Origin of the sequence: Shewanella gaetbuli (assembly GCF_023284065.1) — a bacterium.
GTDB classification, from domain to species: Bacteria; Pseudomonadota; Gammaproteobacteria; order Enterobacterales; family Shewanellaceae; genus Shewanella; species Shewanella gaetbuli.
This window is the reverse complement of record NZ_JAKIKP010000003.1, coordinates 346,029-403,699: the sequence shown is the minus strand read 5'-3', so window position 1 is coordinate 403,699 and position 57,671 is coordinate 346,029. Positions and strand designations below refer to the sequence as shown.

General features: G+C 41.3%; 37 protein-coding genes and 1 other RNA gene (2 of these 38 cut by a window edge). 16 read left to right on the top strand and 22 right to left on the bottom strand.

The features are described 5' to 3' along the window. From L2672_RS06640 to L2672_RS06630, 3 genes are all read right to left on the bottom strand, one after another. A protein-coding gene (locus L2672_RS06640; RefSeq protein WP_248995045.1) for an Ig-like domain-containing protein crosses the window boundary here: on the bottom strand, positions 1-6,927 show its 5' portion. Its footprint begins 1,866 nt before the window's first position; the window shows 6,927 of its 8,793 coding nt (coding positions 1-6,927); the start codon lies at positions 6,925-6,927; its stop codon lies beyond the left edge, outside the window. Between the two features lie 191 nt (positions 6,928-7,118). Next, positions 7,119-7,541: a CBS domain-containing protein gene (locus L2672_RS06635; protein ID WP_248995044.1), complete on the bottom strand. Its 423-nt coding sequence runs from the start codon at positions 7,539-7,541 to the stop codon at positions 7,119-7,121. 76 nt (positions 7,542-7,617) lie between these two features. Then, positions 7,618-7,797 carry a D-arabinono-1,4-lactone oxidase gene (locus tag L2672_RS06630; RefSeq protein ID WP_248995043.1) on the bottom strand — a complete coding sequence of 60 codons (180 nt, stop codon included), beginning with the start codon at positions 7,795-7,797 and terminating at the stop codon, positions 7,618-7,620. Positions 7,798-8,038: 241 nt separating this feature from the next. On the opposite strand from L2672_RS06630, the gene L2672_RS06625 reads away from it, so the two are divergent. Genes L2672_RS06625 through L2672_RS06615 form a run of 3 tightly spaced genes read left to right on the top strand, consistent with a single transcriptional unit; the run spans position 8,039 to position 20,223 of the window. After that, on the top strand, positions 8,039-11,995 hold the full coding sequence (locus tag L2672_RS06625; RefSeq protein WP_248995042.1) for a hypothetical protein: 3,957 nt from the start codon (positions 8,039-8,041) through the stop codon (positions 11,993-11,995). A 3-nt stretch (positions 11,996-11,998) separates the two neighbouring features. After that, positions 11,999-14,455 (top strand): hypothetical protein, encoded by a 2,457-nt coding sequence (locus L2672_RS06620; protein WP_248995041.1) that lies wholly within the window; start codon positions 11,999-12,001, stop codon positions 14,453-14,455. Next, positions 14,452-20,223: an ATP-binding protein gene (locus L2672_RS06615; RefSeq protein ID WP_248995040.1), complete on the top strand. Its 5,772-nt coding sequence runs from the start codon at positions 14,452-14,454 to the stop codon at positions 20,221-20,223. Before L2672_RS06620 ends, L2672_RS06615 begins: the two co-directional genes overlap by 4 nt. Before the next feature lie 146 nt (positions 20,224-20,369). Here L2672_RS06615 and gcvP read toward each other — a convergent pair whose 3' ends face one another. The 6 genes from gcvP to L2672_RS06585 form a co-directional block, all read right to left on the bottom strand. Next, positions 20,370-23,258 (bottom strand): aminomethyl-transferring glycine dehydrogenase, encoded by a 2,889-nt coding sequence (gene gcvP / locus L2672_RS06610; protein WP_248995039.1) that lies wholly within the window; start codon positions 23,256-23,258, stop codon positions 20,370-20,372. A gap of 238 nt (positions 23,259-23,496) precedes the next feature. Continuing rightward, positions 23,497-23,886: a glycine cleavage system protein GcvH gene (gcvH, locus tag L2672_RS06605; RefSeq protein ID WP_248995038.1), complete on the bottom strand. Its 390-nt coding sequence runs from the start codon at positions 23,884-23,886 to the stop codon at positions 23,497-23,499. Positions 23,887-23,944: 58 nt separating this feature from the next. Beyond that, positions 23,945-25,039 carry a glycine cleavage system aminomethyltransferase GcvT gene (gene gcvT, locus L2672_RS06600; protein WP_248995037.1) on the bottom strand — a complete coding sequence of 365 codons (1,095 nt, stop codon included), beginning with the start codon at positions 25,037-25,039 and terminating at the stop codon, positions 23,945-23,947. Positions 25,040-25,267: 228 nt separating this feature from the next. Further along, the gene (locus L2672_RS06595) at positions 25,268-26,494 is read right to left on the bottom strand and encodes an FAD-dependent oxidoreductase (RefSeq protein WP_248995036.1); all 1,227 of its coding nucleotides are present in this window, start codon (positions 26,492-26,494) and stop codon (positions 25,268-25,270) included. Between the two features lie 29 nt (positions 26,495-26,523). Continuing rightward, a complete protein-coding gene (gene ubiH / locus L2672_RS06590; RefSeq protein ID WP_248995035.1) occupies positions 26,524-27,780 on the bottom strand; it encodes a 2-octaprenyl-6-methoxyphenyl hydroxylase in 1,257 nt (418 codons plus the stop codon). Positions 27,781-27,838: 58 nt separating this feature from the next. Next, positions 27,839-28,423: a UPF0149 family protein gene (locus tag L2672_RS06585; protein WP_248995034.1), complete on the bottom strand. Its 585-nt coding sequence runs from the start codon at positions 28,421-28,423 to the stop codon at positions 27,839-27,841. Between the two features lie 215 nt (positions 28,424-28,638). On the opposite strand from L2672_RS06585, the gene L2672_RS06580 reads away from it, so the two are divergent. From L2672_RS06580 to L2672_RS06555, 6 genes are all read left to right on the top strand, one after another. After that, positions 28,639-28,947 (top strand): cell division protein ZapA, encoded by a 309-nt coding sequence (locus tag L2672_RS06580; RefSeq protein ID WP_248995033.1) that lies wholly within the window; start codon positions 28,639-28,641, stop codon positions 28,945-28,947. A gap of 41 nt (positions 28,948-28,988) precedes the next feature. Further along, a non-coding RNA gene (ssrS, locus tag L2672_RS06575) (6S RNA) lies at positions 28,989-29,171 on the top strand. A 209-nt stretch (positions 29,172-29,380) separates the two neighbouring features. Next, on the top strand, positions 29,381-30,874 hold the full coding sequence (locus L2672_RS06570; protein WP_248995032.1) for a glycerophosphodiester phosphodiesterase family protein: 1,494 nt from the start codon (positions 29,381-29,383) through the stop codon (positions 30,872-30,874). Beyond that, complete coding sequence (locus tag L2672_RS06565) at positions 30,864-33,347, top strand: PEGA domain-containing protein (RefSeq protein ID WP_248995031.1); 2,484 nt, start codon at positions 30,864-30,866, stop codon at positions 33,345-33,347. Before L2672_RS06570 ends, L2672_RS06565 begins: the two co-directional genes overlap by 11 nt. A gap of 47 nt (positions 33,348-33,394) precedes the next feature. Continuing rightward, a complete protein-coding gene (locus L2672_RS06560) occupies positions 33,395-35,287 on the top strand; it encodes a hypothetical protein (RefSeq protein WP_248995030.1) in 1,893 nt (630 codons plus the stop codon). A 115-nt stretch (positions 35,288-35,402) separates the two neighbouring features. Beyond that, complete coding sequence (locus L2672_RS06555) at positions 35,403-36,248, top strand: 5-formyltetrahydrofolate cyclo-ligase (protein ID WP_248995029.1); 846 nt, start codon at positions 35,403-35,405, stop codon at positions 36,246-36,248. 172 nt (positions 36,249-36,420) lie between these two features. Here L2672_RS06555 and folM read toward each other — a convergent pair whose 3' ends face one another. Continuing rightward, the gene (gene folM, locus L2672_RS06550) at positions 36,421-37,149 is read right to left on the bottom strand and encodes a dihydromonapterin reductase (RefSeq protein WP_248995028.1); all 729 of its coding nucleotides are present in this window, start codon (positions 37,147-37,149) and stop codon (positions 36,421-36,423) included. Positions 37,150-37,460: 311 nt separating this feature from the next. Between folM and L2672_RS06545 the strand changes: the two genes are divergently transcribed. Then, positions 37,461-38,570, top strand: a complete 1,110-nt coding sequence (locus tag L2672_RS06545) for a phosphatidylinositol-specific phospholipase C (protein ID WP_248995027.1) — start codon at positions 37,461-37,463, stop codon at positions 38,568-38,570. 103 nt (positions 38,571-38,673) lie between these two features. Here L2672_RS06545 and L2672_RS06540 read toward each other — a convergent pair whose 3' ends face one another. The 4 genes from L2672_RS06540 to L2672_RS06525 all read right to left on the bottom strand — a co-directional run bounded on the left by L2672_RS06540 (position 38,674) and on the right by L2672_RS06525 (position 42,400). Then, on the bottom strand, positions 38,674-39,522 hold the full coding sequence (locus L2672_RS06540) for an ion transporter (RefSeq protein WP_248995026.1): 849 nt from the start codon (positions 39,520-39,522) through the stop codon (positions 38,674-38,676). 130 nt (positions 39,523-39,652) lie between these two features. Continuing rightward, positions 39,653-41,203, bottom strand: a complete 1,551-nt coding sequence (locus L2672_RS06535; RefSeq protein ID WP_248995025.1) for a response regulator — start codon at positions 41,201-41,203, stop codon at positions 39,653-39,655. A 32-nt stretch (positions 41,204-41,235) separates the two neighbouring features. After that, positions 41,236-41,619 (bottom strand): SMU1112c/YaeR family gloxylase I-like metalloprotein, encoded by a 384-nt coding sequence (gloA2, locus tag L2672_RS06530; RefSeq protein ID WP_248995110.1) that lies wholly within the window; start codon positions 41,617-41,619, stop codon positions 41,236-41,238. Positions 41,620-41,626: 7 nt separating this feature from the next. Continuing rightward, the gene (locus tag L2672_RS06525) at positions 41,627-42,400 is read right to left on the bottom strand and encodes a hypothetical protein (protein ID WP_248995024.1); all 774 of its coding nucleotides are present in this window, start codon (positions 42,398-42,400) and stop codon (positions 41,627-41,629) included. A 297-nt stretch (positions 42,401-42,697) separates the two neighbouring features. Between L2672_RS06525 and L2672_RS06520 the strand changes: the two genes are divergently transcribed. Beyond that, positions 42,698-43,618, top strand: coding sequence for a manganese-dependent inorganic pyrophosphatase (locus L2672_RS06520; protein ID WP_248995023.1), 921 nt, complete (start codon positions 42,698-42,700; stop codon positions 43,616-43,618). A gap of 110 nt (positions 43,619-43,728) precedes the next feature. Here L2672_RS06520 and L2672_RS06515 read toward each other — a convergent pair whose 3' ends face one another. Further along, complete coding sequence (locus L2672_RS06515) at positions 43,729-46,812, bottom strand: transglycosylase domain-containing protein (protein WP_248995022.1); 3,084 nt, start codon at positions 46,810-46,812, stop codon at positions 43,729-43,731. 243 nt (positions 46,813-47,055) lie between these two features. Between L2672_RS06515 and L2672_RS06510 the strand changes: the two genes are divergently transcribed. After that, entirely contained in the window at positions 47,056-47,946 is an 891-nt protein-coding gene (locus L2672_RS06510) for a DUF72 domain-containing protein (protein ID WP_248995021.1), read from the top strand. 193 nt (positions 47,947-48,139) lie between these two features. On the opposite strand, the gene pyrC is transcribed toward L2672_RS06510, so the two are convergent. Then, positions 48,140-49,174 (bottom strand): dihydroorotase, encoded by a 1,035-nt coding sequence (gene pyrC, locus L2672_RS06505; RefSeq protein WP_248995020.1) that lies wholly within the window; start codon positions 49,172-49,174, stop codon positions 48,140-48,142. 242 nt (positions 49,175-49,416) lie between these two features. Between pyrC and L2672_RS06500 the strand changes: the two genes are divergently transcribed. Then, on the top strand, positions 49,417-50,532 hold the full coding sequence (locus L2672_RS06500; RefSeq protein WP_248995019.1) for a PQQ-dependent sugar dehydrogenase: 1,116 nt from the start codon (positions 49,417-49,419) through the stop codon (positions 50,530-50,532). A gap of 92 nt (positions 50,533-50,624) precedes the next feature. Here L2672_RS06500 and L2672_RS06495 read toward each other — a convergent pair whose 3' ends face one another. The 3 genes from L2672_RS06495 to L2672_RS06485 are packed head-to-tail and all read right to left on the bottom strand — an operon-like array spanning position 50,625 to position 52,861. Then, a complete protein-coding gene (locus L2672_RS06495; protein WP_248995018.1) occupies positions 50,625-51,392 on the bottom strand; it encodes a TIGR04219 family outer membrane beta-barrel protein in 768 nt (255 codons plus the stop codon). A 2-nt stretch (positions 51,393-51,394) separates the two neighbouring features. Beyond that, on the bottom strand, positions 51,395-52,366 hold the full coding sequence (locus tag L2672_RS06490; RefSeq protein ID WP_248995017.1) for a DUF2333 family protein: 972 nt from the start codon (positions 52,364-52,366) through the stop codon (positions 51,395-51,397). Positions 52,367-52,378: 12 nt separating this feature from the next. Then, positions 52,379-52,861, bottom strand: a complete 483-nt coding sequence (locus L2672_RS06485) for a copper chaperone PCu(A)C (protein ID WP_248995016.1) — start codon at positions 52,859-52,861, stop codon at positions 52,379-52,381. Positions 52,862-52,896: 35 nt separating this feature from the next. Here L2672_RS06485 and L2672_RS06480 point away from each other — a divergent pair, with 35 nt between their 5' ends. Further along, complete coding sequence (locus L2672_RS06480; protein ID WP_248995015.1) at positions 52,897-53,637, top strand: enoyl-CoA hydratase-related protein; 741 nt, start codon at positions 52,897-52,899, stop codon at positions 53,635-53,637. Positions 53,638-53,757: 120 nt separating this feature from the next. Here the strand turns inward: L2672_RS06480 and L2672_RS06475 are convergent, their stop codons facing one another. The 3 genes from L2672_RS06475 to dusA all read right to left on the bottom strand — a co-directional run bounded on the left by L2672_RS06475 (position 53,758) and on the right by dusA (position 55,792). Beyond that, positions 53,758-53,958: a PspC domain-containing protein gene (locus tag L2672_RS06475; protein ID WP_248995014.1), complete on the bottom strand. Its 201-nt coding sequence runs from the start codon at positions 53,956-53,958 to the stop codon at positions 53,758-53,760. Positions 53,959-54,135: 177 nt separating this feature from the next. After that, positions 54,136-54,447 (bottom strand): hypothetical protein, encoded by a 312-nt coding sequence (locus L2672_RS06470; RefSeq protein WP_248995013.1) that lies wholly within the window; start codon positions 54,445-54,447, stop codon positions 54,136-54,138. 337 nt (positions 54,448-54,784) lie between these two features. Continuing rightward, positions 54,785-55,792 carry a tRNA dihydrouridine(20/20a) synthase DusA gene (gene dusA, locus L2672_RS06465; protein WP_275974967.1) on the bottom strand — a complete coding sequence of 336 codons (1,008 nt, stop codon included), beginning with the start codon at positions 55,790-55,792 and terminating at the stop codon, positions 54,785-54,787. 632 nt (positions 55,793-56,424) lie between these two features. Between dusA and L2672_RS06460 the strand changes: the two genes are divergently transcribed. Both L2672_RS06460 and L2672_RS06455 read left to right on the top strand, forming a co-directional pair. Further along, positions 56,425-56,745, top strand: a complete 321-nt coding sequence (locus L2672_RS06460; protein WP_248995012.1) for a helix-turn-helix domain-containing protein — start codon at positions 56,425-56,427, stop codon at positions 56,743-56,745. After that, positions 56,729-57,671, top strand: the 5' portion of a protein-coding gene (locus L2672_RS06455) for a HipA domain-containing protein (RefSeq protein WP_420833133.1). 446 nt of this gene lie beyond the right edge of the window; 943 of the gene's 1,389 nt are visible here — the first part of the coding sequence; it begins with the start codon at positions 56,729-56,731; its stop codon lies off the right edge, out of view. Before L2672_RS06460 ends, L2672_RS06455 begins: the two co-directional genes overlap by 17 nt.

Below are 57,671 nucleotides of genomic sequence, written 5' to 3'. Positions count from 1 at the left end.
CACAGGAGAAACAGAGCTAGGCTCAACTCGCACAATAACGGTTGCGGTATCAACACTGCCTAGTTCGTTACCGGCAAGATAATTAATCACCACCGTTCCACTGAACCCTTCTGGCGGAGTAAAGACTAATTCACCGTTAATAATATCAACCTCACCTATACTGCTGTTGGCTGATATCACCCTCAATATATTGCCTTCAGGATCACTATCGTTAGCAAGTACATCTAAACTAATGCCAACATCTGCAGGCACAGTAAACTCATCGTCGATAATAGATACGGGTTCAAGCACTGAGGTAATGTCGATGTCAATTGTGGCAATGTTAGAGTCAAATTCACCATCATTTACACGATAACTAATGCTGTCGTTACCATAGTAATTAGCATCAGGCTGATAAGTAAAATTAGGCGCATTGCCCACTAAAGTACCGTGTTGCGGCGGGCTAATAATGCGATATTTTAACGTGCTTGAGTCTTTATCCTTACCGGTTAATTTAACAATTAATGGCTCATCCTCAGCGGTGACTAGTCGATAAGAAATGGCGGTGGGGGCATCATTTACATTCAATATCGTTAGGCTAACCTTTGCCTCTTGCGAGTCAATTTCGCCGTCATTCACTGAATAACTAAAGCTATCTTGACCATAAAAGTCAGCATTAGGGGTATAGACCACATTGGGCGCTGTGCCGCTCAGAACACCATTTACCGGTTGTGAAGTGATTGAATAAGTTAAGCTTTGACCTTCAATATCATAACCGGTCAAGGTAATTGGCAACGAGTTATCTTCTTGCACACTCAAGGTTTGCGGGTAAGCTTCTGGAGCATCATTTATTGGGGTAATGCTTAATGATACCGTAGCAACATTACTAACACTGCCCTCAATATCACTCACTTGATAGGTAAAGGAGTCATATCCATTATATTGGCTATTGGCATTGTATATTGCACTGCCAGTGCTTGCGTCAATACTCACAAGACCAAATGCGGGCTGTTCAACAATCACTAAACTGGCAACGTCTATGGCACTGTCAACGTCAGTGTCATTGCCTAATACTGCAATGCGTTTTGACTGCTCATCTTCAAACATGGTGACATCGTCATCTTTAACCACTGGCGCATCATTCACGGGGTTAATAGTAATATTAACCTTAGCCACATTAGAGAATATGGCCGGTTCAATGCTGCTGCCTTGGTCTTTTACAATATATTCAAAGCTGTCGTCACCATAGTAGTCAGTAGCCGGAGTATAAGTGACTAATCCGCTAGTGGAGTCTAGTGCCACACTGCCAAATTGAGGTGGGGTAGTAATGACTATCGCATTGGCTTCAATTGTGCCGTCTTCTATATCGCTGTCATTTTGTAATATATCAATCACCACAGCGGTATCTTCATCGGTTTGAGCGGTGTCATCAAGCGCAACCGGCGCATCATTAACGCCAATAATGCTGATATAAACTGAAGCAATTTGGCTTAATGCCCCATGTTGATCTGCCACTTGGTATTGAAGCACATCAGTGCCAACATAGTTTTTAATTGGCGTATATTGCAGCTCACCATTCACAATTGTCACACTTTGGGCATTCACGGGCGCTTTAACCATCACCACACTGGCAAGGTCTAATTGATCGCCGTCAATATCGCTATCATTGCTTAAAAGATTAACTGAAATAGCAACATCTTCATCGGTGGTAATGACATCGCTTACTGCTGTTGGGCTGTCATTCACTGGCTGAATATTAATATCAACCGTTGCGATATTAGATTCAGCGCCGCCTGTATCGGTGACTTTATAACGGAAGTTATCTACACCATAATAGTGATTATCAGGAGTATAAGTGACCGCACCTGAAGCAGTGCTAACACTTAAACTACCGTGAACCGGCTGTTGAACAATGATCACATTCGCCACCACAATACCGCCTTCTTCATCAGTATCGTTGGCGAGGATATTAAGAGTTGAAACAACATCTTCATCAATATTAACCGAATCATCCACTGCGACCGGTGCATCGTTAATACTGTTGATCACCAACTGCACTTCAATGCTATTTGACACTGCTACGCCATCAAAGGCTTGGTAGATAAATGAGTCAGCTTGTGTATCTGTACCGTCATGAAGATAAACAAAGCTGCCATCGGCATTGAGGGTCAACGAGCCGTGGCTCACATCGGTGACTAGCACCGCCGTTAAATCATCACCGTCTAGGTCATAATCATTACTTAGCACACTTGCCCCATTAACTGATGCGCCTTCATCCAGCGCATATTGTGGGTCTGCTACCGCTACCGGAGCATCGTTAGGACCAGGGTTTAACTCAATATAGTCAGGAACGCCATCGCCATCTGAATCAACATAATCGGCACCATCGTTCGGGTCTGTATTGTCAATTATTTCAACAAAGTCAGGTACACCATCTCCATCTGTATCTAAATAATCAAACTTGTCATTGGGATCAGTGCCCTCAAGCCCTTCATAATAATCAGGCACGCCGTCACCGTCTGTGTCGGTGGTTTCATCAACATCGGTCACTGTCACCACTATTGGTTGAATAACGGATAAGTTGCCTACACCAGCATCAGTCACTGTCACTATTACATTATAATTATTATCAGCACCGTTATCTTGAGGGGCTTCATAATCAGCAGGGCTTATAAAGGTCAACACTCCTGTGGTTAACTCAAGATTAAACAGCGCTGCATCATCCCCTGATAGTTGATACGTTAAGCTATGGCCGTCTTCATCTAAGGCCATAACATCCATCACATTTTGTTGATTTTCTAATACGGTTACAGCAGCAGGCGTGGTGATAACCGGAGCATCATTAACATCAATAACGGTAATTTCAATGGCTTGAGTTGCCGTTAATAAACCGTCATTAACCTGCACGGTAATGGCGTAAACATTGTTACTGTCTTTATCGGTTGGCTGTTCATAATTAGGAGTAGCTTTAAAGGTCACCAGCCCAGAGTTACTGTCTATATTAAACTGTGCGGCGTCATCGCCCGATAAACTATAACTTAGCGGGTCTGCATCAGCATCGGTGGCATTAACATCAATCGCCATTAGTTGATTTTCGTTGACACTCGCACTGGCGGCGCTGGTTATTACTGGCGCATCATTAATGTCGGTTACAACAATTGATACTGCTTGCATTGTGGTTGCATTAGCATCGCTGACACTAATATTAACTTGATAAATATTGTCACTATTACTATCTGCAGGGACCTCATAATCAGGAGGTAATTTAAACGTCACCGCGCCTGACACACTATTGATATTGAACAAAGCTGCGTCGATGCCACTTAAGCTATAGCTTAACGTATCGCCATCTTCGTCGGTGGCATTGGCATCAATGCCAATAAGTTGATTTTCGGTCACGCTAGCTGAGGCGGCGCTGATTATAATTGGCGCATCGTTAACATCCACAACGGTGATGAATATTGCTTGGGTGGTGCTCAGCAAGCCATCTGAAACATTAACATTCATTTGGTAAATGTTATTCGCGTCAGCATCAGTAGGCGCTTCAAAATTAGCGGCAACTTTAAAGGTGACTATCCCAGTGGCAGGGGCAATATTAAACAGAGCAGCATCTGTGCCTGATAAGCTATAAGTGAGCGTGTCGCCATCGGTGTCGGTGGCATCAACATCAATTGCAGCGGTTTGATTTTCGTCAACTGACTGACTGTTAGCAGAGATAATGACTGGCGCAGCATTAACGGCTGCGGTCCAACTTGAAAAACCATCAATTGCCGATAAGCTTAATTGATTCGCTACGGTATCAAGGGTTGCAGATTTCTTTAACCATGTTTGGCCGTTGTCCACAGATTGATAAAGCGCTAAGTCTGCTTCTGTGACACCGTTCAGTTCTGTGTCGAAATAATTAAACACTAGCTCAGCATTCAAGCCACTGTTATTGGTAGGAGTTATCGCATATTTACGCTTAACGTTGCTGACGTTATTAAATACTTCATGGGTTCGGTCAACTACGGTTGAGCCCATATTAGCAGCAGTGGTTAATGTCACCCCAAAGCCCGCAATATTGTCGTTAGTAATATTATTCAACACGCGCGTGGTAGTTAACTTACCCGATGCGGCACTATCACTCACCTTGCCTTGAAGCTCATATAATCTGGCTTGAGTGCCAAATGTAACGGTATTTCCCTGCAAATCGACATCAGCATCAATAAATGCATTGCCTTCAATAGCCGCATTTGAAGATAACTGGCTATTGACCCCTTGGCCTAACACCAAATGATTAATAGTCGATGTAGCCCCAATCAACGGTGCATTGGCAGCTAAGGGATATATGCCGATATTATCGTTAGCTATTGGAGCCGTTAATTGGCTCCAATTATTACCATCACTCCAATCGTTTGAATAACCTAACCAGGTATTAAAGGCAGATGAAGCAACCCAGTTGCTGTCGTTCATATTATTAAGATAGCTATACAGACCATTAAAGCTGACATCCCACAGCAAATCTCCGGCCTGATGATCAAAGTTATAATAAGCTAATAAAAAGTCGCTGCCTGCAGGTACTCGACGCATCATGAAATCACGAATTTCTTGCTCAGTTCGCACATCATGCCAAATACGAACTTCATCCAATTTACCTAAAAAATATTGGCTCGGGTCAAACCCTGCACCGCCCATAATCAAATAGCCGGTACTGTAGGGCGTAACACTGAAATTAGCACTGACTTGTTCAACACCATTAACATATAAACGGTAAGTAGTGCCGTCATAACTGGCTGCTATGTGGTTCCACTGGTTTAGGTTTAGTACATTTCCGGTTGAAACAACTTGACCATTAAAACTGCCATTTAACTGCTGTCCATCATGCGACAAACTCGGGCTTCTATCGACGCCATCATCATCACCTAAAATGAACCTTTCACCGACTGACGCAGGGATGTACGCCCATACTTCTTGAGTGAAATCAGTGCTATACGGAGGAAAGCTATCAACAATTGCAATATCGTCTGTGTCGGCAGAAAAATCTAATGCGTTAGAGGTTGGGGCTATATTTTCTCTAAAAATGACATTAACGGGGCTACTGAACTGTAAGCCGTTACCTGCTGAATTGTAATAAGAATCACCGTATTGGCCTGAAGCCCAAGCAGCAAGACCGAGGCTGTCATAATAATTGCCACTATACATTTCAACACTACCGCCAACACCGGTACTGATTTGACCGTAATACAGCAAAATATCCCCGCCGCTTTCATCACCCGCGTTTACTGCACTACCGGCAGATAACACAATGGCAGGGGTTGCGGTTGAAGCGGTCGTCAGATCGCCTTGAACAAAAATATCACCACTTTCGGAGGTTAAATTAATATTGCCACTGCCTGCATCAATTGACTCCTCAATACTTATGGCCACATCACCATCATTATAGTCCGTCTTGGCTACATAAAATGTCACATCACCGTTAGCAAGCAACGCACCTTTTAATCCAATCTCCCCTCCATATACGGTCACAGGACCATTCACAAACATCGGCACATCTATTCCAACCCCACCCACATTAGAAGGCTTGCCTAAAGTGAGGCTTGACTCAACACCAGATAACCCAATAAAGAAAGTGTCTAATCCAGACAAAAAAGAGTCATTATATGGCTCAACGGTGACACCACCTGTTGTGCTAATGGCCTGTGAGTCACCAAAGTAAATTTCATCGGCTTGATATAAAATATCACCACCAGAGGCAGCGCCTTGATTACTGATCACTTGCACATTGTCATTTTGAAATAAGATATCAATCCCAACAAGCGTTAAACCGGCATTGGCTTGAGTAGTGATTAAATTAGCCCCTAGAGTGGTGGACAGCCCCATAACATGAATGGGGCCATTAACTGAAATGGGCGCAGAAATTGTCATATCCGAAGTGCTGTTGAGCTGAGCGTAAACACTATCACCACTAATACCTGTGCCTGTGTATTGCCCTAGACTAATGCCGCCAGTAGCAGCAAAATTGTTTAACTGAATTTGCGCGTTAGACCCTGAGCCTTGAAAGTGATTGCCCGCATAGGTTCCATTCCAATCAAAAGCGGAACTGTAAGCCGTGCTATTGGGAGCCCAAACAAATTGGCCTGTTGTTGATAACTGTAAGCGGCCTATTTGGGTGTTTTCAATGGTATCGGCAAGCAAAATAATATCGCCACTACCCGCATCAATATAGTTATAAGCTAAGGGAATATTGGCGATATCCTCACTCGATGCATCCAATGCAATGCCACTAATGCCGCTATTAACGCCATTGCCCGCCCATAGCAATACATCACCGCCATTAGTGGTAATACTGCCAAATAGTGCCAAAGCATTATCGTTAACTGAAACTGCCCCTACACTAGGGCCATCACCCACATTTAATCCATTCCATACACTTGAGGCCGCAGCAGTGTTTGAGCCACCCGCCCAAACATGGCCACCCAAAGTAAAAATATCGCCAAAAATGCTAACCCCACCCGCATCAACCGCTTGCGTATCGGACCATAGAATCAAATTAAGGGCACCCATGCTCGAAACAATATCATTGTTAAGGGTAATCGCCCCTTGTGCATGGATAGAGAATGTCGCCTTAGTTGATAAAGATTTAACAATATCAGCATTAACCTCAACAGGTTCAGACGCACCTGTGGACTCAATAACAACATCTATCCCTTGGTTAAGTAAGTTGGTAATCGAAGTAGTTTGAATTTGGCAGTTAGTGCCAGAAAATAATCCACTGGAAGCTGAACACGCCGTTGTAGGTATAGCATCTTGGACAATCACCGCTGAATTAGCAGTAAAACTAATACTCGTTAAACCAATAAAAGCCCAAATAAGTTGAATTTTATTGCTCGCTAAACTATTAATATTTTTAGATAAAATTGCGTTAACGCTGGAAAAAATTGGCTGAAAAATACCACAAGATAAAGGCATAGCGTGCTCACTTTTTTAGTGCAACTTCAGATAGCTCAAGTTGAAATGAAATATTTAATTGTTATTTTTGTTATCAACCCGTTAAATATAGCCTTGTTTATATATTTTTTCCAAAGTTAACCAAGTGAAATTACTTATAATGCTGTCTTATCAACAAAAGACAACATGGCCACCTTGTCGCCATTTCCCTATTAAGGATTAAGCAACAAACGTTGGCATAATTTGACAAAATCAGACGATGTGACAATGCCAACCACATTGCGTTGTTCATCAAGCACAGGCAAACAACCTAACTTGTTATCAATAAAATACTGCACCACCTCATTTAACGACTCATTCAACGCCAAAACTTGTACTTCTGTATCCATAATATCGGCAATTGGTGTATAGCGCTCTTTTCGCTCTAATGCCCCTTGTCCGTATTTATTTAACATCTTCAATACGCTGGCAATCATCTTTTTATGGGTTAGCATCCCAATAAACTTACCGTCTTGTTCTGATATCACCGGCAAATGCCGCACATTGCGAGTTTGCATCAATTCATGAGCATCGCGAAGGCTCGCTTCATGGCTAATACACACCGGAGATGGGGTCATAATATCGCTAACTTTCACAGGCTTACTCCATTAAATTCATCTATAAAAGATTAGTTAACAGTCAATGGAATCGCAAAAAATGCAATAAATGGGTTTATTCACCATAATGCTGCTCCCACAACTTATTACTGAATCGATTATCGGGATCTAGCTTTTTCTTTAATTTAAAGAATTCTTTAGCTCGTGGATAAGCATGATGAAACTGCTCTGTCGTAGCGTGCAGTTGGTATGGTAGATAATATGCTCCACCTTCAGAAATTACCGCATCAATCATTTCTCGGCTCCACGCTTTAACTTCTGCCTTATCCTGTTCAGATGTTCCTTGGCGGTAATAAAAAAAAAGTGAAAAAATTTAAGACATTTTTTTAAAATTTTTAGATTTATAACTTGCTGAATAGATATATTGGATGTAATTTAGGCATCGCTGGTTCAATTTTAACCAACTACAATTTGGTACAACACCTAATAAGTGTTTTTTAATCACCCTCGATAACCCGAAATGAATGAGGTGTAATATGACAACTAGTGTGTCTGCGCGTTCCTATAATGCGATTATTGAAGATACTCTCACCCAAGCGATCCGTTTAGGATTACAATCCCCAAAATCTCGTAAAACAGGTAGACGCGGTATCGCAGGTTTCTGCATGCTACAAGGCCCTACCGGAGGCGGCAAAAGCAGTGCTCTATGCCGACATGGTAATGACGATGGGCTACCACCCGCACTCGAACAAATAAGTTCAACAAAGCACCAGTCCCTTTTTGTTACCCATAGATGGAATATTCTTCATGACGTTTACGCTAATGTCATAAAGAGCAAGGATTCTACTGGAGCCGCCCTTACGGCAAGTGTTATCTACGCTCAGGATGAAAATATTATCTCAGCCCTACTAAGAAAGCCTCTTCCTCATGAAGTAGATGTCAAATCACAAGATTTACCAGATCCTCAAAATACTTTAATAACCTTGAATGACAAGGGGTTGTTACCCCACGACAAATGGGGATATTCAGCCATACAGAAAACCGCTCGTAAAATAATGCGTGAAGCAAGTATATTGGAGAAAAACAGCTTTCAGTCTTCAGCTCCGTTAGGTAAATATTCGCGCCTGATGAAAAAAGATTTACAACGCTCTTGTGGCCAACTTGAATTTATGCTGTTGAAAAACATGAAACTTCTTGAAAATGAAGCTAAGAAGGCAAAAGAAAAATATGGTGATGACGCTAAATTAACAGAGGTAGTAAAAAGTAAACTCCATGCCTTTAGAAGTAACGACTGGATTCGCCGAATATTCCCAGGCATTGCATGGCATGATGATAAGCAACACCTGTTAATCATGACAACGCAGAAACTATTTTCTTCCTTTTACGATGGCGTACAAAAAGTACGTATATCGAGTAGCGACCTAAAAGACCACGTTATATTTGTTGATGAATTTGATTATCAATCTGATGTGCTTCAGCAATTACTTGCCCAGTCTCAACTGGTACATGAGCCGCCTGAGTGCTTAGGACAGCTACTTGATGGCGGTCGAAGATTACTAAAAAGGATGCTATTTGACGAAGATGGCAGAGTTCCCGAGATCAGAGAAAGGCTTACCAAATTATTAGATGATCTCGAAGATGAATTGAAAGAAAACAACATTAATTTGAAAGAAGACAGGGCTCTAGTTATACCAGCAGAGGACCATCTAGAAGGAAAATCATTTAAGTCTCAATATTTATTTCGAGCTGACCACCTGGTAACTAGCAGCCAACTTTCGATGACTCAAGCCTCACATGGATTCGCAGTAAAAGAAAGGCATTATGGCGACAAACTGACAGCTGACGAAATCGATATCGATAAATTCCTTCGACTAATGGAAAAATATATACGCCAGTTTAGTTTAATGCTGTCAGACTTTTCTTCTTCAGATGGTGAGGAACAAGATTTATTAAGAGAATTGAGTAGTTTACTGTTTGACGCAGCAAATGACTATCGCCCTTCTCACTACAGCAGCGCTTTACCAAGCATGTCATTGTTCTCTTTACCACAAACTAGTTTGCCAGAGCTTAACAGTCTTCGAAAGAGCAATATCCTACCCAATACTCATGCAAACATATTTGGACTTACTAATTGGCAACTGAAGCAAAATGATCAAAAAAATGATCTAGACCGCTTGCGTATTCAGATCCGAAGAGCTTTCTTACCGACAACTCCCGAAGGATTATTACTTTCATTAGCCAGCCGAAATTTAGTATTTGGCTTATCTGCAACATCGTATATTGAAAGAGCCCTTGGTCATTTCGATATTCGTTGGCTCAACTCTGCATTGCGTTACATTGCAGAATGCCGAACGCCTGATATCCAGAAAAGCTACTTAGGATATGAGTTCAAAGATAAACCAAAAGACTGGAGTAAAAGACCTATACCTTACTGCCAATCAGACGCTGATATACAACGTCAAAATAATATGATCGCCTACCTGAGTGATAAAAAGGCAACACTACGACAAACCGACCTAGAAGTAACTGTTTCAGGTTTTGACGACCAGTTATCCCAACAGGAGAAAATCGACGTTCTTTCTAATTTAGTTCCCGAATTTTTTCAGGACTCCGATAGCAGTATTTCCACCAGTGCAAAAGAACATAGAGAAAGCACACTATTAAAACTTATCAATGTAATTGCAGTAGCTGGCACGAAAGAAAAGCATAAGGGCCAGCTCGCTTATGTAAATTCAACGAAATATTTTCGCAAATGGTTAATAGAAGATGAAGCAAAAGCTAGCCGCAACAGCATTCAGTGGCTATGTACAAACGAAAAAGTTGCCAAAGAATTCAACCAAAACAAGCTATTGGCTCTATTCAAAGATGTTTTCATTCCAATTAGCGTAAACGAACAAGACATCACTATCTGCCTACTAAACGCTGAATGCCAAAAACGTCCTGGATTTAAAGAAGCTTACCAAGCTGCATTTGATGCAGAATATCCTGTTCTAATTATTACCCAAACGGCTTCAGCAACCAACGGCATCAACTTAGACTTTAAACTGAGCAATGATAAAAGTATGGACCTTACATGTGTATACATACTTGAGTCTCGTCACTACTATTTTTCACCGCAGGATAACAGCGATGAAAATTTAGACAAAATGGCACATGCGGGTTATCAAATGCGAAATTTAGATAAACTTCGCAGGTACGGTGAAATTTCTAGAAAGGAGCATAGGAAATATATTTCAGCAGTAATGGATGGAACTGGTTACCAAATATCTCAGCTAAATAATTCTGTTTATAAAAAAGGCTCGGACTACATAAAAAATGCGGCGGCAGACATACAGCAACAAGTTGGTCGTTTGGAACGAGTTTGGGATTATATTGGTAACGTTGAAATATACGTTTCGCATCAGCTGGCTCAAGACCTAATTAAATTTACAGCCTTACCTGCTTATACCAACTATAGACAGATACTGAGTGATTTAAACCAAAAACTTCTCGATAGGCTAACTTCCATTGATGATGAATCTTCTAACGATTTTTTCAGTTCAATGTTTACGCCGAGTCAGACTGGTGAGAATGCTGTCAGTATTATTGATGATAAGCTAATTCCAGCAATCCGAAATTCACGCGAACATCCTGAAAGTACAGATGACATAGCCAAACTTTGGACACAGTTGGGGCGTGCCGTGCTGCAACTAGATTATGCTTGGAACCCAAAAAGCTCCGTTTATGGCATTCATACACCATTAAAAGATTGGGCTTGTATTGAAAAGCCAACTCACAGCAGTTCATTCACAGAGATCTGGTACGATCCTGAAACATGGCAGTTTTTCAGTGAACCGGGTAAGGGCCGCATCCCCTATCGTCCAGACAGACTATACAGCTACATTCAGTCACACAGCGCCATCATAGATTGGTTCAACAAAAAGGGCTACAGGACCTCAATGTATCCTATCGCTTGTGAATTAGAGGAGACATATGTTCTCCACCCTCGCATCACCCAGAGAATTTTACAAGGGAGGTTGGGTGAAGAGGCAATACGAGCTTTATTGCATTCGCAAAACGTGTCCACTCACACAACCTTAAATAGCCAAAGTGTACTTGAGCTTTATGATTTTACAGTCTCAAAAACTGATTTTAGAGTTGATGCAAAGTTTTGGGGAAGTGACAGCCTCGATAAAACTGATGAGCAATACCAAGAATGGCTAATAAATGGTGCTCAACCTGACAAAGCCCCACTTGGATTAATTAGTAAACTACAAGCAATTCGAAATGCGGAAGGCTCTGAAACAAAACTAGCCATACTCAACTTTGTCTGTACTGAGCATGATGCTTCACTTGTAGGATTTAACGAACAATTAAAGCAAGTGCCTGTTACTAAGGCGGACATTATCGTACTTAATGGCTGCATAGGTCATGATGCTAAAGATACTGTAACCACTGGCTTCAACCACTTTGTGGATTTGGTTTCTGAACAACAAAACAAGAAAGAGGACTAAAAGGTGAGCAATAACAATCAAATAGTAAGAGAATTGCCCCTTTCTCACACAATTTACTTAGACAGTGAAATCGACGCTGAAAAAGCAAAGAAACTAGTGGTTTACCATTATCCATTGAACAAATCATATCGATGGAAGGAGTGGCAAGAACACTTAGACACAGAGCTTTCTAATCGCTACTACCCATATTTGATGCGCAGCTACAAAGGGCAATTTGGCTTGTTTGTAGCTGTGGATTCTGAAACAACTAAGCCACCAGTTATTCTCAATAAAGATGGAATGGATATTCGCCCCGAGAAAGTCCAATACTCCGCTGAAATGAACCCCATCTGGATACGTTTGATAATGCGCAAAGTATCTGCATTTGGGACTCATTGCAAAGGAAGTCATACATTAGGTAGGCCTCTTCTTAAAATAGATACTTGGAACACTAAAAAAAGTAGAGGCGTCAATGCAATCAGTTTAGATTGTAGAACTCAACAACGCAGGGATAGGAATACGACCGAAGTAGTTCTCTTTCATGAGAATGTACCACTACGTGTATTAGACAGCGCAAAAGCCAACGCAGAACACCGCAATTCTATGTGGGTATATGATAAGAACAACGTTTTAGTGCGCTGGATACCTAAAAAAGGTGAAAAACCTTCCGGGCCTGTGTATTCAGAAATACGTAAAAATAAGAACAAACGAAAGCAACGCGCATTTATTGATCTTTCTAATGCAGATGCCTTCAAGGGCAGCTGGCCATGCTTGCTTAAACCTATTCAAGATGAATTGATTGATAAAGCCCAAGCATATGGTTTTAACCTAAAGCCTAAAATCTTAAACCTCAAACCATTACCTCTCAAGACTAAATATAAGCAAGGTCCAAAAACTCGAAATACTATGCCTAGTGTAGCATTGCTAGAAAAAGTTCTTGTGCTCGACTTACGGTTCTCAAAGAACATATCGGCTGAGCAAATGTTGTTACCACTTAATCAAGCGCTATCTGAAAAAAGTATTAACACGCAACTTCATCTTTTACCTAATTGTGACCCTCAAGATATTGATAGCCTTGAATTCAGTAAGTCTGATTCAATTTTAGTTCTTTTAGATCAATATCCTGGAGTTATTGAAGACCATTACCCTCTCACGACTAAACTTCGCACTAAGGTCGCTTGCCAACACATCAATGTAAACCCATATGACTTAGACGGTGACTCCATCGAAGCCAAGCTTATTAATGAAATTAGCGACGAAGAGAGTAATGAAACATATTTAGTACCTGAAGACGAATACTATAACTATACTCTATCTATGTTTGAGACAGATAGCAGGATGGAGGCACTGAAGCGCAATTTAGAAATTGTCATCAAAGAATTAAGTATCAAGCATTTGCTGCATGATGATCAGGTCAAATTAAGCTCAATGCTTCCTGAAGAGCACGACGTTCTAACTGAAGAGCTTGTTGTTATAACCGACGGTTACCTGTTTACAGTTCTAAATGACAGACCAGTACTCATCCCCTTTAATCCAACCATATCAGAGCATGAAAAAAATTGTGATTTAGTTTTGGGTAAATTTAATACTTCTGTAAAACAGCTGTTTGCATTGTTGAGTAGAGAATGGCCATACAGCTACCAACCACAGGTGGTAATGCAAGGTTTTGGTAGTGATGCAGAAAAGTATGCTAGGTTTGCTCGCAGGCAGACCATTGTTATACATAAAGCGGAATCTGTTTCTATCTACTACCAAGACCCCAAGTATGATACGCCTCATATGCTTCCGAACCACCTTGCAGAAACACTGCAAGAACTCCAATCACAGAATATCTCTATGCCATTAAAACAGTGGCAGTTACCTGAAACAGATGTGTTAGAAGAGCATATTAATGAATTGAAGGAAGAAGGTGAGCTATCAGAGAAAAGTGCAAATACCTTACTTACGCAGCTCGATGATATTAAAACATGCTGGCATGAAACACTTGGTACTTTATGGCAGGAAAACCGATCATCAATTGAATACAAAGAACTAAAGCAACATGCATTTAAAGCACTGTTAAGTGTGATGAACAATAAGTTACCTGAAGGTGAAATGCCCAAAAAAATTGTAAGTTCAAGCCTCAGCGGTTCTTGGGCCAAAGTTGCTTCAAGAGTATTTGGTATTCCATTGCAAGACATTCGAGCCTGGCTAAGAGACATTCCAGGTATTCAAAGGTTATGGCATGACCCAGAGCAAGGCTATTACATTGTAGGAAGCTTAGCGCCGCCTAAATTACAACTAACCAGACAACCAAGTATTCGCCAATGGCACGCACTCCAAGGAGAAATGAATACTGAGCTACTTGCCTCATTAATTGATGTTGACTGGGTTCGCTCCAACCAACTTGCTGGTAACCCATGTGTGGCACTACTTGTTAGACGGTGGAGAGATTGCCAAAACGGCAAGGAAGAAGCTTTAGGTTTAGGGTTGATAATATGAAAGTAAAAAATTCGGCGATTATTTATACCGGATATGACTACCAAACATTGCAAGGTATTAAGCTACTAGCAAACTGGCTTCACAGTCCTGCATCATATAGTCGAGTTGCATTTGAAGCAGACAATGACAGTAATGAAACACCTGAAGGTATAGATGATGTTGTTTGTGAACGGCCAAATGGTATTAAAGATTTTTGGCAAGTTAAATTTACCCCCTCCCCTGAGAAGGATGAAAACTGCCTTACGTGGGATTGGTTGTTAAAAATCTCAGGTAAAACAGCTAGATCTCGTTCCATTCTTAAAAAGCTCTACGATGCTATTAATGCTGTGCCTGCTGAAAAGCTTGGGGATGTAGTTCTATTGACCAACAAGCGGCCGGATAGATCTATGGAGTCTTGCCTGCGTGGTTCAAAAATAGAATTTCATCAGATTGATGATGACTCACAACAAGAGGTTATCCGACAATTAGGAAACCACGAAGCCGCTATGTTTCTTTTTTCGAAGTTGACCGTCCAACATAGTGATGGAGACTACCTTACGATAAAGCGTAGTGTTCGAGCCGAGCTTTTGAAGTTTTCCGACGATACAGGCGTTGAGCGGCTTGTCGCAAGAGCACGTGAATGGGCAATGTTTCAGAATAATCCTCCAGAAAATGGTTGGATTTATCTTCATCATGTTAGAGAAGTTTTATCACCCAAAAGACCGGAGCCCATACCTGAAATATTCTCTGTGCCTGAGGATTATTGCCTCCCAGATTCTGATTTTCACAATGCTCTACTTGCACGTATTAGCAGCTCAAACGGCGAAGTCATTACGTTAACGGGTAAGCCTGGTGTTGGAAAAAGTACGTATCTATCGTTTCTGTGTCAAGAATTGGAAGATCAGGAAATTCCGCTATTACGTCATCACTATTTCTTATCATTGGGGGATACAACAGAAGACAGACTAAGCCCAAGAATCGTCGCTGAATCGCTGCTACATCAAATCAATAGCTTTCACAAAGAAGCAAATGCAAGTACATCCCATCCTGAAAACCTGCGTGATGCGCTCGTAACATGCGCAAATTATTACAAAGACAGGGGAAAACCCTTTTTAGTATTAATTGATGGGCTGGATCATGTTTGGCGAGACAATGCAAAAAATAAAAAGCCATTGGACGAAACCTTCAGACAATTGCTACCTACAACAGAAAACTTAGTGATAATTGTTGGAACGCAACCAGTTGACGATGAATTACTCCCTCATACACTGCTTATTCACTCTCCTAAGAATGAATGGCATTGGTTGCCTGAAATGTCTGGAAATTCGATATACGAGTATTTAAAACTTCATATTGAATCTGGTCGATTATTCTCCAACTGTCATGAGGATCATGTAGATGAAGAAATTCAGAAAAGTGCTGGAGCGTTATTAAAGGCTACAAATGGCTATCCACTGCATGTGATCTACTCATCTGAGTATCTGTCTCATCATGGATTAGCACTTTCTTCCTGGCAAATTGAGAAGCTTCCACCATGCTCCGATGGCAATATTACTACTTATTATTCCGAGCTCTGGCGTAACCTCAATTATAGACAAAAGGATGTTCTTCACCTTTGCAGTGGATTTCAATTTGCATGGCCCAGACCGGCGATTGGTTGCGTTGTCAAAGATATTCATGAATATGCTCCGAGCGTTGATGCCGTTGCACACATGCTTTCTGAAGGAGTTTGTGGAGTAAGGCCTTTTCATGAAAGCTTGGTTGTGTTTGTTAGAAGTCAGGAAGAACACGAAGAACGAATAAGTGCCTTGCTGCCATCTGTGTGTGAATGGCTAAACTTAAGCGCACCTATTCATCTCAAGGATAATTGGCTTTGGTCCTGTTTGGCTCGAATGGGCAGCACATCCGAATTACGAGAAGGCGTTGTAAGGGACTGGATACTTGATAAGCTTATTACTGGCATGCCAGTCAAATCATGCATAAGGCTATTATCTGAAGCTGAAACATATGCATTTGAAGAACTTGAATATGCTGAGGCATATAGCCATAGAGCATTAAAAACCCGGCTTATAAATGGACCTGAATTCCAGACTTGGGATTCCAATAATTTAAGTACGCTTTCCCTTATATTAGCTGATGAGGCATCTATAAATGAATTAATATCAGGACAAAACGAGTATTCACCAACCAAATTATCCATATTGGCAATTGCATTATGGTATAGAGGGGCAGTTGATCAAGCAGAGTTGTTATCGCAGAAGGCTATTGATCGATATCGGGCTAAAACCAAACTTTTGTCTTCTCGACACTCTCAAGATAACGAAGCTGAAGCTGCTGTATTGATAAAAGCAGGAGTATTAACTGACAGCCTTAACTACGATGCGATTTTTGAAGGAGGAAACTTCTCTAATTGGCCCGATGGATATGTGGCTAGTTTTAGACGTGCATGCCGTACAAAAAAAGAGCTGGGTCTGCTCTTCAGGGCTTGGCAGTGTTTACCAAGTAATTCAAATCATATCGGTCAAATCGAACTCGATGCAATTAGATTAAGCATTATAGAGGGTGCAGATATTGCCCGTAGGCCAGAATATAGCGCTTTTTCCTCACAGACGTTATCTCAGTTTTTAGATATATTCTCTAAGAAAAAATTTGCCAGTATTAAAACTCATCTTTTTGATGGCCTGTCGGAAACTGTCTTCAAAGTTGAAAAACCTGGCGGTTATCATAGCTGGTTTTTTTCTTCACTTTATACCAGGTTAAGTGCAGAAGGCGACTTCTCTTGGTTACCAGTTAGTGCAACATCAGATCGAGCGGATGTGTCAGATCATTATGTATTGCTTAATGAGATTTCAGATTGGAGCGCAAATGAACTTTTAGCAGGGAATACATTAAACTTTGACGTAGTTTGTGCGATGTTTCCGCTGTGGCCAATATTAGATGAGGTTCAATGGGAGACAAGAAGAGCCGATATAGCTTTAAAGCGCGATTGGATTGAAATTGCAGCCGATTGTCACCTGATAACAACCAAATCTGAAGTTTCGCGTGATGAACTAAAGCAAATTGTTGACTCTGGTGTATTCAGAGTTGACTGGCTTCGGTTATGGTATAAGGAGGTAGGTCTCAAACTGTTAGACGATGATGCTGTTGTACTGCTCATTGAACTCGACGAGGCTCGACAGTTAAATGAGCTAGAAGAAACAATTGAGAATTCTAATGCTTACCTTGAACTCGCTCAAATAGCATTCCAACACGATAATCTAGCCCTTTTTGAAAGGTGTATGAGAAAAACATGGGATTTTGTGCTCGGTTACGGGCATCATAAAGACACCGCTATATTTGATGTTTTAAAAGCTGTGGAATACCTTTCCGAAGCTGATCCAGATTCTGCTCTGGAAATATTAGAGCGGATATCACCGATAGTTTTCAATATATCCAAGTTTACCGACGGGGATGAAACTAGACACTCTAAGCACTCCATATCTTCACTATTAGCAAAATTAAACCCGCAAACAGCTGCTTCAGTTTATGATCAAGAGCTTAGCGATGGCGAATGGTATTATGCTGAAGAGACAATACTTAGGCTGCTTGAAAAATGTGACTTTTCTTCACCGATTACAAAGCATTTATTTCTCACTGGCTTGCACTCTAGTTGTTACCAAATGCTAAAAGTAAACGTTGAGAATGGAGATCTACATGCTACTCATATTGCTAATGAAACAGAAACCTGTATTGGAATCGATATTAAAGAAATCACTACAGATAAATCAACTGCTGATGAATTTGATGAAAAAATCACTTTACAACCAGCCGATTTTCCACCAGAAAAATTCGAAGAACTATCCCTAGCGCTAAACGGGAAAATTAGCACCAGTAGTTTTTTAAAAAATTGGTACAAGTATTGGTGTGATCATGGTCAAGAAGATGCTCTATTAAAGCAGTTGACACCACTCATTCCAACATTTATTGACCGTTTGAACGACAAACGTCACTTATTAGATCATCTTTTCTACAGTACACAAAAATTCAACGGTAAAGAAAAAGCATTTAACCTTTTAGTTTTTGCTCACAAAGCCATGGGTGGCTGGTCTGATTGGTACGAGCGTTCGGAAAATAGTATCAACCGACTTAAAGTGGTGGCTGAGCAATATCCTAAAAAAACAGACGAGTTTATAAAGCTAACAACATCGGAGTTGGATAATTGGAATGATAAATTCGGTAACTTAATCATTCCAAATGATAAATTAGTCTTTTTACTTTCCCAGAGTGGAAGGAAGGATGAGGCTCTTGAACTGACATTATCGATGGTTGAAAGCTTGGAAGACAGCGTTCGCAATCTTAAGCTGACTAAACCAGACTGGGATTGGCGTCGTGATGACTCTCTCGATGAAGCATTAGTTAAGTCGTTAATTTCAAGGCTTAAACTTCCAATACCTTCTGTTAAATTATGGTCTATAGACCAACTTTCAATACTTTTAATTGCACAGCACCCTAAAGTTGAAGAATTATTGAAAGAAGATTTAGCCAATAGAAAGCAAGAGTCAGAATGTGTAGAAGTGCTATGCGTATTTTTTGCAGCCAAGCATCGGGGCTATGTCTGCCCAAAAGATTTAGGTCATTTAATTACAGCAAGGTCCTCTCTCTCAGATCTATTAATAGAAGAACTGGAACCTACAGCAAAAGATTTAGGTGAGTATACCTATCCATTTTCACCGCTTATCAGCTTAACTCATGATAATAATCGATTCGAATACTATCAGGGGAATCATGTACCTTTAATGTACAATTCATGGTTAGAAAAAGAAGAGAAAAGAACGAGTATACCTTTTACCGATTACTTTCAATCTGAATGGAACACTACATTTGAATATCAGCCTTCAAAAGCAACAAATATTGATTATTTTTTTAGTAGCGATCGTCAAAGGTCTACTGGCCAATTTTATACGCAGGCAAGTCACCGTGGGCGTTCAGCATATTTAAGAACAATCGGACTAGCCAAAGAGATTTACGGTATGCCGGATTCTTACGCGGGACATTTATCAATTCCAGCATTACCTATCGAGCCTGCGTATCTAGCACTTCGCCCTCAAAACCCCAAATGGTTACCAGTCTGGAATGGCATTAACTCCCCTAATGAAGAGCACTTGAGCAACTATGTTAAAGAAGCATTAGCCAACTTCTCTCACACAGATGACAGCCATAACCTTTTAGCATTTTCATTTCCTATTAAGATTGATGACAATACCTGGATTGATTTAACTGCTGTAAAGGTGAACTCTGAAGTAAGGTTGACACCGGACATGCATATAAAAGAACGTTCTAACTGCATTGCTGTTGGCAACCTTCTAGATAAGGAGCTGTCATATGAACTTGGTGCGAGTCAGCCACATGAAAATCCTACAATGGCCGGCACTTCGTATCCATTTATGAGGTATGGTCATTGGCACTCTGACCTCGAGTCGCGTGGACTCTACATCCCAAAATGCACAATTGATGAAAAAAAAATTACAGGCTCTTCCTACAATGGCTTGTTTTACTACACTATTGGCAGCGCCACTATTGGATTTTCATCATTCTGGTACAGCAACTGGCAACCAATTCATCCGAAAGGAGTTCGGTCCCTATGTGGTACTTATACAGCGGTCAGCAAGGAAAAGCTTGGGATATGGTCAAGCTTGGTCGATAAACAGCAAAAACAATGTTACGTCTGCAATGCCACCGTTCTTAGCTCAGAAGCAAGCTATAGAGAATACGACCAGCACGAGTTTAACTTTTTAGTTTACCAAGACTGAAGCTCTCTATGAGTATTTCAATGTAAAAAAGGCGAACCATTTCTAGTTCGCCTTTTCTTATTTATGCGTTCACAATCTTAATTGCATTCACATTTTTAATTGCAGCGTTCACAAACTTAATTGTTGATCGCCAACAAAACAACTACCTACTCATAATCACTAATCGGTGCACACGAACACATCAAATTACGATCGCCGTAAACATCGTCGATACGGTTTACCGTTGGCCAGAATTTATTCGCTTTTACTGCTGCGGTTGGGAATACGGCAACTTCGCGGCTGTATGGGCGAGTGTCAAATTCTGGGTCCATGATATCGGCTAGTGTGTGTGGCGCATTGTGCAGTGGGTTGTTGTCTGCTGGCCACTCGCCTGCTTCTACTTTTGCAATTTCACCACGAATGGCGATCATGGCTTCGATGAAGCGATCTAATTCAACTTTTGATTCTGATTCTGTTGGCTCAATCATTAACGTTCCGGCTACTGGGAAGCTCATGGTTGGCGCGTGGAAACCATAATCGTTTAGTCGCTTAGCAATGTCCATTTCCGTTACGCCTGAGGTTTCTTTTAATGGACGTAAGTCGATAATACATTCATGGGCTACGCGGTCATTACGACCAGTAAACAATACTGGGTAATGGCTTGATAGCTTTTTCATCACGTAGTTAGCATTTAACAGTGCGGTTTGGGTTGATTGCTTAACCCCGTTTGTGCCTAACAGTTTAATGTACATCCAGCTGATAGGCAGAATACTTGCACTGCCGTATGGTGCAGCAGATACTGCGCCGTTGTTGTCGCTTTCACGGCCTGGCTTAACCACTACGTGACCAGCTACAAATGGGGCTAGGTGCGATTTAACACCAATTGGGCCCATACCTGGGCCACCGCCACCGTGTGGAATAGCAAAGGTTTTATGTAGGTTAAGATGCGATACGTCTGCACCAATAAATCCTGGTGAGGTTAAGCCTACTTGGGCATTCATGTTGGCACCGTCTAAGTAAACTTGGCCGCCGTATTGATGCACAATTTCACACACTTCACGAATAGACTCTTCGTAAACACCGTGGGTTGATGGGTAGGTGATCATAATGCACGATAAGCTGTCGGCTAGTTCAGCCGCTTTGGCACGTAAATCTTCTAGGTCAACGTTACCTTGCTTGTCACATGCCGTCACAACAACCTTCATACCCGCTAACTGTGCTGATGCTGGGTTAGTACCGTGGGCAGATTGTGGAATTAAACAGATGTTACGATGCGCTTCACCACGAGACTCATGGTATTTTTGAATAGCTAATAAACCAGCATATTCACCTTGTGCGCCTGAGTTTGGCTGAATACAAACCGCGTCGTAGCCAGTAATGTTAACTAAGTAGTCAGATAACTCATTAATCAGCTGAGTGTAACCTTCTGCTTGGTCAAGTGGGCAGAATGGGTGCATGTTTGCAAATTCTGGCCAGCTTACTGGTAGCATTTCCACAGCAGCGTTTAGCTTCATGGTGCATGAACCTAACGAGATCATTGAGTGGTTTAGGGCTAAATCTTTATTTTCTAAACGCTTGATGTAACGCATCATGTCCGTTTCGCTTTGGTAGCGGTTGAACGTTGGGTGCGTCAAAATAGCATCTTGGCGAATCAGTGAAGCTGGGATAGATTCAACCGAACCCGATAAAATAACCTCATCAAGTTGGCTGATTTCTAAGCCATGATCAGCGCCTAAAACAACACTAAATAAAGCTTCAACATCTTCACGAGTCGTGGTTTCGTCTAGGCTAATACCCACAATGCCGTCGGCATCAAAACGTAGGTTCATTTGCGCCGCTAATGCACGCGCTTTTACCGCTTCAACATCTAAGCCTTTAAGTGAAATGGTATCAAACCAAGTGCTATTAACTAACTCAACCCCTTTGGTTTTTAAACCTGTGGCTAAAATATCAGTTAAACGGTTAATACGGCTTGCTATGGTTTTTAAGCCTTTAGCGCCGTGGAATACCGCATAAAAAGAGGCCATGTTGGCTAATAAAATTTGCGCGGTACAAATGTTTGAGTTGGCTTTTTCGCGACGAATATGTTGTTCGCGAGTTTGCATTGCCATACGTAATGCTGCATTACCACGGGTATCTTTTGATACACCAATAATACGGCCAGGCATTGAACGCTTGTGCTCGTCTCTAGCAACAAAGAATGCTGCGTGTGGTCCGCCATATCCCATTGGTACACCAAAACGCTGGGCGCTACCAAATACCACGTCTGCGCCCATAGAGCCCGGAGACTTAAGTAGCACTAACGACATAATATCAGTGGCAACAGTAACAATAGCTTTCTTTTCACGTAACTGTGCAAATAGCTCGCTGTAGTCGCTGATTTCACCAAAGCGGTTGGTGTATTGGAACAACGCGCCAAATAGTTCGTAGTTAACCGCTTCATTTGCTGGGCCAACAACAATGTCAAAACCAAAGCATTCTGCACGGGTTTTAATAACGTCTAATGTGTGTGGAAACACATCGTCTGCTACGAAGAAAGTATTGGCTTTTTTAGCTTTAGAAACACGCTTAGCTAACGCCATGGCTTCTGCCGCAGCTGTGGCTTCGTCTAATAATGACGCTGAAGCAAGGTCAAGACCAGTTAAGTCCATTGAAACTTGTTGGAAGTTAAGAATGGCTTCTAAACGCCCTTGGGCAATTTCTGGCTGGTAAGGAGTATAAGCCGTGTACCAACCTGGATTTTCGAACACATTACGCAAAATAACGTTAGGCACTTCAACGCCGTAGTAACCCATACCGATATAGCTTTTAAATACTTTGTTTTTGTCGGCAATGTTACGAATATAGCGAATACCTTCAGCTTCACCGCAAGAATCACCAATAGTAAGCTCTTGAGGTAAACGAATTTTTCCTGGTACGGTTTGTTCCGTTAGGTCATCTAACGACTCTGCACCGATAAAGTTCAACATTTCTTGCTGCTGTACTTCATTTGGGCCGATATGGCGCGTTAGAAATAGTTCGTGCTGTTCTAATTGTGTAAGGGTCTGCTTGGTCATGATAAACCTTGTTCCAAATGTGTCAGTAATGAGCTGTAGGGCACAGGTACTGGGTATGAATAACAAATAAAAATGTGCGGCGAAGAATAGTACGTTGACGCTAATCAATAAGGTCACAAATCATGTGGTATTGTGCTTATTCATTTAAGGTATTTATTTTGCTGTTGTCACCAACGTAAAGCTTTTAGCTACACATAACAAAGAAGCTCCCGAGGGAGCTTCTCAGTGTCGACAAAAATTACTCTTCGTCGATAACTTCTTGATAGCCTTCAGCATCTAATAAGCTGTCTGCTTCTGATGCGTCAGATGGAATAACACGGAAGAACCAGCCATCGCCATAAGCATCGCTGTTAACTAATTCTGGCGAGTCTTCTAATGCTTCATTAACAGCAACCACTTCACCAGAAATTGGTGCGTAGATGTCAGATGCCGCTTTTACAGATTCTGCAACTGCACAATCTTCACCAGCGGTTACCGTGTCACCTACTTCTGGTAATTCAACGAATACCATGTCGCCTAAAAGCTCTTGTGCATGCTCTGTAATACCTACAGTGTAGCTGCCGTCAGTTTCTAAACGGATCCACTCGTGTGAAGAAGCGTATTTCAAATCTGCTGGAATGTTGCTCATTGTCGTTATCCTTTATTTGGTACTTTAAAGCTTAATCAATAATTTTTATGGGTATTTCTTAAAAGGCTTGCTTGCCATTACGTACAAAGCTTGGGGCAATGACTTTAACCGCAACACGTTTTTTACGCATTTCTACTTCCGCGGTGTCGCCTACACCATTAGGTACACGAGCCATAGCAATAGAATAACCTAAAGTTGGCGAGAAAGTACCGCTGGTGATAGCGCCTTGGTGCTCTACACCGTTTTCATCAGTGAAAAACACTGGCATATCATGACGCAAAACGCCTTTTTGTTCCATCACCAAACCGACTAATTTATCAGTCCCTTCGGCTTTTAATTTGGTGAGTGCTGCGCGGCCAATAAAGTCACGGTCTTCAGGCTCCCATGCGACTGTCCAACCCATGTTTGCCGCTAATGGGTTAATGGTTTCGTCCATGTCTAAACCATATAGGTTCATACCGGCTTCTAAACGTAACGTATCACGAGCCCCTAAACCACATGGGCGCACACCTGCATCTAATAATGCTTGCCATAAAGCCTCAGCTTCGGCTTCTGGCACAATAATTTCATAACCAGCTTCGCCAGTGTAACCTGTGGTAGCAATAAATAAGCTGCCAGCCTGAACACCAAAGAAAGGCTTCATGCCTTCTACTGCGGCGTTTTGCTCAGCATTAAATACGCTAGCTGCTTTGGCTTTTGCATTTGGGCCTTGCACAGCAATCATGGCGAGTTCTGGGCGCTCAGTAATGGCTACCTCAAATGAAGCGGCTTGCTTGTTGATCCAGGCTAAGTCTTTTTCACGGGTGGCAGAGTTAACCACTACACGATAATGGGTGTCGGTTAAGTAGTAAGTAATAAGGTCGTCAATAATACCGGCGTTGTCATCTAACATTCCGCCGTATAAGGCTTTGCCCGGTACTTTAAGTTTTGCGACATCGTTAGCTAAAAGTTTACGTAAAAATGCGCAAGCGTCTTGACCTGTTACGTCAACTACCGTCATGTGTGACACGTCAAACATACCGGCATCTTGACGAACAGCGTGATGTTCTTCTATTTGCGAACCATAGTTGATTGGCATATCCCAACCGTGAAAGTCCACCATTTTGGCGTTTGATTCTAAATGCTTGTTGAAGAGTACCGTTTTGCTAGCCATTCTTATCCCTTATTGTGGGTAGTGTTACGTTAAAAAACATAACCTAGGTATTTGATAAAATGCGGCGAAAATTATACTCGGCAGAGTGAGATTGTATACAAAAAATTTTTCTAATCTGACAACAATGCATTAGATTTACTAATGTGAAGGCTGTAACAAATTTACAGCCTGTTTGAATAACAAACCTTAACCAAGCTTGAACGCCTGATATACAAGCGTTTTTATAAACTAAGAAGGTGAATTCGGCTCACGGCACAGTTTAGGTAATGTTGATTTATTGCCCATGGCTTGTTTCATGAACACTGTTTTTAGTCCAGCAACATTATCAACTAGGCTTAATCCTATGTCTCTGATGGCTTTTTTAAGTGGATTGCGTCCAGCAAACAATCTTTTAAACCCTTCCATAGTGGCAATCATTTCCATTGCATCGGCTTTTCGCCAACGCTCTAAACTGCGTAAATGGCTATATTCTCCAATATCTTTACCCTGTTCATGAAGCTCAACAACCGTTTCAATAATACTGGCTGCATCTAAAAAGCCGAGGTTAACGCCTTGGCCTGCTAACGGGTGAATGGTATGGGCGGCATCGCCTGCTAACACCACACGATGGCGCGCAAAGTGTCGCGCGTATCGCATACGCAGTGGAAAAGCCTGACGCTCACTTACTAGCTCACATACTCCAAGCCTGCTGTCTAAAGCCGCGGTTAGTGCATGGCCAAAAGTGGTGCCATCTAGGGCATTTAAACGCTGCGCTTCTTCAGGTGAAGTCGACCAAACAATGGAGCATAAGTTGTCTTCATATAATGGCAAAATTGCCAATGGGCCATCAGGCAAAAACACCTGACGCGCCTTGTCATCGTGGGGCTGCTCGGTACGAATGGTGGCTACAATGGCGTGGTGGCCGTAGTCCCAAAAGGTCAGTGGAATTTGACATTGTTGGCGCACCCAAGAGTTTGCACCGTCTGCACCTATTACTAATGCGGCTGACATATTGTCGCCATTATCTAAAGTAAGCCAAGCTTCACGCTCGCCAAAAGCAACACGCTGTAGGGTTTGTTGTTGCAGGTGAGTAATATTGGCCAGCTCACTGGCACGCTTGGCTAGGGCAAAGCTAATGGCTTGGTTTTCAATAATGGCACCTAAATGGTTTTCACCTATGCCGTGGGCATCAAACTCAATCTTACCCATGCCGTCTTTGTCCCATACCTTCATTTTTTGATATGGGCTAATGCGTGCATTAGGAATGTATTGCCATGCACCAAGATGAGTTAATAACTGCTGACTGGCTTTATTAATTGCGCTGACACGTAGCTTAGGCTCTCCGGTGGGTTCACTGGCTTCACCTGCGTCAATAACAACAACATTTAAATCGGCCTCAGCAAGACCAATTGCTGTGGCTAACCCGACCATACCGCCACCAACAATGGCTACATCAAAGGTTTGGGTGGTATACATAACAGCGTCCTTTTAATAGGAAAAATTAACTAGCGCCAACCCATGGCGATTTCAGCCACGGGGCGTTTAAGTGGCGGCAACCAAGACAATAATCTAAGCCCTACTGAGCGCCCTGCTACTAACGGCCAATATTGATTCGAAAAACCGCGCACTAAAAATTCAATATTGCTAATGGTGCTATCTCGGTCTTGCTGCCTTGCGGCAAGATATTGATGCACAATAGCCGAGCTGCCCACATCAAATGTTGACTGTTCAGCCACTGAAGATAAACCACTTTGCAGCGCAGCTTTAATCACCTCAATTAAACCCACCACGTCACGTAAGCCTAAGTTAAAGCCCTGCCCTGCAATAGGGTGAAGTGTTTGCGCGGCATTACCAACAAACACACAACGGTGATAAATGGGTCTAGGCATGGTGGTTAAGGTTAATGGGTAAGTCACTCGCTTACCTACTTGAGTAAATTGCCCAACCCGATAACCAAAGGCATTTTGCAATTGTTGTAAAAACTCAGCATCGCTAACTTGGGCTAAATGTGCAGCTTGCTCAGGGGCAAGCGCCCATACTAAAGACATCCTAGCCGACGCCTCTGAGGCTTGACCATTAACATGGCTCATAGGCAATAAAGCTAAAGGCCCGGTTTCAGTAAAGCGTTCGTAAGCCCAATTGTGGTGAGGTTTGGCGGTTTCAACATTTGCGACAATGGCACTTTGGCCAAAATCAATTTGCTCTGCAGTTTGGTTAAGTTGCTGCCTTACCACGGAATTAGCACCGTCGGCGGCCACCAATAACTTGGCGGAAATGGTTGTGCCATCATCTAGGGTTAAATAATGGGCGTCAGTTTTAGGCAATAATTGGTTTAATTTAGCCGGACAAAATAACTTAATATTAGCTTGTTGAAGCTCCTCAAATAACACCGAGCCGACTTTGGCTAATTCGACAACCTGTCCTAATGCATCTAACCCTAAAGGTTTGGCATTAAGCTCTGTCATGCCAAAGTGGCCTCTGTCAGACACGTGAATATCGTTAATGGGTGTCCCTAAATGCTTTAACGCTGGCCATATGCCTAATTGCGTTAAGGCGAAAATAGACCCATGAGCAATAGCAATTGAGCGAGCATCAAACCCCGGGTGGCTATCATCTGCCTGATGCGCTTCAATCACCGCAATAGAAAGCGGCTTAGATAAGCTATGGTTTAAGTTGGCTAGCCCTAAAGCTAGCGTGGCACCGGCCATAGCGCCGCCCACAATAACAATATCAAATTCTTGGCTAGGAGAGGTTCCGCTCATTGTTACGACTCAGTGTAAGAGGGTTATGCCTGTAAAATACGATTAACTAATCGCACGGCTAATGAATTGTTTTACTGTCTTCGCTGTTTTCGGTGTTATCCATTTCAGGCTCTGGGCCGAATTCTGAATAACATAAAATGGCAGACATTTTGACAAACTCTTGCAGCTCAGTGTAAGCCGTTTCTGATTCTTCATCTTCAGCCACATCAAATTCAACCTGAGCAATTTCAGCTAAATCTTTAATCACTTCTTTTACGTCTGCAGAAGCTTGGTTCAACTTAGGTTGAATAATAGCAATGGCAGTTAAAAAGCTTTGCGTCCATAACGATAACGCTTCAACGCGGTGCGATAGAGACACTTCTTCCTCTGGCAACAATAACGTGAAGCCAAATTCAAAATCGGCCAATCTGGTTACCGTGTCTTGATATAAATCAGTAATAAGTTGTAGAAGCTTGGGCTCAAGCGGTTGGCCGTCATTCATCAGGTCGATTAATGGGCCTACCCAAGTTTGATTTTGCTGATCAACACCGCCACAAATTAACCCAACTAAAGCACCATGAACTTCAACGGGATGCTGGCCAATCTCAGCCGCATCTAGGGCTTTTTTAAGGTTTTCTATACATAATGAAGGTGGAGTTGCCATGATACTTTCCTAAAGGGCGATAACTGACACAATGCTAGCAGAGTTCGCTATTTGCGCCAAATACTTGGCTGATAGTTGTGAGATTAATGGGCAATTTGCTCAGACATCCAGCAAATAGTGAAAAAGGCGCGTGCTTGCCTTGCTCTTTTAAATTTTGCGCTATATAGTTCGGCTTTACCAATACTGGCTTTTTAGAAGGATTTCGTTGCGAACTTATGAGTACCAGCGCTGTTGAGATCACCCTTTTAGGGCGCACTTACTCTATCGCATGTCCAAAAGGACGCGAGGATACGTTACGCACCGTCGCCAATGAAGTTGAGTCACAACTCACTAATCTAAAAACCCGTACCAATAATTTAAGCCGTGAAGAATTAGCCATTATGGCCGCGCTAAATATTGGTAATTTGTTGATTGAAGAAAAACAAAAAAATCAACAGTATATGTCGCAAATGGACGAGCGAATCTCATTGTTGCAAGCAACATTAGAAAATTCGTTGATTGAACGAAGCACCAAGGACGACTAACATTGTTTTTGTAAAACTGCTGTAGCGGTTTTACCCTGTTTTGCTCCCTGTGGTATGCGTGCGCTGGTAATGTCCCTGTGCCGATATTTACAAACCCAGGGTGAATGTTTTCATTGACATTGAGCATGCTCGGCTTGTACCGAGAAGCCTTAGGAGATGAACATTTACCCGCCTTGAACCTACGGTTCAAGGGCTTACACCGGTCACGGTACCTTGGGGAGCATCCTAATTTAAGTAACACCCTTCCCCTCTATAGTCCTTATCTTTTAAAACCTTTAACCCAAAAACGCGATACACCCTTACACAAATTAAACCAAAAAGTTAATAAACTATTAACGCAAGGTAATATTTGAATCCACACCCACAACAGCATTGTTAGATAGGTTATATTTCTGGTATAACACCATGAATTATAATAAGTTACTAATTTATCATGTTTGCTATTTTACCCAAAAGAGCCAATAAACTTTATTGTGTTCTTGTTATTCTTTTGGGGCTTTCAGCCTGTTCTTCTACACCAGAAACGTCAGCTCAAAAACCCGCTATTACTATTCCTGCAGCATTAATGCATTTTCCGCTTGATAGCCGATTTACCGGCACAGATATCGTTGACACCCAGCTCAGCTTAGCCGACAGAAATTTATATCTGGATTTCAACGGCGAAATTAAGATGCTATCTGTTAACCAATGCGATTTAGACATTTCTGCCCACCGTGGCGATTACCGTGAACCAGAAAGCGGCCAAATGGCAATTGCCAGTGCGTTGGTAGACAACTTCAACAGTGTAGAAATTGACGTTATGTTGCTAGGTGACGGCACTTGGGTAAACCATCATGATGAAGAAACAGGCCGAGCAACGGTGCACTATACCGGCAAAAAGTTCGAGCTTGATCGCATGAACCTATCGCAATACAAACAACTCAAACTGCGTGATAAGTCGACCAATGATTTAGTGAACGTTAGGCCCATTACTGCATTAGAAGCGTTTCAAACCTTTGCTTATTACCGCCAAGGTGAGCAGCAACTCAATGTAGAAGTAAAAGCCAAAGCCAATGGAGCTCAACTAGCTCAGCTTGATAACATGCTTAGAGAAACCGTTGGGCTTGGACGGTATTATTATTCTTCTTCTGAAATGGACACACTTACAAAACTGCGGGGCATTAACCCCATTGTGTATTTAGGTTTCGTGCAAAAAGCGCATCCCACCAGTGTTGATATTATGGTGGCGAATATGAAAAATGGCGTAAAAAACGACAATTACTACCTTGATAACCAACGCAACTTTGACCGAGGTAGCCAGTACGGCACCAAGCGATATCGTAGCCGTTATAAGGATTACACCAGCCATTCCTCGCTTGTTAACATTCAACGTAAATTAGGCTTACATTCTGGGTTACATCTAGATATTCGCAGTTATATGCAATCTCCTGCGGTAAAAAGCCGGGCTAACAAACTTGGCATGAAAGTCTATACCTACACCATTAATGGCAGCCCATACCACCAGCAACAACTGTTGCGGTTATCGCTCTCTCATCTTCCCAATGGTGTGATTGTTGACGCCACACCGTTTGCCATTTGCCAGCAGTTATTTAAAGCTGCTAAACCAGCGGGACGCCACATTGCGACCTCTGACATAGGCCGTTATATTTCATCGCTACCCATTGATGCCAATTTTGATCTGTTTGATCAAATGCAGGGTTATCGCCAAGAAGGGATGTATTTAACCTTAGATGGCCAGTTAAAGGCGATCAATGCCCCCTCTGCTCCCGCAAAAAACCAAGTGGCAACTAAAAAGACAAGCCAAGAAACTCAAACCGCGCCAACTGAAGCACCCTTTAGCTTCCCGACCATTGTTGATGAAAAAATAGACCGCAACACCGGCGACACTATCATCATTACTTTACCGACGAAACAGCATGAACAATAACAATAACAGCCCTTTCTCAAGCGAGTTACTTAGTAGTAATCCGACTCAAGAAAAAATGGCACAGGCTGAAAGCCAGTTAAAAGTCACTCAAAAAAAACAGCAAATTAAATCTAAAAAAGCGACAAAAAAGTCACAACAAGACGCATTAATTATCGCCAAGGGTAAACCTTTTTGGTGGATGCTCACTTTATTTATTTGCTCAGTGGTTTATTTATTTCCTGAAGCCATATTTAACGCCGCGTTAGTCGATGTGGCAGGCGGTAAAAATGCCACCGAAGATGAACTACACGCCGTTGAGCTTTTTGGCCGAACCATTAGCGGTATTGGTGTAACACTATTGTTAGCCGACCTGCTATTAAAAGGCCGCTTTTTAACCTCAGCTCCAAGAGCATTAGGCAGTTTTTGCGTATTGGCCATTCTAGTATGGCCAACGGTATTTTTCGGCCAAAAGTGGCTAGTTGACCAGTTTATTATCAACCCATCCAGCCCTGCTGAGCGCCAACAAGCTTACCTATCGCAAGTACTACGTAGCGCCTTAATAGAAAAGTCTATTGAGTTTGAGGGCATAAACTATAACCCCGAACTCCCCCACTCTAGCGTTGAAAAAACCTTCTTGTCGGTATTTGGTGGATTAGTGTATGCCGACGACACCCTAGTGGCTGAGCTAGAACAAAAAAAGCGCTCCATCATGGAGAAATTTGTTCGTGATAGAGCCATGTCAGGTTTCGATGAAAACTATCAACGCTATGCTGATTTCAGACAAGACTTACAACGTACTTACACTGACTACTTATCCGGTTCAAAACGATATAACGACGGTGTAAACAGTGCAGATTCTCGGGCTGATGAGTATTGGGTCGATACCCAAAATCAAGTCAGCCAAGGTTGGCAACAATACCAGCAAGGGGTAACAGCCTATGAAGCTCGCGTTGAAGCCAGAGCCCAAAAACTGGCTCCAAAACTTTATGACTTTTTTGAGCGTCGTAATAAATGCGGCGAAATGAAAAAAGGCAGCCGTCGTGACAACTGTTATGAACGTTTGCAAAACAATTACGATAGCGAGCTAGAAAAATACAGCATGCCATACATTCCACCGAATGAATGGTTAATACGTGAAGAAATTACCACCGCAGAAAACGTTGGAAACTCTATTATTTCAGGGGTAATGACCTTTGGTTTATTTACCGCAATGCAGGCCATTGATGCAGCAACAGGCGGTGATGCAGGTATTAAAGATCATCGTATGGTGTATACCAGTGACGTGAATCATTACAAACAAATCTTAATGGTGAAAATGGAAGGTGACTTCATAAAAGACTCCGGTGGCTATCCGTTAGGTATTGAAGACATTCACCAGTTTAGACACCATGAAATCACCAGCCAAAAAGTCAGCGTTAAATTAAAGCCAAAAGGGCTTACCCTACCTAATGACTGGCGTATGGCTGATAGAAATGGCTTTAACAATGCGGTAGCGAAAAAAGTTAAACAGGAAGCTGATCAACGCTGGCGCAATGAAACCGCTAAAAGAGGCTTTAACGCCCCGCCAAATTTGACCTGGAACGAGTTTCAACGTCATAAACAAACCCAGCAGCGAATTAAGTCAGAAATGGCTGAGCTGTACGTGTCGCCTATGCTTGCCGACTGGAATAACAAGCAATTTCTTCGTCAGGTTATTGAGCCGAATATTCAACGTAAAACCTCTGAATTACTCACGATTTTAGAGGCTCAAAAAGCGGAGTTTGCTGACGGAGGCACCTTTGAAGAGTCAGGTAAGTCAGCACTTAGAGCCACTATAGTGCCCCCCATTTCAATGGCAATTAGTTTGGCGCTTGTCTTGCTAACGGTGTTAAAGCTGCCCTTAAAAGCAGCTGAGTTAATTAAGGCAAGAAACCCTGCATCAACCACTAAAAAGTCACCTAAACAAACCATAATCAGTATGGGAGTTTCAGGAGGTTTAATGGCATCAATTTTTGTTCTGCCAATGACCTTTAGCAGTAATGAATTCACCTTAGAAGACAGCGCAACACAATACTTTTTTGAACAAATGGAGCAAAACGATGCAGCCAGTGTTTCTTATGCCCTGCGCTGGTTGCTTACCACACAACCTATAGTACAGCCCATTGGTGCCACACTGGATGAAGTATTAAAAGTCAGTAAAGGGTTTGAGGCCATTAGTGCGCCGTTTCACCATATGGATGCCGCCATAATGGGTAAACTCTCTCCCTCAAATTCAGCGCCTACCTCAACCTCAAAGCAGGCGACAGCAAGCAAATTACCGCTAACGATTCATAGCAATATTCAAGGCGCTAAAATTTCGGTAATGAACATAAAACCTAAGTATGCAGCAGGAATGAAATTACCTGCTGGAAACTATGACATTAAGGTTTCAGCGCCCGGATACCAAACCGTTAGAAAATGGGTCACGCTGAATGAAAACAATACCGAGTTTTCAATTAATTTAACCCGACAATAGCCATACAGCAGTCATCAATTTTACTCATCAGTATTAGGACAAGTTAAGTGAGTCAATTACAAGAATTTCAGAGCTTCATACGTCAAAATGGTAAAAACCTCACCATGGTTGACGTGCCAGTAGTACTTAGTGATGAAAGCATTAAAACCACTAATATTAAGTTTCATTTTGGATGGACAATCGAGATTGGCGTAACCAAACATCAACACGGTGGGCACTGCCCAGCGGGCATTCAATCAGGAAGTTCGTCACAAGCGTGCGATTGTGCCCACAATAAGGCCAAAGAATACGTAAGCGGTGAAAATGGATTTTTTAATGAGACTTTTAAAAAAATCTTAACCACAGATGTCGCCAAAAACTTCATCATTAAAGATACTAATTTAGGGTCTGCGCCAGATAGCTATGTGGGCGAAGATGTTTGCCATATCTGTGACGGTTGCGGTAAGTGCTCATGTTCATCGTGTAATGGTAATGGCTCAACCTCATGTTCATCTTGTAGCGGTAGTGGCCGTCAACATGTGACTAGGCAAGACCACAATAACCGCACGGTTTACTCCACTGAGTCTTGTTCATCATGTTATGGCAGCGGCTCAAAAACCTGTTATACCTGTAATGGCTCAGGTAAAGTCACCTGTAAAACCTGTGATGGCGGCGGATATTTATATTACAGCTACACCATTGATGGTGATGCAAAACGTTCCACCAAATGGTTTATTAATAGCCCTGATTATCACCAGTGGATAATTGATTATGTGACTAATGCGGGCTTAAACATTATCAACAATGTCAGTGACGTAAATGAAATTGACGTTAATGAAGCGCTGAATGGCTGCACCTTCATTTATGGTTTTACCGCTAATTTACCTACCCTTCAATATACGGCGACCATAGATAAAACCGATACGACCATGTGCTTTGCTGGCACCAAAAAGGTCACCCATAATGCTGGTGGCGTCTATGATCCTGCAGTATGGAAAAATGCCAAAAAGTTAGCCGCCGGCGACAAAGACGATGACAAAAAAGTACTGGCTATTCCGGCCATTAAAAATATTATTGAAGCTCATCAAACCAAAACAAAAATTCCATTACTGACTGAAAACTGGGTGTCAAAAGATATCAAAGAGGCGGTCGTCACCAATTACCAAACTCTGGTATCGCAACTTCAAAAGCAAAATAGCAAAGGCTTTGCTTGGCAGCTCATTAAAGGCATTGTTAATTGGGGGCTTATTTTAGCTATAGTTGCTATGTGTTTTGCCATGCTAGCACCTGAAATGATTTATGATGCTGAGTATCGCTCAGGCCTGATAAGTCATTATCAATTTTTTATTGATTTACTGTTAGCAAAATTCAGTCTCTACGGGCTACCCGTATGGACAAATTACCTGATCTTCCTTGCATGGTTTGGCGGATTATATGCCGCTATTCCCAAGTTGTATTGGAAACAAATTAGCCAACAAAAGCGTTTAGGGTTAACAGTATTTTCTGGCTATGTTTTTTCATACATGACACTCAAGCTTCTTGCTGTCCTGTTAAGCATTAGTCACTACCCTTTGTTCCTCACTAACATGCTAGTGGGTGGCGGGTTACTGTTGAGTTTATATTTGGTTTTTGTCGGCTTTTTTGGCCCTAAAAAGTGGTACTTTAAGATTCTGGCTGGCTTAGTGGCTATTGTCGGTGTTGCAGCACTGCAATTCGGCTTAGAAACCGCCAGCGCACAAGTGCAATTTATGCCAGAGCACTATACAAATTACTCACGATACTTAGGCAGCACTCTGCAACCCGCTATTCAATATATCAGCTTTATTTATATTGAAATTGCCGTTTTAGCGGTATTTATTGGCATTATTGCCACTAGAAGACGTTTTTGGAAAAAGGCAAAGACTGCGGTTTCAGAATACGATTGTGCAGTATTGCTTAAATCATTAAAACTGGATAAATAACTATCCAGTTGAGCGGCAGGCTTAATTGATGAATTTAGCCTGTCGCTCTTTTAAAATAGGTTTGAACGCAGTACTCTAGCCTTAATCAACATGGCAAGTAGGAGTACAGCCAACAATGAGTATGACCCGTTTAAAGACCAAACCCACAGTGGTCGAAGCCCGTTTTTCTCGCACTCATTCTGTCGATATCACTCACTTTTCTTCTATTAACAAGCCTACCATTCATGACTCGGTGCAGCATGAACATCATATTAAAGCGCATAACACTCTGAGCATTGTGGCTGATGAAAACCAACATTTAGAGATTGAAAACTTACCGCATCAAGATCATGGGTTTGAGCTGAGCGATCAAGAGCGTTATGCCTTGTTTGATAGCCAAGGCATGAACCGAGACTTTATACGTCGGCATATTCGCCAAGAACGTAAAAGTTATACGGCAGCAGAGCAACACCAACTTTCATTAATTGCTAGCCGTCATATGCTAGCAGAGATACAACAAAAGAATGCTAAAAACGTTGCGCTGTACATCAGTCATGACGGTGAGTTGTCAACCCAAAAGCTGATAGAGGCACTGTGGCACATAGGGGTTAATACCTACTTACCTCGCTTACATCCATTTTGTCCTGGGCAGCTACTTTTTTGTCATTATCATAAAGACTCTGAAATGACCTCAAACCAATTCGGTATTTTAGAGCCTAAATTGAATGTCCAAGAGGTCATTCCTGTAACTCAACTCGATATTATTGTGACCCCATTAGTCGCATTTGATGATAGATGTAATCGTTTAGGAATGGGCGGCGGCTATTACGACAGAACCCTTAGCAACTGTATAGATAACAAACCTTTGGCGATTGGCTTTGCCCATGACTGCCAGCAAGTTAGCCACTTGCCACTTGAGCGTTGGGATATTCCACTACCATTAATTATCACCCCAACAAGACGGTTAGCTCGAACTGAGTAATTCCTAATACATTTCACCCTAAGAATTAAACCCAATACAGTAAACCCCATAGTACGTAGGTAATATGGGGTTTAATTTATTGATAAAGAACCAGTAAGCTTCAGTCTGGCTTCGTCATTACTATTTTGAGTAAAACATTAGTGAATTCTTATCGAATAGTATTGCTGAACTATTAAGCCAAATGCCTTCCACCATCAACAGCAAAGCTGCGACCGGTAACGTAACGGCTATTAATAAGGTATTCAATTAAACTAATCATCTCTGAATTACCGGCTTCCTTGGGTAAAATCGCTTTCGATAACGCTTTGGCTTTGTAAGCGTCGTCGTCACCTTGATTAAATAAAATCATCGCTGGCGCAATAGAGTTTACTTTGACATTTGGGGCTAACTTAGCCGCAAAAGACAGGGTTAAATTATGCAACCCTGCTTTACTTGCCGCATAAGCGATATGCTTTTTACTGCCTTTTTCAGCAACGTAATCAGTAATATGAATAATGTTAGTTGCGCCAATAGCATCATCAGCTGCTTGCTGGGCACTTTGGCAAAGTAAGTCAGCAAGTGCCATATTGATAATATAAGGCGCATTGACATGAATTTGCATCATGCGATTAATAATGTCGCTACTATCTTTGTCTGCACTTTCAGCCAGCCAGTCAGACGCATTATGAATAATACAATGTAACGCCGAGTGAGATTTAACTTGAGCAATTAATTGGTCAATTTCATGATTAATTGTTAAGTCACATTGAATAAGGGTTGCCCCCAACTTTTTAAGTTGTTCAATGCTGTCATAATGGCGACGATAAGTACCAATAACATGATCACCCTGGGCTAAAAAGTGCTTAGCTAAAGCATAACCAATTCGCTTACCAACCCCTGTAATTAACACCGTTTTATTCATGTTATCTTCCAATTAAGTTATTAAATTTCACTACCTTAGCATACTTTATCTTCAACAATCTATGCTGTTGCAAACTTGAGATTATAGCAGCTAAATACGTCACCAATGTGTCAATAAGGTACGAAAAAGCGGGCTAAAAAGTTCTTTAAAAGCGGTATTAAATAAAGCGCTAAATGAGTAATAAAGCTGAAGTATAAATTTTTAATGTAACCCAATCACATTTAATTAACTTTTATCAGCTGACAAAAATAATCATTACAGTAACTTGCATATAATTTTAAACAATTAATTATCTGTAAGACTGGAGTGACATGATAAAAAACAACCTGTTCTGTATAACCTTCTTATTTTGCTTGCTATCTAGCTTTCAATCTTTTGCCTTTGCACACCTTCCTCAATATCCTGAGCAAGACGCTTCTGAACAGATTGGCTACTACAGTGGCGTTAAAGATTTGCCACCGAATAAAAATTGGATGAACAACTTACCCCCAAAAGTAGAAATAAGAAGCATATCAATTCCAGGAACTCATGGTTCAGCGGCTCGCATTGGTGGAGATGCCGTTAGAAACCAAACATTAACTATTACTCAGCAATTGAACGCTGGTATACGATTTTTAGACTTAAGATTACGTCACATTAATAATGGATTTGCACTTCATCACGGCGCTTACTTTCAAAATAGAGTGTTTGATCAAGCATTAAATGATATTAAAACATTTTTGCATGAAAACCCGAGTGAGTTTGTATTCGTAAGAGTTAAAAAAGAGCACACAGAACTGAATAACAGCAGAAGTTTTGAAGAAACCTTCAAAGCATATGCAGAGAATTACGCAGACATCATTTGGGATATATGGTCTCCCGTTTTTAATACTAACCCCAACGTAGAAGAGGTAAGGGGTAAAATCATTTTTCTTCAGGATTTCAAATCAAAATTTTCAATTTTTGGGGCAAACTATCATGGCTTCAATATCCAAGATAATTTCCATTTGAGAACAAACTGGGACTTATACAGTAAATGGGAAGGTGTTAAAACACATATAGAATTAGCAAATAACAATCGGTATGGCTATTCTGGCTATATTAATCAACTTGCCGGAAATACAGGAAGTTTTCCATATTTTGTTGCTAGCGGACATTCATCTCCAAGTAATAATGCACCTAGATTACTAACAGGATTAACCACTCCTGGATGGGAAAATAGTTACCCAGACTTCCCTAGAGTGGGTTGCTTTATAGGCATTTGTTCTATCGCTTTTGAAGGAATAAACACCTTAACTAAAAATTATCTACGTAATAACCCCTCCATTCAATATGCGGGAATTGTGGTAGCAGACTTTCCTAGCGCCGCTTTAATAGAAGAAATTATCAACTTAAATAAGCGACGTGGTTTTTGGGATGAAAAGGAACAGCAAGAAAACTAAGCCTTAAAGTATTAAAAAGTATCTCCGTAGAACAGAAGCTTAAAAACAATCATCGCAGCACAAATAAAGCGACATATTAGCTTTATTTGTGCTTTTTTAGTTGTTAGTTAGATTTCAGTTTGTTTAGCATTACCGTTAACTCATCAATTTTATCATGTAACTTCTGCACCTCCGCAGCACTAGCTGGCGCCACATGACATGAATCAATCTCAGGTTGTTGTACCTGTTTGGCCAAAGCCTTTTCTTCATTCATTATCCGACTTTCTTCACCCATCACATCTAACACGGCCCCAACCATCATATTTAAAAAGGTAAAGGTGGTTAAGAATATAAAGCTTAAATAATAAATCCAGCTTAACGGGTATACCTCCATGGTCTCATACATAATTGAGGTCCATGACTCAAAGGTTGATACCCTAAACAGGGTCAACATAGCTATGGACACATCCCCCCATAAAAAATCATTGATATGGGCGAAAAACATACTTCCCACAGCACCATAAATATAAAAAATCACGAACATTAATAACGCAATGTAGCCCATTCTTGGGATGGCTTTCAGTAGAGCGTTTATCAGCATTCGTAACTCAGGCACCATCGAAACTAAACGTAGCACCCTGAAAATACGTAATAGTCTAGCGAGTAAAATAGTTGAACCACCTAACGGCACTAAGCTACCAATAACAATAATAGTGTCGAAAATATTCCAACCTTGAGAGAAAAAGCCTTTTGCGCTTTCACTGGCCATATAACGAATAATAAGCTCGACCAAAAAGAATACAGTGATAGCAATATCTAATGCCCATAAAGACTGTTCAAGCCAAAGCGGGAGTTGATAAGTATGAGCACCAATGGAAAGAGCTGAAACCACAATCACAAAAATCACAAACCCTTGAAAGGTTTTACTACGGTCAATGCGTTTTAGTTTCTCTTGCATGGTTGCAACTGACATATAAATTAACACTCCAAGACTGATAAGGTTACAACGAAAAATTTGGCGGGAGCCTACATAAGCAGGCTTAATTTTATCTTAATTCAACAGAATGATTCATTGAAATGATATTAAAACACTAACCGGTAATTTATGATTTGTTTAATGCAAGCGGAAACAGCGCAATGAGTTGTGTTCCGTTATCAAAGTCTGAGTTGAGCTGTAAACTGATATTTTGAATATCTGCTAATCTTTTAGCGGTTAACAAGCCTTGCTTAATCTGCCCTGTTGTTTGTTCCATTGCTGGGCGTTCAAATGCCACTTTACACTCTGTGTCGGTGATCATCTCGACCATGTTAAATTCACAATGAACATGGGTTTCACCCATATTCACTTTTACCGTGATGGCCGAACCTCTTGGGGCGATGAATATAGCATACTGGAAAAGAATATTAACCAGTGTGCGAGAAACGGTTTTCTCAGCTAACACCATTACGTCGGGTTCGTATAGACGCTTTATTTCTAAATTACATTTCTTGAGTTGGACAAAGTTCATTGATATGGCATTTTCGACCAATTCAACTAACTCAAATACCGCAGGCTTTACGGTGCAATGTTGATTATCAAGGTCATGCAACCCAACAATGACATCCACTAACTCTTTAAGTCTTTCAGTGCCATGCTCAATAATTTGGCTAATAGTTTCGACCTGATTTTTCTGATTAGCGCTTTTAAACATTGCTTGAGCAGACTCACTCACTAGGGTGAGTTGATTTTTTAGATGGTTTTGCAATAAATCGCTATATTCAGCTTTAGCTCTAATTGTTTCATAAATCGCGTCTACCCGCTCATTGGCTTGTTTTTGGGCGTTTATATTTTCAACATGAGTATTCACTCGAATCAGTAACTCATTCGGTGCCACGGGTTTTCTGATGTAATCAACCGCACCAAGCTCGAACCCTTTAATGACACTTGAGCTGTCATTTTCACCGCTTAGAAATATCACCTTTATATGGCGCGTTTTAGGCTGTTGCATTAACTGTTGTAACATCATCATGCCGTCCATCTCGGGCATCACAATATCCAGTAAAATTAAATCAGGTATCGCCTCTGTCTGGCATGTTTCTAGAGCAATAATAGCCGAGTTCGCTAAGTTAACATCATAATGAGGACTGAGCAGATCAAATATAACCTGCCTGATCACGGGGTCGTCATCAACAACCAATATGGATAACTGCTCAAGCGGATTTGGAATCTCGACCGCTTCCAAAGTAAAGTCATGGGTGGTTTGAAGTAATGGTTGCACCCCTTCAAAGGGTTTATTTAAAGCCCGTATCATTCTTTGCTGGAAGATTTTGTATGAAAAAGGCTTAACAATGTATTGTGAAATACCTGCTTGAATTGCCTGCTTCACCGCTTGCTGTTCCACCATACTTGAAACCACAACAAACGGAATATGCGCCCATTTCGACTCTGTTTGAATTTGCTTCAGCAGTACTAACCCGTCCATTCGAGCAGGCTCTAATTCGCACACAATAACATCCACTTGATGCGATGATAAGTAACTGACTGCACTGGCCGTTTGTTTGGTTTGATACACGTGTTTAACCCCCATCTGCATAAGCATAGAGGCGATTACAGTGCGTAGGTTATCAACGCTTTCAATCACCAACACATTTAGCTGTTTGATGTCCTTATTCATTTCTAGATGTGAAATACTCGCTCCTAAAATCGTTAAATTTGGTACAGCTCTAAGGGCAAATTGTCTGGGTCATTAAAAAAGGTAAACTTTTTACCGGTAAACTCATCCACTCTTATGGGTTCAACCTCAACATCAAATGCGGTTAAATGCGCTACAACCTGCTCAATATTTTCAACTTTAAAGGCTAAATGACGTAACCCTTGAGCCTCAGGGTAACTAGGCCTTGGAGGTGACTGGGGAAATGAAAACAACTCTATTTGGCTACCGTCAGGTAATGCTAAATCTAATTTATAAGAATCTCGTTCCGCACGATAATTCTCAGCAATAATCGTTAGCCCTAAAATTTCGGTATAGAAATATTTTGACCGGTGATAATCAGCGCAAATAATCGCCGCATGATGTACACCTAAAAGTATCGGCATATTATTGGTCACTTTCTATTTCATCGGTATTTCGATTATATTCATTAATCATGTAAATTAATGCCTCTTCTTCAGAGCCTGTAAGTGTAGACCAACTGCTGACATTATCTGTTAAATTGGCTTGCTGAAAAGCTGCACTCACTGAAAACCAGGCCTGCGGTGCTAATTCATATGCACGAATTTCACAGGTATTTTTTTTACAGCTAACGCTATCCACCTTAATATTGTGACTGTCAATTTGATTAGCAAGCATCTCATGTAACTTTAGTTCTTGTTGCGTTGCCCAATCATAATCGACTTCATCTTGATGATGTCGCTGAAATAACTTCACCAATTCACCTGACTGTTCGGCAATTACACTTGCAAACGGAGCCGGAATATATTGCTCAGCTTCCTCTAATGATAGTGTATAAAATTGATCATCCTGGCCGTCAAAGCCCGAAGTCCCCTCTGCCGGTTCAACCTCTACATCTTGATAAGCCATTTCAACCTGTTGCTCTAATAATCCCATAGACGATTGCATTGATTGAATAAGGCTATCTTTTTGAGCAAGTTGCGATTTAAGCTGTTTGATTTCTTCTGTTAACAAGGCGATTTCAGCAGATGAAGTCTCTTTTGAGGTGGAAATTAACTCTGACCCCATTTTAGCAGCTGTACTCACTTGTGGGGTATCTGTATCGACAACGGCTAATTTTGCTTTACCAAGTTGTAAGCCAATTAATAAGCTGCCTACCGCAAGTAATACACCAATAATCAGTAAATTTAGATGTTTCATCTCTATTCCATTAGTCAGGTCTTCATAGTGGTACAGTTTAAATACCAGCTGGACGATAAATTTAATATTTCAAGCTACCTGTGTTTATAGACAATTTCAATCAAAGAAACCGCTAACAATATTCAACTATTTCCATCATTACATTTTTTCAACTTCGACGATTCCCCCTCGCTCAACGAAGGTGTCTGAGGCTAAATCAATGGCTCAATCACAAGCGAATAGGCTTTTTTTAGGATAAGGATTGGTCAAGCTTTTAAATCTTGCTAAAATCGGCGCAAATTTAGAGGAGTCTTTACAATGTCAATGTATGTAGTGGGTCATAAAATCCCAGATTCAGATTCAATTTGTGGTGCAATCGCATTAGCGTACTTAAAAAATCAAATTGGCGAGCCGGCTATTGCGGCACGTCTTGGTGAGCTTTCACCAGAAACGGCGTTTATTTTAGACAAGTTCGGCTTTGAAGCTCCTGAGTATAAAACCAGCTATGCTGGCGAGAATGTTTACATTGTTGACCATTCAGAAGTCACCCAAGCACCAGACGATATCAGCGAAGCGACGATTGTGGGCATTGTTGATCACCATAAATTAGGTGATTTAACCACCTCTACACCGCTTGAGTGTTGGATCCGTCCTGTAGGTTGTTCAAACACGGTTATTAAAATGATGTATGACTTCTACCAAGTCGAAATTCCTGCCAATATCGCAGGCATCATGATGTGTGCAATTTTAAGTGACACAGTGATCTTTAAATCACCAACCTGTACCACTGCAGATATTCGCTGCGTTGAAGCATTAGCTGAAATTGCCGGAATTGAAGACTTTAAAGCAGTAGGTATGGATATGTTTAAAGTGAAGTCTGCCGTTGAGGGAACGCCTGCGCGTGACCTTGTTATGCGTGACTTTAAAGACTTCAACATGAACGGAAACTTAGTGGGTATTGGCCAACTAGAAGTAATCGATCTATCTGTTTTTGATTCTATAAAAGCCGAGTTAGAAGCAGATATTGCCGCACTTAAACAAGAAGGTAACCGCCACACTGTAATGCTATTGCTAACCGATATTATGAAAGAAGGCAGTGAAGTATTAGTGGTTTCTGACAGCGCAGACTTAACTGAACGCGCCTACGGTAAAGCAACCTTAGACGGTAAAGTATGGCTTGATGGCGTACTGAGCCGTAAGAAGCAAGTTGTACCAGCGTTACAAGACGCCTTTGCTTAATCACCTAAGGTGATAAATAATTGAGTTAGCCGTTTTTGTAAGGGTAACTCAAATAAAAAAGTCAGCTTTTAGCTGACTTTTTTATTGGTTTTATTTCACCAAACTCCACCTTAATGTGGCATTTGGTTGATATCCATACATCCACCCTGCTCACTAAACAAATGAGGGGTTAATATAGGTAACATTCCTTTTAACACCTGTAATGGCAAAGCTGAGGTAAAGCTAAAATCATCAGCTTTAGCCCCAGGTACAAACGCTGTTAGTGTGCCAAAATAATTGTCACCTAAATAGAATACAAAGGTGGCGGTTCTATTCATGGCGGTAGAGGCCACTTTACGGCCATCTTTAATCTCAGTCGCGATTCGATTATCACCAGTACCTGTTTTACCCCCAATCTGTATTGGCTGTCCACTGCTGGTCAACAAAGCATCTTTTAACCTTTTTGCCGTACCATGTTCTACCACATTGGTTAAGGCCCTTTTAAGGGCTTTAGCCACATCAGGCTTCAATGCTTGTATCGCCTTTGAGTGTTCAAAGTCATCAATACTTGGGTGTGCTAGTTCAACCTCATATGGTGTATGTTGAGCAAAGTGGAACTTATTAATTCTTCTTGTGGGCAATTTTACGCCATCGTTTTGAATGATCCCCATTAGCTCAGCCAGTGCACTTGGGCGGTCACCCGAGCTCCCTAATGCTGAACCTAATGACGGCACTAAGAAATCAAATGGGTAGCCCATCCGTTGCCAACGTTGATGAATACTTAAAAATGCTTCTACCTCTAACATCACTTTGATACGTTGATCTCGAGCAGATTGAGAACGCGTTCTAAACAACCAACTGTATACGCCCACTAGCGTCGATTGGCTGTCTGCTAAAGTTGCAGATAAACTCGCGTCAGGCTGTTGTAGTAAATATTTTAACACCCATAACTCTAATGGGTGGACTCTGGCAATATAGCCTTGATCAGCCAAATTAAACTTGTCTTCACCATATTTAAAATACAGCTGATTGATTTGTTTATTGTTGTAGGTCTTATTGGCTATTTTGCTACTTAAAAAATCTTGTAGCTCTTTAGCGCCTTTTTCAGGCTCTAAATACCTAAACGTAGCGGCTAATCGTGATTCTGTATTTTGAATTCCTTGATAAAACTTTTTCAGTTTTTCATCATTAGACAACGACTTATATTTTCTATAAAAGCGTTTTACAAAGGTACCGCCTTCTCTTTTAGCAAAGGCTTTAAGGTACTCTTCCCGACGAGGATCTTTATCATTTTTAAGCAGCTGAGCTAAGCTCCCCTCATTGTTGTAACTACTGCTGTAGTTAACGATTTCTTGCATCACACGTACAAAAGGCAAATTAACCGAGTCTTGTAATGCTTCATATAATGTTGGGTTGCGGTTATCTTCTTTAGATTGAAAATTATTAAATACATGTAAGCCACCACCAGTAAAAAAGCGCTCGTTAGGCGAGGCTGAATAACGACGCTCAAGAGCGGCATCTAACATTCTGGCTAGGTTTTTATCTCGAGTGTTAATCAGGTAATCCACAACCCATCGCGTAATAGTATCTTTAGCATCAATTTCAACCTGATATAAATCGGCCACTGTTTTGCTGGCAAAGCGTTGTTGTAACTCAGCCACAATATCAAGATAAGTAGCCAACACCCGTAATTTTGCGGTTGAGCCAAGCTCTAACTTACTGCCTTGGTTAATATCAAAAGGCTGACCTGAGCTGTCCGACTGAACCCGAACCACATTGGCATTAGCGCGTTTTTCTAATAGGGTAAAGCTGTAGGTAACGTTTCCAAGCTGTTGCGTTGTAAGTAAACGCTCACCTAATAATCCCGCTGCTTGAGCATTTTGAGGCAGAGCTAAGCCTTGTAAGTAATCACTTACCTCATTTTGTAAGTCACCTTTAATAGTGCTGTTGATGGTTAAATCTAAACGGTCTAAGTCAAATAAATTACTTGATAAAAGCTGCCCTGCACTCACTCTTATCGATTTTACGCCTTTATTTAATGATGCATTGCTAGCCACTCGAGTGTGATTAAACGTTAATTTTTGCACCATGGCCGCACTCATTAATTGCGGATCTATTAATGCTGCGCTGACCAAAAGCCGTAAATGACTATCCACTAAGCTTTCTAAGTCATCATGCCCTTGTAATAAATAATAAGAAGGACGCCTTTGGGCGATCATTAACGCGACAATTTGTCGAAAAACCTGACCACGCTCTTGGGTTTCTTCAGCCTTAAAAGGAGGCGTTAATAAGGCATTAGCCCGTTCAAAATCAGTTTTAAACCATGCCCATAATCCATCTCCAATACCGTTAACCTCACCAAAACCGGGCGCGGATGATAATGGAACCGTATTCAAATAATCTTGCGCAATTCGCTTTCTTGCTTCAAGGGTGTTTTCGCTGGGTTGATATACCCTTACCATTGCTGAACCAATTTGCAGCAACTTGTCTTGGATACTTAATGTCAGGCCAAATTCAGAATGTCGAAACTTCTCTATTTGGGTAGCTAAGGTACTGCCTCCCGCATTCGGCATATCAATGCCAACAATATCAGCTAATTTAGTGGTCACCGCTACCGCAAACCTTGGCCAGTCAATCACAGGATTATAGTGAGGCTCTGGGTTCCATAGTTGCCTATTTTCAATAAACAACAGGGTATTCATCACTTCTTGAGGAATCTCATTGCTCGCTTGATATACCCGTTTAGGATATGTGCCATTAAATACCGTTTGATTACGACAGTCTTTTACAATTAATCCTGACTGTGTTTTTTCATTATACGGAGGGAAAAAACCTTGCTGAGCATATTCCATCAACAATGGAGAAAAGCCCGCCTGCTGTTTTATCACAAAACCATTGCTGATCAGTTTGTCGATATATTGTGGTAACTGGGTATAACCGTGGCGAATATCAAATGGCCCATATTGAGGGTATATCACTTCAGTGGTTTTAAAGGGATATAGTTGATAGGTCAGCTTATTGGCATATTCATGCAGCCACTTTGACTGAAAATAAGAGGTTTTAATTTCATAAGCAATGAATCCCCCTATCGCTGCTATTAACATCAATAAAAACAGCAACCACTTTAACTTTCTAGTCGATTTTTTAACCTTAGGTTGAGATGATAATTTGGGACGATAATTATCAAACTTCATATCTTGGGTGGGTTCTGACACTATCACTCCATTGATGCGGTATAGATTCACTACTGCACTGCAGATAGTGACACACTAATATCGCTACGATTCATTTTTAACGTTCATTTGTTTTGGCTAAGCTGTTTATTATAGTGTGATTTTAACTGGCCTAGGCTATTTTAACAGAACCATTTATCACGGTGATAGATGAGACATTGAAAATAAATCGTTTTATAAATGGTTAACGGATGTTTTATAACTTGAAGAATCATTAAGGATTGTATGCAAGGCGACCAACCTCGGTTGAGATTAGGGCTGGCCATGTGGTCACTGCCACAGTGGAAAAATAGCCTTTACGGCAATGGCACCACCACTCAACGTTTAGAGAAATACGCTCAGGTATTTAACACTGTTGAGGGCAATACCACTTTTTACGCATTGCCCAAATTAACCAGCGTTCAGAACTGGCGCGATGCTGTGGATGAGCACTTTAAGTTTACTTTCAAGCTACCCAAAACCATTACCCATGATTTACAACTGCAACACTGTAATGCAGAGCTAAAAGCCTTTTTTGACACCATGGCCCCGCTGATAGAAAAAACGGCCATTTGGAAAATTCAATTACCCGCAAAATTTGGTCCGCATTCACTTGCAAACCTCGACCGCTTTTTAGCGCAATTCCCTAAAGAATTAACCGTGGGTGTTGAAGTAAGACATTTGGCATTTTTTGATAAAGGAGAGCATGAAAAAGCGCTCAATCAAGTGCTGATAAAACATCACAGTAACCGCATTATCATTGACACCAGACCGGTTTTTGCAGCTACACCTGACCATCCCGCAATTATTGATGGTCAACAAAAAAAACCTAAAGTGCCTGTTCACCCTATCGCTACCGCTCAGCAACCAGTAGTGCGTTTTATTGGCGAGCTTAACAGTGAAATTAATCAGGCATATTTTGGTAAGTGGGCTCATAAAATCGCCCAGTGGATTGAGCAAGGTAGGCAACCCTATGTATTTATTCATACCCCAGATAATGTTGCTGCCCCCGAGTTAGCAGTAACATTAAACGACATGATCCGTGAATGTAGCACGCACTCAATTGCGCCAATAAAGCTGTTAGATAATTCGCTACCTGAAGCTAACTCAGTTGATCAATTACGATTAGATATTTAGCAAAATGACATTATGGGGCTTTAGAGTAAGGGCTTTAGATTAAGAGCTATAGGTTAACAGGTATACGTTCAGAGGATTACCCAGGCAGACCCTGCAATAAGCATTTGAATTCAGATATAAAAACAGGCTTTAAATGAGCTATTTAAACCCACTCAAAGCCTGTAACAGACAGCAGAAAGCAATCACTTTTTAGTTAAGCTTTAACTTTCCAGTTCACTTTTTGGCCCGCAAAAAATGGCACAATAGGATTACCATTCGGTAAAATAATTTCTTCAGGAACCGTCCACTCTTGTTTAACTAACGTCACTGTGCCTGTATTACGTGGTAAACCATAAAAGTCAGCCCCGTGTAAGCTGGCAAAACCTTCCAGTTTATCTAATGCCCCTAAGTCATCAAATACTTGAGCATACAGCTCTAACGCGCTCCATGCGCTGTAACAACCGGCGCAACCACAAGCTGATTCTTTACGGTGTTTTTCATGAGGCGCTGAGTCTGTTCCTAAAAAGAACTTACTTGACCCCGTAGCCACTGCCGCTTGTAATGCTTGCTGATGAATATTGCGCTTTAACACAGGTAAGCAGAAATTATGCGGGCGAACACCACCGACTAATAAGTCATTACGGTTCAATAATAAGTGCTGTGGGGTAATGGTTGCTGCAATATTGCTTGGCGCTTCTGCAACAAACTCGGCCGCGTCTTTAGTGGTAATGTGCTCAAACACCACTTTTAATTGTGGCATAGCCGACACAATGCGCGACATATAACGATCAATAAAGGCTTTTTCACGATCAAAAATATCAATGTGTGATTCAGTTACTTCACCGTGCACTAACAACAACATGCCTTGTTCGGCCATTACTTCAAAAATAGGAAATAACGCATCTAATGCTTTAACAGCTGCATCTGAGTTGGTAGTCGCACCCGCTGGGTATAGTTTAGCAGCAACAACCCCTGCGGCTTTGGCATCAATAATATCTTGTGCCGTGGTGTTATTGGTTAAAAACAACGTCATTAACGGTTCAAACTGACTACCTTGTGGGCGCGCGGCTAAAATACGCTCACGGTATGCGCTGGCCATGTCGGCATTCGTCACAGGGGGAACCAAATTAGGCATCACAATCGCACGTTTAAACAGGCGTGCAGTGGCAGTAACGGTTTCGCCAAGCATATCGCCATCGCGAAAATGTAGGTGCCAATCGTCAGGAGTGGTAATAGTGATTTGCGTCATTTAGCTACCCTAAAAATAGATATGAAATATTGCGCGCTATTGTGCCTGAAAACGCCAAAGCTTAATAGGTGCTTAACTTAAACGCTGACTTTTCTATACCAAAAAATCCCCCTCTATCATCAAGGTAAACTGCAATAAATATATTTGCATCAGCCCATGACTCAGTTAACCTAAACGACAAACAATTTAGTTACCCTCTGAAAAATTAATACTAAATAAAAACAACAATAAAGGACACGATTATGCTTAAACCTTTGGTATTGACCTTATCGACTCTGGCGTGTTTAACCCCATGGTCAAACGCACAAGCCCTACCGTTAGACAAGATTATTTTACCCGCAGGCTTTAGTATCGATATTTATGCTGACAATGTTGAAAATGCGAGGCAAATGGCATTAGGTGATAAAGGCACTGTCTTTGTGGGCAGTCGTCGAGCAGGTAATGTGTACGCGCTAATTGACACCAATAATGACATGAAAGCAGATAAGCAATTAACCATCGCTAGTGGATTAAATATGCCATCAGGGATCACATTTCATCAGGGCAGTTTATACGTGGCTGAAGTCGACAAAATTTGGCGATATAAAGATATCGAGGCCAAGTTGCCAGAAATTGGCCAAGCTGAATTGGTGTATAACAAGTTACCCAATAAGTCTCATCACGGCTGGAAATTTATCGCCTTCGGCCCTGACGGAAAACTTTATATTCCGGTTGGTGCACCATGTAATGTGTGCGAAGAACCGCTGCCTTTTGCATCAATTCTAAAGTTAGATGTTGATACCAAAGAAACTACGATTGTGGCTAAGGGGGTGCGTAACAGTGTTGGGTTTGATTTTCACCCTAAAACCGGCGAGCTATGGTTTACCGATAACGGCCGCGACATGATGGGCGACGACTTACCCGATGATGAATTAAACCATGTTACTCAAGTTGGCCAACATTTTGGTTTCCCGTATATTCATAATGCCGATATTGCAGATCCTGAATTTTCTAACCCTGAAATAGCCAAACTTAATACGCCACCCGTGTTAAACCTTGGTGCTCATGTTGCGGCATTAGGGATGGAATTTTACCAAGGGCAACAGTTTCCAGAGCAATATCGCAACAGCATTTTAATTGCCCAACATGGCTCATGGAACCGCAGCAGCAAAGTGGGTTATCGCGTTATGCAGGTTGAGCTAGAAGGAAATAACGTGAAAAGTTACCAGCCTTTCGCAACGGGTTGGCTGCAAGGAGAACAAAGCTGGGGGCGTCCGGTTGATATTATGACTATGCCAGATGGTTCGGTGTTAGTATCTGACGACGCTGGGAATGCCATTTACCGTATAAGCTATATTACAGACGACGCGAAAAAATAACTTGGCTAAAGCCACCCTGCCAAAACTTTCACCATAAAAAATGGGTACCTTATAGGGTACCCATTTTTATTATTAGCTTTCAACACACTGAATTAAAATGCTAATTCAATACCGGCAAATGCGCCTTTAAACTGCATATCTTGAGTTGTGCTTGAGAATCTATCAACGTCAAAGCTGAAATCACGATAGCCAACACGAATTGAAGTGTCTAAGGCAACACCATCAAATTCCCAACCTAAACCGGCACTGTAATCATGTACGCCACTTTCGTCTATGCCTAGCAATACATCAGCAAATACAAATAAGCCTAGTCCAGGAACACCCACTTGAGCATTACCGTATGCCATAACGACACCGCTATCGATATCACGTTGAGTCGCAGCGCGGCTATCGCCCACTTCACCGTCAATGCGTAATGAACCATGCATTTGCTTATACGCTGCACCTAAATCTAATGACACAACATCGTTGTCTAAGATTTCATAATAAAGTACAAAATCAGTATTACTTAGCTCATTGTAAGCGGTTGACTCGCCTGCAAAATTGAAACCATTGTAAAAGAAATCGGTATCAGATTTTGAACCTGAAGCTTCTAAACGGTTTTCACGAATTTTAATATTAGGCACTAGAGGAATAGGATGCTCTAGCGCAATCCACACACTTCCTTGCGTTTTAGAATCGTAATTATAGGTTTGTGCAGGACCAGTTGCATGACCAATGTTGCTGTCAGCATTAAAGCTACCAGAGGCATCCGTTTGCCATACATCACCACCCACCTTAAAACCTAAAACGGTAGCGGCTTGAGCCGATGAAACACTCAACATACCTAATAACGCGGTTGCGATAAGAGTCTTTTTCATTGTTATCCCTGAGAAAGTAAATTAGTTAAATCAATTACGGCAGCATTTGCCCGTGAAATATAATTAGCCATCACCAATGAGTGATTAGCCACTAAACCAAATCCATCACCATTAAGAACCATTGGGCTCCAAACGGGTTGCTGAGTTGCTTCAAGCTCACGAATAATTTGCTGTAAGCTCACTTCAGCATTTTTCTTTTCTAGTACACCGGCAAAGTCTACTTCAATTGCGCGCATAAAGTTAAGCAGCGCCCATGCAGAACCCCGGCTTTCGTAGAAAACATCATCTATTTTCCACCAGCTGGTTTTAATTTCTGAACTGGCAGCATTAGGTGTTGATTGACGCGCGCCACTTTCTCCAGCGAGATCCGTGTTCAAACGGTCTTGCCCCACGCTCGCGGATAGTCGCTGAGAAATACTGCCTAAACGCTTTTGTACTTCTTTTAGCCATTCATTTAAATTATCGGCACGAGCATAAAACTGGGCATTGGTATTGTCTGAATCACTTATTCTTGCTTGATAAAGCTTGAATAATTTAATGGCATCACGATACTCACTTTCAGCGCTTGGTACTAACCAGCTGGTATGTTCAATGTTCAATTTTGAATGTGCGGTCAGTAGGTCTTTATCTGCTGCAGATTGAGACTGAGAACGACTAAACTCTTTACGCATAATCAGCGCTAAATCACGAGTTTGCTCTAACGCACCAAACTCAAAAGCGGGCATATTATCCATGAAAACTGAAGGTGGCATCATGTCATTCGACAACCATCCACCCGGTTTATCTAATAGCGTTTCCATAGTGTTAATGATGGCTCCTGTGGTGGCATAACCCACTACATTTTTACCTGACTCACTTTGTAACGCCACCGGATCGATTGGGTCAGGCTCTATGCTCCACCAAACACTCACAAAATAGCCAATTAGAAAGACTACTGCACCGGCCGTAAAAACTTTTTTCCGTGTAAATTCCATCGATACAACTCCTTAATGGTGATGCTGGTGATGATCATGCTCTGACGCTTGAGGCTTTTTCACAACAGGTAACTCAACGTCTAATCGCTGATCATTATCAAAGATCAATGTTAAATTAACCTTACTATTCTCTGCTAATGGCGCTTTAAGGCCCAAAATCATTATATGGTCGCCAGCAGGTTTTAACGTTAATGATTCATGAGAACCAATAGTAAACCCTTCAACCTGGCGCATTTTAACCATGCCATTTTCATCTATTATGGTATGAAGTTGAGCTTCTTTTGCGATATCGGTTTCAACGCCAACAACAGTAACGGCTTTGTCGGAGTGGTTTTCTAGCGTGACGTAAGCGGCAGTGTTAGGCACCGAAGCTGGCATTGCACGCACATAACCCTCGGTCATAACCACATTTGCATTTGCCATAAATGATAATGATGCCAGCATTAAAAAATTAAACAAGTGTTTGAATATTGCTTTCAATGTCTTAAACTCCATGTAATCCCTGCTCGTGTTTATAAAGGAAACAACGAATGAGTCTTATAAAAATGCATGATGAACAAGGTGTTCGTATCATCAGCTTTAACCGTCCAGAAAAACGTAATGCGTTTAATCTAGAGATGTATCAACAACTCACAGAATACCTTATCGAAGGCGAAAGCAACAACGACATTCGTGCCTTTATGTTACATGGTGAAGGTAATTGTTTTACGGCGGGTAATGATATTGCTGACTTTTTACAAAGTGGCGACCTAAATGAAGCCCACCCAACCGTTAAATTTTTATTTTGTTTATTAGACCTAAAAAAACCGTTAGTTGCCGCAGTTTCAGGTCATGCTGTTGGCATTGGTAGCACGTTATTACTGCATTGTGATTTAGTTTATGCCGATAGTTCGGCCAAATTCCAACTGCCATTTGTTAACCTAGCATTGGTACCAGAAGCCGCTTCAAGTTTACTGTTACCGTTAATTGTTGGTCATCAGAAAGCTGCCGAATTAATCCTGTTAGGTGAACCATTTAATGCGCAGCAGGCTGCTGATTTGAATATTATTAATCAAGTTGTCGAGCAAAACGTTATTGACTTTGCCTTAAGCAAAGCTAAAAAATTAGCCAGCCAACCGCCAGAGTCTTTACAGGCTTCACGCCAGTTATTACGCCATAATCAAGAGGCCGTAAAACAACAAATGAAGTTAGAGTTAACTCAATTTGATACCAGACTAAAAAGCGATGAAGCTAAAAAAATCTTCCAAGCCTTTTTATCTAAATCAAATTAATACAATAAAAATTAATGTATTTGCTTTTGCACTAATGACCCTTGGTTAAGTTACCATCATCAGAGTAGCTGTTAGCTTAGCTACCCCATAAAGCGTAGGTGAATTTCAGCTAAAGGGTCATTAATATTTCGCCGCTTTGGTGTCAGCAATAATGGCAAATACCAGATAAACAATCAGGGTTATAAACGGATTAGCCACTAAAATAAGTAAAGCGATAACCCTTGTCCACAATAATGACCAGCCAAATTGCTTTGCAAGGTACTGGCACACACCACAAATAACGCTTGATTTACCTGCTAACTTTTCTAGCACGTGTTGCATAATGTTTATCCTTAAAAGATATAAAAAATGAATAAAGTGTTTAAGCTCGACATTGCTAATTGATTTGCCATTTACTGATCAAACTTGCGCCTACAGCACATAACATAAAGCTTAAAAGAGGCAGAAGTAATATCGCCAGCAATGGCATCATCAATCCGATAGAGTCTAGCAACCACATTACTTGTCACTCTTTGCTGTCGTCGTGTTCTGCGTTTTAGCATGATTCGCCATGGCTTCATCTTCAGCTAGCGTATTGATATCAAATACTTGCTCAGCAATTTGAGTTTGTAGCGATAACATTAATTCATTTTTAGCGGTAGTCATTAGTTCATGACTGGCTTTGCTAAAGCTTTGCTCTAACACTTTAAACGCCTCTTGAGATAGTGACTCATTAGCATTAGCGGCAAAACTAGACACTGACATTACTGAAACAACAGTAGCGATACCCGCTAAACGACTAAGACGATTTTTTGCATTGAATGTAAACATGGTGGCTTCCTTTTCTATTCTGGTTACAGTGACGTGATTGATCACTGCGATACAAAAGGGTTATTACAAGCCTTGTGCCAACTTTTAAAAAACATGATAAGGTGTTGAATTATATTAATTTAAAATTTAATCATTGTGATTTAATCGTATTATCACCAATCAACTCAGAACAAAAAACGAACAATTGGTAAATTTCACCACCCAGTTTAGTTATTTTCACTATTGGAGTTTTTAATCGATGTTCAAGCCGTTTTTAGCCACAAAAAAAGCGCCATAAAGGCGCTTTAATAAGACAATAATTTAAAAAGCTAATGAGTCCATTTATAACCGACTTCGCTTACCTTTCTAATTCTGGATCAACTGCAGGCTTGTTAGCATTCATCAAATCAATAGCACCCCGCACCACCTCAATACCCGCGCCTTGCTTATGAGCATTTTCACTTAAGAAACGTCGCCAGCTTCGTGAACCCGGTAAACCTTGAAACAAACCAATCATGTGCCGAGTAATATGGTTTAACCGTCCACCTTGTTGCAGGTGCTTTTCAATGTAAGGCACCATTTTTTCAATCACATCCTCACGAGAAAGCACAGGTGCATTGCTATTAAATAACTGCTGATCAACTTGCGCCAAAATATAAGGGTTTTGATACGCTTCACGCCCCACCATTACACCATCAACATGCTGTAAATGAATTTTTGCTTGCTCAAGGCTAGTAATGCCACCGTTAATACCAATGTTTAGCTGCGGAAAATCGCGCTTTAATTGATATACGCGATCATAATCTAACGGTGGGATCTCACGGTTTTCTTTCGGGCTTAACCCTTGCAACCAGGCTTTACGTGCATGAATGGTAAAGTCGGTACACCCTTTAGCGCTAACCATTCCAATAAAACGGGTTAAAAACTCATAGCTGTCTTGGTCATCAATACCAATACGGGTTTTAACCGTCACAGGAATGTCCACCACCTGCTTCATCGCATCAACACTTTCGGCAACTAATTCAGGCTCAGCCATCAAACACGCACCAAAGCGACCATTTTGAACGCGATCAGACGGGCAACCCACATTAATGTTCACTTCATCGTAGCCACGTTCAGCCGCAAGCTTGGCGCAATGGGCTAAATCAGCCGGGTTCGATCCCCCTAATTGCAACGCAATAGGATGCTCTTCTTCGTTATAAGCAAGGTAATCACCACTACCATGAATAATCGCCCCAGTGGTCACCATTTCGGTATACAGAAGAGTATTGGCCGACATAGTACGAGCAAAATATCGATAGTGGCGATCAGTCCAATCAAGCATGGGAGCAATGGAAAAGGTGCTGTCAAACTTGTTATTAATCAATTATGTAAAACCTTAATATTAATCAGTTGCTTGCAGTTAATGCATTTAATTTTAACCAGCATTATAAAACGCCTTTGGTTAGCGTTTTATCCTCTTTTAGACCATCTCGGGGGAACTACTGGAGTAAGCGTAATGGTAAATTATACCATCAATAAGCGAACAAGAAAAAACGATACCGTGTATTGTGCTAGCGTCAGCGTAAAAGAAATGGGGTCATCACATTATCAAAGAGTCAAACCTTCCACTCTAAAGTCTAAAGTCTAAAGTCTAAAGTCTAAAGTCTAAAGTGGCTGCGACATGATGGGCGAAAAATACCGTTCACAAAGTAGAGTACAATCTTAACAAGCAAGATTTTGATCTTATTGACAAGGAAACGATGGGCAACTCAAAGTATCCACTAGAGCTGCTGCAAAAAGTTATAACAGTTAGCCTCGAAACACTGAAGGTAGTTAAAGCCCTGCCAAAACTAGAGATATGAACTATCTTTACTAGACTCTTTCACAGCATTTAAAAGTAAATTATAACTGACTTTTAATGAGAAAAAGTCTCTCAAAATCTATAAGTTAATTATATTTGACTTATAACTGTTTCGGCATTACTTTATATTTAAAAGTAAATAGTAGTTAACTTATATGAGTAATCTTGCCAAGACAAACAGAACAGGTAAAGCGGTTAAGGCAACAGTGATGCCTAACTTATCAGAACGCTTTACCCCTACTCAGCTCGCTGAGGCGATCACCGCAAAGCGAACGGGTATGAAGCTGTCTCTCGTAGATGTATCTGAGGCATTGTCTATTTCAAAGCCAACGCTGGTGAAAATAGAAAAAGGCGATACCAATGTAAAGTTAGCGAACCTTCTCAAGGTAATGGAATACCTTGGTCTTTCATTTAGCCTTCTTTCCGATGATTCTACTTCCAAAGAAGAAACAGGGGCAAGTGATGACTGGTACTGATCTAAATACCCTGAACGTTTATATCGGTCATGATCGTAGAATTGCGGCAATAACCATTCCTGTAGGCTCTGAAACCGAATTAACCTTAACTTACGAGCCTGATTGGATTAAAGAGGGTTTTGCTATCTCGCCCCACCTGCCTTTGAACGGTGAGTTTGATCACAGAGCGGTTCGGAACTTCCTACAAAACTTGTTACCTGAAGGGAAAGGGTTAGAAGAGATCACTAGTAATACCACTATCTCCAAAAATAATACCTTTGGGCTTATCAAGATCATCGGCGCTGACACATCTGGCGCGTTATCATTTACCAGTCATAACAATCAAGAAACCGAAACTTCATTTCGAGAAGTCACTAATGAAGAACTTATCGAAAAGTTAGCTCGTTTTAAGAATGCTGGAGAATCAATTACCTATTGGGATGGCCGGATAAGGCTATCAGTTGCGGGTGTACAAGATAAACTTAACTTATTAGAGATAGATGGCAAATTAGGCTTTGGTGAAGGTCAGCTTTGCTCCAATAAGATATTTAAGTTTGAAACGGGTAAAGCGCCTTTTATTGCTGTGAATGAATTATTTACCATGTTACTGGCGAAACATTCCGGCATCGATGTACCAGAGGTGTCAGTACGAAAATATGGAGAAGTCAGCGCGTTTGTCATTGACCGTTTTGACCGTAAATTAATAGCTGAGCAACAGCGTGTTATGCGCCGTCACATTATCGATGGCTGCCAAGCTACTAACCTACCCCCTTCCTACAAATACGAACGTCAACACGGTGATGAAGGCGACGGTATTTATATTCGTGATGGTGTGTCTTTTGTGAAGCTGTTCAATGTAAAAACAACCAATGCCGAAGCGTATCAAACGCAACTTATACGCTGGATGACCTTTAATATTTTAGTGCGTAACTATGATGCTCACGGTA

Bases quoted from the DNA above. Each gene is read 5' to 3' on its own strand.
- L2672_RS06630 (WP_248995043.1), bottom strand. From the start codon at position 7,797: ATGATTGATGCGGTAATTTCTGAAGGTGGAGCATATTATCTACCATAC.
- L2672_RS06625 (WP_248995042.1), top strand. From the start codon at position 8,039: ATGACAACTAGTGTGTCTGCGCGTTCCTATAATGCGATTATTGAAGAT.
- L2672_RS06615 (WP_248995040.1), top strand. From the start codon at position 14,452: ATGAAAGTAAAAAATTCGGCGATTATTTATACCGGATATGACTACCAA.
- gcvP (WP_248995039.1), bottom strand. From the start codon at position 23,258: ATGACCAAGCAGACCCTTACACAATTAGAACAGCACGAACTATTTCTA.
- gcvH (WP_248995038.1), bottom strand. From the start codon at position 23,886: ATGAGCAACATTCCAGCAGATTTGAAATACGCTTCTTCACACGAGTGG.
- gcvT (WP_248995037.1), bottom strand. From the start codon at position 25,039: ATGGCTAGCAAAACGGTACTCTTCAACAAGCATTTAGAATCAAACGCC.
- L2672_RS06595 (WP_248995036.1), bottom strand. From the start codon at position 26,494: ATGTATACCACCCAAACCTTTGATGTAGCCATTGTTGGTGGCGGTATG.
- ubiH (WP_248995035.1), bottom strand. From the start codon at position 27,780: ATGAGCGGAACCTCTCCTAGCCAAGAATTTGATATTGTTATTGTGGGC.
- L2672_RS06585 (WP_248995034.1), bottom strand. From the start codon at position 28,423: ATGGCAACTCCACCTTCATTATGTATAGAAAACCTTAAAAAAGCCCTA.
- L2672_RS06580 (WP_248995033.1), top strand. From the start codon at position 28,639: ATGAGTACCAGCGCTGTTGAGATCACCCTTTTAGGGCGCACTTACTCT.
- L2672_RS06570 (WP_248995032.1), top strand. From the start codon at position 29,381: ATGTTTGCTATTTTACCCAAAAGAGCCAATAAACTTTATTGTGTTCTT.
- L2672_RS06565 (WP_248995031.1), top strand. From the start codon at position 30,864: ATGAACAATAACAATAACAGCCCTTTCTCAAGCGAGTTACTTAGTAGT.
- L2672_RS06555 (WP_248995029.1), top strand. From the start codon at position 35,403: ATGAGTATGACCCGTTTAAAGACCAAACCCACAGTGGTCGAAGCCCGT.
- folM (WP_248995028.1), bottom strand. From the start codon at position 37,149: ATGAATAAAACGGTGTTAATTACAGGGGTTGGTAAGCGAATTGGTTAT.
- L2672_RS06545 (WP_248995027.1), top strand. From the start codon at position 37,461: ATGATAAAAAACAACCTGTTCTGTATAACCTTCTTATTTTGCTTGCTA.
- L2672_RS06540 (WP_248995026.1), bottom strand. From the start codon at position 39,522: ATGTCAGTTGCAACCATGCAAGAGAAACTAAAACGCATTGACCGTAGT.
- L2672_RS06535 (WP_248995025.1), bottom strand. From the start codon at position 41,203: ATGAATAAGGACATCAAACAGCTAAATGTGTTGGTGATTGAAAGCGTT.
- L2672_RS06525 (WP_248995024.1), bottom strand. From the start codon at position 42,400: ATGAAACATCTAAATTTACTGATTATTGGTGTATTACTTGCGGTAGGC.
- L2672_RS06520 (WP_248995023.1), top strand. From the start codon at position 42,698: ATGTCAATGTATGTAGTGGGTCATAAAATCCCAGATTCAGATTCAATT.
- L2672_RS06510 (WP_248995021.1), top strand. From the start codon at position 47,056: ATGCAAGGCGACCAACCTCGGTTGAGATTAGGGCTGGCCATGTGGTCA.
- pyrC (WP_248995020.1), bottom strand. From the start codon at position 49,174: ATGACGCAAATCACTATTACCACTCCTGACGATTGGCACCTACATTTT.
- L2672_RS06500 (WP_248995019.1), top strand. From the start codon at position 49,417: ATGCTTAAACCTTTGGTATTGACCTTATCGACTCTGGCGTGTTTAACC.
- L2672_RS06495 (WP_248995018.1), bottom strand. From the start codon at position 51,392: ATGAAAAAGACTCTTATCGCAACCGCGTTATTAGGTATGTTGAGTGTT.
- L2672_RS06490 (WP_248995017.1), bottom strand. From the start codon at position 52,366: ATGGAATTTACACGGAAAAAAGTTTTTACGGCCGGTGCAGTAGTCTTT.
- L2672_RS06485 (WP_248995016.1), bottom strand. From the start codon at position 52,861: ATGGAGTTTAAGACATTGAAAGCAATATTCAAACACTTGTTTAATTTT.
- L2672_RS06480 (WP_248995015.1), top strand. From the start codon at position 52,897: ATGAGTCTTATAAAAATGCATGATGAACAAGGTGTTCGTATCATCAGC.
- L2672_RS06475 (WP_248995014.1), bottom strand. From the start codon at position 53,958: ATGCAACACGTGCTAGAAAAGTTAGCAGGTAAATCAAGCGTTATTTGT.
- L2672_RS06470 (WP_248995013.1), bottom strand. From the start codon at position 54,447: ATGTTTACATTCAATGCAAAAAATCGTCTTAGTCGTTTAGCGGGTATC.
- L2672_RS06460 (WP_248995012.1), top strand. From the start codon at position 56,425: ATGAGTAATCTTGCCAAGACAAACAGAACAGGTAAAGCGGTTAAGGCA.